General features: G+C 47.5%; 45 protein-coding genes (2 of these 45 cut by a window edge). 7 read left to right on the top strand and 38 right to left on the bottom strand.

The genetic code is table 11. From position 1 onward, the window contains the following. The 28 genes from BLW68_RS09905 to seqA form a co-directional block, all read right to left on the bottom strand. Window positions 1-3,978, bottom strand: the 5' portion of a protein-coding gene (locus tag BLW68_RS09905) for an NAD-glutamate dehydrogenase (protein ID WP_092792847.1). It extends 861 nt beyond the left edge of the window; only the first 3,978 of its 4,839 coding nucleotides appear in the window; its start codon is at window positions 3,976-3,978; its stop codon lies off the left edge, out of view. Between the two features lie 226 nt (window positions 3,979-4,204). Beyond that, window positions 4,205-6,520 (bottom strand): efflux RND transporter permease subunit, encoded by a 2,316-nt coding sequence (locus tag BLW68_RS09895; protein WP_092792844.1) that lies wholly within the window; start codon window positions 6,518-6,520, stop codon window positions 4,205-4,207. A 1-nt stretch (window position 6,521) separates the two neighbouring features. Then, window positions 6,522-7,556: a WD40/YVTN/BNR-like repeat-containing protein gene (locus BLW68_RS09890; RefSeq protein WP_092792842.1), complete on the bottom strand. Its 1,035-nt coding sequence runs from the start codon at window positions 7,554-7,556 to the stop codon at window positions 6,522-6,524. An 80-nt stretch (window positions 7,557-7,636) separates the two neighbouring features. Beyond that, window positions 7,637-8,998, bottom strand: coding sequence for a DUF1329 domain-containing protein (locus BLW68_RS09885; protein ID WP_092792840.1), 1,362 nt, complete (start codon window positions 8,996-8,998; stop codon window positions 7,637-7,639). Window positions 8,999-9,014: 16 nt separating this feature from the next. Beyond that, the gene (locus BLW68_RS09880; RefSeq protein ID WP_092792838.1) at window positions 9,015-11,105 is read right to left on the bottom strand and encodes a DUF1302 domain-containing protein; all 2,091 of its coding nucleotides are present in this window, start codon (window positions 11,103-11,105) and stop codon (window positions 9,015-9,017) included. 318 nt (window positions 11,106-11,423) lie between these two features. After that, complete coding sequence (locus tag BLW68_RS09870) at window positions 11,424-11,645, bottom strand: DUF2835 family protein (protein WP_177172202.1); 222 nt, start codon at window positions 11,643-11,645, stop codon at window positions 11,424-11,426. Then, complete coding sequence (pepN, locus tag BLW68_RS09865; protein WP_092792831.1) at window positions 11,645-14,230, bottom strand: aminopeptidase N; 2,586 nt, start codon at window positions 14,228-14,230, stop codon at window positions 11,645-11,647. Before pepN ends, BLW68_RS09870 begins: the two co-directional genes overlap by 1 nt. A gap of 80 nt (window positions 14,231-14,310) precedes the next feature. Further along, entirely contained in the window at window positions 14,311-15,777 is a 1,467-nt protein-coding gene (gene nhaC, locus BLW68_RS09860; protein ID WP_092792829.1) for a Na+/H+ antiporter NhaC, read from the bottom strand. A gap of 79 nt (window positions 15,778-15,856) precedes the next feature. Beyond that, on the bottom strand, window positions 15,857-17,188 hold the full coding sequence (locus BLW68_RS09855) for a sodium-dependent transporter (protein ID WP_092792827.1): 1,332 nt from the start codon (window positions 17,186-17,188) through the stop codon (window positions 15,857-15,859). Between the two features lie 87 nt (window positions 17,189-17,275). Next, on the bottom strand, window positions 17,276-19,300 hold the full coding sequence (gene prc / locus BLW68_RS09850) for a carboxy terminal-processing peptidase (protein ID WP_092792824.1): 2,025 nt from the start codon (window positions 19,298-19,300) through the stop codon (window positions 17,276-17,278). A gap of 17 nt (window positions 19,301-19,317) precedes the next feature. Beyond that, window positions 19,318-20,037 carry an RNA chaperone ProQ gene (gene proQ, locus BLW68_RS09845; RefSeq protein WP_245728311.1) on the bottom strand — a complete coding sequence of 240 codons (720 nt, stop codon included), beginning with the start codon at window positions 20,035-20,037 and terminating at the stop codon, window positions 19,318-19,320. Then, the gene (locus BLW68_RS09840; RefSeq protein WP_092792821.1) at window positions 20,024-20,332 is read right to left on the bottom strand and encodes a hypothetical protein; all 309 of its coding nucleotides are present in this window, start codon (window positions 20,330-20,332) and stop codon (window positions 20,024-20,026) included. Before BLW68_RS09840 ends, proQ begins: the two co-directional genes overlap by 14 nt. Then, window positions 20,329-20,802: a GAF domain-containing protein gene (locus BLW68_RS09835; protein WP_092792818.1), complete on the bottom strand. Its 474-nt coding sequence runs from the start codon at window positions 20,800-20,802 to the stop codon at window positions 20,329-20,331. The genes BLW68_RS09840 and BLW68_RS09835 overlap by 4 nt, the downstream gene beginning before the upstream one ends. Before the next feature lie 151 nt (window positions 20,803-20,953). After that, window positions 20,954-22,783: a protein kinase domain-containing protein gene (locus BLW68_RS09830; RefSeq protein WP_092792815.1), complete on the bottom strand. Its 1,830-nt coding sequence runs from the start codon at window positions 22,781-22,783 to the stop codon at window positions 20,954-20,956. Window positions 22,784-22,788: 5 nt separating this feature from the next. Further along, complete coding sequence (locus BLW68_RS09825; protein ID WP_092792813.1) at window positions 22,789-24,249, bottom strand: AAA family ATPase; 1,461 nt, start codon at window positions 24,247-24,249, stop codon at window positions 22,789-22,791. Window positions 24,250-24,343: 94 nt separating this feature from the next. Continuing rightward, on the bottom strand, window positions 24,344-25,936 hold the full coding sequence (locus BLW68_RS09820) for a dihydrolipoyllysine-residue acetyltransferase (protein WP_092792810.1): 1,593 nt from the start codon (window positions 25,934-25,936) through the stop codon (window positions 24,344-24,346). A gap of 11 nt (window positions 25,937-25,947) precedes the next feature. Continuing rightward, complete coding sequence (locus tag BLW68_RS09815) at window positions 25,948-26,925, bottom strand: alpha-ketoacid dehydrogenase subunit beta (protein WP_092792807.1); 978 nt, start codon at window positions 26,923-26,925, stop codon at window positions 25,948-25,950. Beyond that, on the bottom strand, window positions 26,925-28,109 hold the full coding sequence (locus BLW68_RS09810) for a thiamine pyrophosphate-dependent dehydrogenase E1 component subunit alpha (RefSeq protein ID WP_068231910.1): 1,185 nt from the start codon (window positions 28,107-28,109) through the stop codon (window positions 26,925-26,927). The genes BLW68_RS09815 and BLW68_RS09810 overlap by 1 nt, the downstream gene beginning before the upstream one ends. Window positions 28,110-28,401: 292 nt before the next feature. After that, a complete protein-coding gene (astE, locus tag BLW68_RS09805) occupies window positions 28,402-29,472 on the bottom strand; it encodes a succinylglutamate desuccinylase (protein ID WP_092792804.1) in 1,071 nt (356 codons plus the stop codon). Window positions 29,473-29,556: 84 nt separating this feature from the next. Continuing rightward, complete coding sequence (locus tag BLW68_RS09800; RefSeq protein ID WP_177172201.1) at window positions 29,557-31,218, bottom strand: GGDEF domain-containing protein; 1,662 nt, start codon at window positions 31,216-31,218, stop codon at window positions 29,557-29,559. A gap of 85 nt (window positions 31,219-31,303) precedes the next feature. Beyond that, window positions 31,304-31,579 carry a hypothetical protein gene (locus BLW68_RS09795; protein WP_092792801.1) on the bottom strand — a complete coding sequence of 92 codons (276 nt, stop codon included), beginning with the start codon at window positions 31,577-31,579 and terminating at the stop codon, window positions 31,304-31,306. 135 nt (window positions 31,580-31,714) lie between these two features. After that, the gene (locus tag BLW68_RS09790) at window positions 31,715-33,475 is read right to left on the bottom strand and encodes a sensor domain-containing diguanylate cyclase (protein WP_092792798.1); all 1,761 of its coding nucleotides are present in this window, start codon (window positions 33,473-33,475) and stop codon (window positions 31,715-31,717) included. A gap of 12 nt (window positions 33,476-33,487) precedes the next feature. Next, window positions 33,488-33,763, bottom strand: a complete 276-nt coding sequence (locus BLW68_RS09785) for a hypothetical protein (RefSeq protein WP_092792795.1) — start codon at window positions 33,761-33,763, stop codon at window positions 33,488-33,490. A 14-nt stretch (window positions 33,764-33,777) separates the two neighbouring features. Further along, window positions 33,778-34,275: a GNAT family N-acetyltransferase gene (locus tag BLW68_RS09780; RefSeq protein ID WP_092792793.1), complete on the bottom strand. Its 498-nt coding sequence runs from the start codon at window positions 34,273-34,275 to the stop codon at window positions 33,778-33,780. Then, complete coding sequence (locus BLW68_RS09775; protein WP_092792791.1) at window positions 34,268-35,059, bottom strand: SAM-dependent methyltransferase; 792 nt, start codon at window positions 35,057-35,059, stop codon at window positions 34,268-34,270. Before BLW68_RS09775 ends, BLW68_RS09780 begins: the two co-directional genes overlap by 8 nt. 166 nt (window positions 35,060-35,225) lie before the next feature. Beyond that, a complete protein-coding gene (locus BLW68_RS09770) occupies window positions 35,226-37,712 on the bottom strand; it encodes a glycogen/starch/alpha-glucan phosphorylase (protein ID WP_092792789.1) in 2,487 nt (828 codons plus the stop codon). A gap of 153 nt (window positions 37,713-37,865) precedes the next feature. Further along, window positions 37,866-39,515: a phosphoglucomutase (alpha-D-glucose-1,6-bisphosphate-dependent) gene (gene pgm, locus BLW68_RS09765; RefSeq protein ID WP_092792787.1), complete on the bottom strand. Its 1,650-nt coding sequence runs from the start codon at window positions 39,513-39,515 to the stop codon at window positions 37,866-37,868. 11 nt (window positions 39,516-39,526) lie between these two features. After that, complete coding sequence (gene seqA / locus BLW68_RS09760; protein WP_092793038.1) at window positions 39,527-40,033, bottom strand: replication initiation negative regulator SeqA; 507 nt, start codon at window positions 40,031-40,033, stop codon at window positions 39,527-39,529. 108 nt (window positions 40,034-40,141) lie between these two features. Here seqA and BLW68_RS09755 point away from each other — a divergent pair, with 108 nt between their 5' ends. The 4 genes from BLW68_RS09755 to fldA all read left to right on the top strand — a co-directional run bounded on the left by BLW68_RS09755 (window position 40,142) and on the right by fldA (window position 42,010). Beyond that, complete coding sequence (locus BLW68_RS09755; RefSeq protein WP_092792785.1) at window positions 40,142-40,915, top strand: alpha/beta fold hydrolase; 774 nt, start codon at window positions 40,142-40,144, stop codon at window positions 40,913-40,915. Between the two features lie 66 nt (window positions 40,916-40,981). Then, window positions 40,982-41,179 (top strand): DUF2788 domain-containing protein, encoded by a 198-nt coding sequence (locus tag BLW68_RS09750; RefSeq protein ID WP_092792784.1) that lies wholly within the window; start codon window positions 40,982-40,984, stop codon window positions 41,177-41,179. Between the two features lie 14 nt (window positions 41,180-41,193). Beyond that, on the top strand, window positions 41,194-41,466 hold the full coding sequence (ybfE, locus tag BLW68_RS09745; protein ID WP_068231876.1) for a LexA regulated protein: 273 nt from the start codon (window positions 41,194-41,196) through the stop codon (window positions 41,464-41,466). A 13-nt stretch (window positions 41,467-41,479) separates the two neighbouring features. After that, a complete protein-coding gene (fldA, locus tag BLW68_RS09740; protein ID WP_068231875.1) occupies window positions 41,480-42,010 on the top strand; it encodes a flavodoxin FldA in 531 nt (176 codons plus the stop codon). Window positions 42,011-42,059: 49 nt separating this feature from the next. Here fldA and BLW68_RS09735 read toward each other — a convergent pair whose 3' ends face one another. Next, entirely contained in the window at window positions 42,060-42,530 is a 471-nt protein-coding gene (locus BLW68_RS09735; protein WP_092792782.1) for a DUF4442 domain-containing protein, read from the bottom strand. Between the two features lie 154 nt (window positions 42,531-42,684). On the opposite strand from BLW68_RS09735, the gene fur reads away from it, so the two are divergent. Continuing rightward, the gene (gene fur, locus BLW68_RS09730) at window positions 42,685-43,125 is read left to right on the top strand and encodes a ferric iron uptake transcriptional regulator (protein ID WP_068231872.1); all 441 of its coding nucleotides are present in this window, start codon (window positions 42,685-42,687) and stop codon (window positions 43,123-43,125) included. Between the two features lie 95 nt (window positions 43,126-43,220). Here fur and BLW68_RS09725 read toward each other — a convergent pair whose 3' ends face one another. The 4 genes from BLW68_RS09725 to BLW68_RS09710 all read right to left on the bottom strand — a co-directional run bounded on the left by BLW68_RS09725 (window position 43,221) and on the right by BLW68_RS09710 (window position 48,818). Further along, the gene (locus tag BLW68_RS09725) at window positions 43,221-43,778 is read right to left on the bottom strand and encodes an NAD(P)H nitroreductase (protein ID WP_092792780.1); all 558 of its coding nucleotides are present in this window, start codon (window positions 43,776-43,778) and stop codon (window positions 43,221-43,223) included. Window positions 43,779-43,892: 114 nt separating this feature from the next. Further along, window positions 43,893-45,305 (bottom strand): glycogen synthase, encoded by a 1,413-nt coding sequence (locus BLW68_RS09720; RefSeq protein WP_092792778.1) that lies wholly within the window; start codon window positions 45,303-45,305, stop codon window positions 43,893-43,895. A 19-nt stretch (window positions 45,306-45,324) separates the two neighbouring features. After that, window positions 45,325-46,635 carry a glucose-1-phosphate adenylyltransferase gene (gene glgC, locus BLW68_RS09715; RefSeq protein WP_281246199.1) on the bottom strand — a complete coding sequence of 437 codons (1,311 nt, stop codon included), beginning with the start codon at window positions 46,633-46,635 and terminating at the stop codon, window positions 45,325-45,327. Window positions 46,636-46,799: 164 nt separating this feature from the next. Continuing rightward, on the bottom strand, window positions 46,800-48,818 hold the full coding sequence (locus tag BLW68_RS09710) for an NADPH-dependent 2,4-dienoyl-CoA reductase (RefSeq protein WP_092793035.1): 2,019 nt from the start codon (window positions 48,816-48,818) through the stop codon (window positions 46,800-46,802). Between the two features lie 184 nt (window positions 48,819-49,002). On the opposite strand from BLW68_RS09710, the gene sppA reads away from it, so the two are divergent. Together sppA and ansA are read left to right on the top strand one after the other, a co-directional pair. Beyond that, window positions 49,003-50,883, top strand: coding sequence for a signal peptide peptidase SppA (sppA, locus tag BLW68_RS09705; RefSeq protein WP_092792776.1), 1,881 nt, complete (start codon window positions 49,003-49,005; stop codon window positions 50,881-50,883). A gap of 60 nt (window positions 50,884-50,943) precedes the next feature. Further along, the gene (gene ansA / locus BLW68_RS09700; protein WP_092792774.1) at window positions 50,944-51,960 is read left to right on the top strand and encodes an asparaginase; all 1,017 of its coding nucleotides are present in this window, start codon (window positions 50,944-50,946) and stop codon (window positions 51,958-51,960) included. Between the two features lie 55 nt (window positions 51,961-52,015). Here ansA and BLW68_RS09695 read toward each other — a convergent pair whose 3' ends face one another. The 5 genes in view from BLW68_RS09695 to BLW68_RS09675 are tightly spaced (at most 36 nt apart) and all read right to left on the bottom strand, a layout consistent with a single transcriptional unit that may run on beyond the window. Further along, a complete protein-coding gene (locus BLW68_RS09695; protein ID WP_177172200.1) occupies window positions 52,016-54,721 on the bottom strand; it encodes a DUF349 domain-containing protein in 2,706 nt (901 codons plus the stop codon). Then, window positions 54,711-54,992, bottom strand: coding sequence for a YeaC family protein (locus BLW68_RS09690; RefSeq protein ID WP_092792770.1), 282 nt, complete (start codon window positions 54,990-54,992; stop codon window positions 54,711-54,713). Before BLW68_RS09690 ends, BLW68_RS09695 begins: the two co-directional genes overlap by 11 nt. Before the next feature lies 1 nt (window position 54,993). Continuing rightward, window positions 54,994-55,320 (bottom strand): zinc ribbon domain-containing protein, encoded by a 327-nt coding sequence (locus BLW68_RS09685; RefSeq protein ID WP_092792768.1) that lies wholly within the window; start codon window positions 55,318-55,320, stop codon window positions 54,994-54,996. 36 nt (window positions 55,321-55,356) lie between these two features. After that, a complete protein-coding gene (gene pbp4b / locus BLW68_RS09680) occupies window positions 55,357-57,063 on the bottom strand; it encodes a penicillin binding protein PBP4B (protein WP_092792766.1) in 1,707 nt (568 codons plus the stop codon). Window positions 57,064-57,072: 9 nt separating this feature from the next. Beyond that, window positions 57,073-57,671, bottom strand: partial view of a M14 family metallopeptidase gene (locus BLW68_RS09675; RefSeq protein WP_092792764.1) — the 3' portion only. It continues 529 nt past the right edge of the window; the window shows 599 of its 1,128 coding nt (coding positions 530-1,128); its start codon lies off the right edge, out of view; the stop codon is at window positions 57,073-57,075.

The raw sequence follows: 57,671 nt of genomic DNA, 5'->3' as shown, positions 1-57,671 counted from the left end.
GGCTTTCAGTGGGTGTGTTTCCATTTCTGCAGCATATTTATCCTGCAGCATTTGCGGGAACGCAGCAAACAACTGGCGTTTGAAGTAGTTGTTTTCGTAGATCTCAGGCAGTACCAGCCGCTCTTTTAGCACCATCTTGCCGTAAGCTGTCAGGATAGACAGTTCTGGCCGGGTCAGGCCCTGGCCTTTTGCCATACGATCAGCCAGTTCGTCGTCTGAGGGTAAAAACTCCAGCTCGCGGTTTAACTTACCCTCTTTTTCCAGCGTATGAATAAAACGGGTGTATTCTTTTAACTGCTCAGCGCCCAGTAACGATGACACACTGATGCTCTGGGTTTGACGGTAGCAATCTTTAATAACAATAGCGGCTACATCATCTGTCATTTCAAACAGTATTTTATTGCGCTGTTTCAGTGTCAGATCGCCACCGGCCACCAGCGTATTTAGTAAAATCTTGATGTTTACTTCGTTGTCCGAGCAGGTTACGCCACCGACGTTGTCAACGAAGTCGGTATTGATCTGGCCGCCATGCATGGCAAATTCGATACGGCCGCGTTGGGTACAACCTAAGTTACCGCCTTCACCGAAGATTTTTGCTTTAAGCTCCTTACCATTCACCCGCAGCGGCTCTGAACCACGATCACCTACTTCTGCATGGCTCTCGCTGGTGGCTTTAACGTAAGTACCGATACCGCCGTTCCAAATCAGATCGACCGGCATCATCAATGCCTCACGGATCAGCTCATTCGGTGTCATGCTAGCTTTAGTGGTGCCGAGCATTTCTTTCATTTGAGCTGAAAGTTTAATCGCTTTAGCACTGCGCAGGAAAATACCACCGCCTTCTGAAATTAATGACTTGTCATAGTCATCCCAGGTGGACGTAGGCAGGTTAAACATGCGGTTACGCTCTTCCCAGCTTTTTGCCGAATCCGGATTCGGATCAACAAAGATGTGCATATGGTTAAACGCTACCTGCAGGCGGATGTGTTTTGACAACAACATACCATTACCGAATACATCGCCGGCCATATCACCTATACCGACACAGGTAAAATCTGTGGTTTGGCAGTCAATGCCAATTTCGCGGAAATGACGTTTAACCGACTCCCAACCACCGCGCGCGGTAATACCCATCTTCTTATGGTCATAGCCGTTAGAGCCACCGGAGGCAAAAGCATCACCTAACCAGAAGTTATACTCTTCTGAAATACCGTTAGAAATATCTGAGAAAGTAGCAGTACCTTTGTCGGCCGCTACGACCAGGTACGGGTCGTCCTCGTCATGGCGCACCACCTCTTTTGGCGGCACTATTACGCCTTGCACGATGTTATCTGTTACATCCAGCAAACCGCGGATAAAGGTACGGTAGCAGTCTTTACCTTCATTGAGGAAAGCTTCACGGCCACCGGTTTCCGGCAGTTTTTTACAGACAAAACCACCTTTGGAGCCGGTAGGCACTATTACTGTATTTTTTACCGTTTGGGCTTTTACCAGCCCCAGCACCTCGGTGCGGAAATCTTCACGTCGATCAGACCAGCGTAAACCACCGCGGGCGACCTTACCAAAGCGCAGATGCACACCTTCAACTCTGGGCGAGTACACGAAAATTTCAAACATCGGTGTAGGCAATGGCATATCCGGAATTAAACCAGACTTAATTTTAAAAGAAATATAGGGTTTATCGTTACCCTCAGCATTCTTCTGGAAATAGTTGGTACGCAACGTCGCTTTAATCATGTCGACAAAACGGCGCACAATACGGTCATCGTCCAGGTTAGCCACGTTTTCCAGCTGAGAAGCAATTTGCTCTTCCAGTTTATCGGCCACTTTGCTACTGGCTTTGGACTTGGGATCAAACTTGCTGTTAAACAGCTGCACCAGCAAGTTTGCCAGCTCAGCATAACGGGCAAAAGTGCTTTCAACATAAGATTGGCTGAAGGTACCGCCAATCTGGCGTTTATATTTAGCTAACGCACGCAGTAAAGATGCCTCACGCCCGCTTAAACCAGCGCCCAGGATCAGACGGTTAAAGCCATCATCTTCCAACTGGCCTGCCCATACTTTGGCAAAAGAATCCTGGAATGACTGCTGTGCGGCTTCAAAATCGGCCGGTATAGCGCAGTTAAGCTCCATGGCAAAGTTTAAAATCCAGCTGACACTGCCATCGGCACATTTAACTGCATAGGGTGTTTCACCAATAACGCGCAGGCCGAAGTTTTCCAGCATCGGCAATACATCAGATAAATGGATCGGATGATCTTTATGGAACAGGTTCAGCCGCACCGCTTTGCTATCGGCTTTTTCTTCCTGTGGCCGGTAAAACAGCATTTCCAGCTTATGATCATCATTTAATGCCTCGAGCTTACCGATATCGACCAGCGCGTCGTTTGGCAGCATTTCTTCTTTGTAGCTGCGCGGGAAAGCATTAACGTATTTGCCAATCAGCTCACGACCGCGGGCTTCACCGTAGACACCCAGTAAGGCGCTTTCTAATTTATCTTCCCAGGTGCGGGCCGCTTCAACTAAATTACGCTCAATTTCTTTCACTTTATACTCGACATGGCTATCGTTGATCCGCACCAGATAATGGGTACGTGCCAACACAGATTCAGAGAAATAAGTTGTAAACTCAACCGGTTCTGCGCTTCCGAGCGCATTTTGCAATATGGCCTGGGTTTCTTTACGCAGCTGGGTGTTGTAACGCTCGCGCGGCACATACACCATAGCAGTAACAAAGCGGCCAAAGCTGTCTTTGCGCATAAACAGGCGTGTCATATCACGCTCTTGCATTTGCAGTACACCCATAGCCACATGTAGCAACTCATCTGCGGTTGCCTGAATAAGCTCATCGCGTGGATAGGTTTCCAGAATATTCAGCAGTGCCTTATAAGCATGCGTGCCGGTGGCAAACTCAGATTTTTGCATCACAGTGGCAAGCTTGTTTTTCAGCAGTGGAATGTCTGCCGCACTGTTGTTGTACAGCGATGACGAGTAAAGACCAATAAAGCGGTCTTCACCAATTACCTTGCCATCTTTATCAAACTTTTTCACACCGATGTAATCAATGTACGCCGGGCGATGTACGCGGGATTTATTATTGGTTTTAGTCAGGATCAACAAGCCGTTACTAATAGCTTGCTTACGGCCGGTTTCCGGCAGTTCAGACAACATCAGATCGCGCGCAGCAGAACGGCGCATTAAACCCAGTGATGTGGCATCAATGCCACTGATTTTATAATCGCCCTTTACCGGGCCAATGGTGTATTCACGGTAGCCCAACAAGGTAAAGTTATCTTTGGCCAGCCAGTTTAAAAACTCGGTGACATCTTTAATATCTTCGGCAGAGGCTTTACCGGCTTGTTTGGGCAGCGCCTTAATAACCTGTTGCAGCTTGTCCTGGGCGGGTTGCCAGTCTTGTACTGCCAGCGATACATCTTCCATTACCGAATGCAGTTCATCGGTTAAGCTGTCAATGGCGGCTTTACCTGTCAGACGGTCAATTTCAATATGAAATACCGTCTGCTGGGTGCTGGCTTTAGCTTTGCTACCCAGCTTAAAGAAATCAGTGATTTGGCCTTTGCTGTCGCGCTCAGTTTGCAGTGGATAATGCAGTAGCAAATGCGCCGCTATTGACTGGCGGTTTAATGCCATGCGTACCGAATCCACCAGAAATGGCATGTCTTGTACCACTATTTCTACGATAGTGTGTTTAGACTCCCAGCCATGCTTGGCAATTTCCGGGTTAAATACCCGGATCATCGACGCAGGCTCAGCATGACCGTTAAAAGTCTGCCATAAACTCAGCGCGGCGCCGTATAAATCACTGTCATTACGGCCAACTAAGTCTTCATTCGACATGTTGCCGTACAGGGTGTAAGCGAATTTTTCAACCAGGCTGACCTGGTCTTTCACTTTTTGTTTAATCAGTTTGCTAACGTTTTGTAGTAGAACAGAGGGTTGACCGTCTATCAGTGCCATTTTTTTATCCTTTTTGCAGTCACCGCTTTAGCAGCAGGATGTACCGAACATACCGGATCGTGTCAGCTGCGCAGTGTAGTGCCAATTGTAGCGCTTTTCGAGTATTATTTGGGGCTTTTATGCTGGTTAAACCAGTGATTTTTAAAGGCTCTGACAACTTATTCATCCACTTTAAATAGAAAATGGCCTTTCGGCCATTTTCGTGTTTATTCATGCAGAATTTATTTTACTTTTTACGCCATAAAAATGCCGCCAGTGCCGGCAGCACTAAAATGGCGCCAAGCATATTTACGATAAACATAAAGGTCAGCAAAATACCCATGTCTACCTGGAATTTCAGTGCCGAAAATACCCAGGTGCTTACGCCAATGGCTAAGGTAATACCGGTAAACAGCACTGCACTGCCGCGCTCTTTTAGTGCTTCAAAGTAGGCCTGGCGCACAGGCATACCATCGCGCAGCATCTGTGTCATGTTCGACAGAATATAAATACCGTAATCAACGCCGATGCCTACCCCCAGCGCAATAACAGGTAATGTTGATACTGTTAAACCTATCTGCAGTTTTGTCATCAAGGCGGTCGCCAGTACAGACACCACATACAAAGGTAGGATCACCGAAATAGTTGCGCGCAGTGAGCGGAAACTGAGCAAACACAGTAAAATGACTGCACCATACACATACCATATCATCGGCTGTTGAGCTTCAGACACCGCTTCATTGGTTGCTGCCATAACCCCCGCCGGGCCAGACGCCAGCATAAAACGCGTTTGCTCGTCACCGAGCTCTGCACCGTATAGCTTAGCTGCTGATACCACCCGCTCAATCGTCTCAGCTTTATGGTCTTGTAAAAACAAAATAACCGGCATAACAGAACAGTCGGCATTTAGCAGGCCTGTACTGGTTTCAACACGGGACGAGGCCTGTACCAGGCTTTGCGTATTGCGTGGCAGTACCCGCCATTTAGCGTTCCCTTCGTTAAAAGCTGCGTTAATAGCTTTAGACACAGAAGGTAATGACACCGCTGACTGCACACCTTCGACGTTTTCCATCAACCACTGAAATTTGTCGATTTTTGCCATAATGTCGTGTTCAGTACAGGCACTGGGAATTGTCTCTACCATTACATTTAAGTAGTCGACTGAAATGGCATAACGGTCGGTAATTAAAAATGTATCCTGGTTGTAGCGTGAGTCTTCATGCAGCGCCGGCGCACCGGCATGTAAATCACCAATTTTAACCTGCTGGCTTTGCAAATAGCCAAATACAAACAACGCAGCAGTAACCAGCAAAATAACAGCAGCATATTTACGGGTAGCAAAGGCTGACAGCGCAAACCAGATTTTATCTGTTTTAGGTGTTGGCGCCGCCGCGCGCTCTTTGTAGCGGTTGCTGAACTTAACAAAAGACATCAGCACCGGCAGCAATATCAGGTTAGTCAGAATGATTACTGCCACACCTAAGCTGGCGGTAATCGCTAATTCACGAATAACACCAATTTCAATAATCAGCAGGGTTAAAAAGCCAACTGTATCAGATAACAGCGCTACACCACCTGGCACAAGCAGCTTTCTGAAGCTGGCCTGGGCCGCTGTTTTAGCATTCATCCCGGCAGCAACCCGCTTGCCGGTAGAGTTAATCATCTGCACACCGTGGCTGACACCAATGGCAAATACCAGAAATGGCACTAGAATCGACATCGGATCAATACCAAAGCCTAGTGCCGACAACAAGCCCATTTGCCAAACCACCGCAATCAGCGAACAGGCAATGGGTAAAAGAGTTAGCATGAGTGAGCGGCAGAAAAACAGTACCATTATTGAGGTTATAGCAATAGCTATGGCAAAGAATACCAGCACACCTTTGGCGCCATCCGCCACATCGCCCACCATTTTGGCAAAGCCGATAATATGTACACTGATACTATCGCTTTGATATTTACCGCGGATATTCTGCTCCAGCACTGAAGCAAAATTAATGGTGTCCAGCTTTTCGCCGGTATCGGGGTTAACTTCAAGCAACTGGGCAGAAATCATGGCACAGCTATAATCATCAGCCACCATGCGGCCTACTACGCCAGCTTTCTCGGTATTCTCTTTTACTTTGGCCAAGCCTGCGGCATTGGCAACAAAATCTGCCGGGATCACTGGCCCACCAGCAAAACCATCCTCAACAACCTCAACAAAACGGGTGCTGGGGCTGAATAATGATTTAACCTGTACCCGGTCAACACCCGAAGTGTAAAGCAACTCGTCGTGGGCCTGACGTAAGGTATTAAAAAAGTTGGCATTAAAAATATTGCCACTATCATCACATAATGAAATCAGGATATTATTCGCACCGCCAAAATCTTGCGCGTGGCGCAAATAGGTTTGCATATATTCATGTTTTAACGGAATATTTTTTGTAAAAGCGGCATCCAGTTTAATACTGGTAGCTTTAAACAGTAAAAATAGCGTTGCCAGCAGAAATGCCACCATGACCAGAGCACGATGACGAAACAGCGTATACTCAAACTTATTAACCAAACGATTTAAACTCATCTTATTTCAGTTCACTCAGGTTGATCGTTCTGACACCGGTTTCGGTTACCAGTACTAACAGGTTGTGCCATACCAGGCCGTTGATTATGGCTTTACCATCAGCTTGGGAGTAATCCGTAAAACTTGCTGCACCGTCCCGACTGATAAGCAAAGTACCGGCATTACCGACCAGATAAACTGCGCCATTGTCATCGGAAAATGCGCTGTTTAATGTCGCATTTCTGTTTAGCGTTATTTGTTGCCAGTGCTGGCCCTGATCCTGGCTGATAAACGCATGGCCGCGCAGGCCAACCGCCAGCAATGCCATTTGTGGTGTACCTGTTATATCAAACAAAGAACCATTGTAAAATGCATCAAGCCGCTGCCAGCTATCGCCAAAATTAATACTTTTTGCAGCAAAACCGGCCTCACCAATCATATATAACGCATTCCCGTCAGCATAAAACCGGTTAAAATGCGGTAATAAGGCTTCGGTTTCAATTTGATAGCTTTCCGGGTCTGTCTCTTTAAGTTCAGCTAAATACTCTCGCTCTTCTTCGAGTAACAATTCTTCATGAAAATGCTTATGCCAGCTGTTACCGCCGTCATCCGTGCGATAGAAAATACCGTAGGCCCCTACGGCAATGCCTTTTTGCGCATCGGCAAAGTAAATATCAAACAGCGGCTTATCTGTTTCTGGCGAGTAATGTTGTAGCTGCCAGCTTACACCACCGTCTGCAGTTACCAAAATAGTGGCATCATGGCCAACCGCCCAACCCTGCTGCGGATTAATAAAGTACACGCTGCTCAAATTCGACTGCACCGGCACTTGTGCCTGGGTCCAGCTCTGGCCGTCCTGACTAAGCAGAATATGTCCTCGTTCGCCTACAGCAACTAATTGCTGCCCATTCACTTTTACAAGATCTGTCAGCAGTGCCTTACTTGCCTGCGGCATCTGATAAGCGGCCTGAGGCTCGCTCTGCTGTGCTTGCATCATAAATGGTGTAACGGCAGCTACAGCACTTGCTGCCAATAACCAGATGAATTTATTCAACATAATCTGAGCATTTACTCTATTAAACTTTCTAAATAAAAACGGTTGGCACTAAGCCAACCGTAACCGGATTTAAACTTTACTTAACGCGTACCTTCACGACGCAGTGCTGCCGGCGTGAAATCAGCATCTGTCAGGTTAACGGAGAAATTATACATTTTATCTTCGTTATCCAGACCCAGAGCAATATAACGCCGTGAGTTAAGGTCGTGATATACCTCTAAGGTACTCCAGTGCGTTGGCACTTCATAGTAGTTCAGACCATGAGCCACCGCGACACGGTACAATTCGTTGCGGTTGTCATACAGATCCGCAACATGGATTTGCCAGCTGTCTTCGTCAATATAAAACACACGTTTGCCATAGACATGACGGGTATTGTCTTTTAATGCTGCTTCAACTACCCACACCCGGTGTTTTTCCCAGCGGATATACTCCGGGTTAATATGACCGGGCATCAGTAAATCAGCGTACTTCACCTGATTGCTGTGTAGCTTGTAGTCGTTATAGGCAATATACATTTCCTGCTTGCCTTTCAACGTCCAGTTGTAACGATCAGGCGAGCCGTTAAACATATCAAAATCATCTGTGGTACGCAGACCGTCAGACGCTGTACCCGGTGCATCATAGGCAACATTGGGTGCACGACGCACACGACGTTGGCCGGTGTTATATGTCCAGGCCTGGCGTGGTGTTTTCACCTGGTCCATGGTTTCATGCACTAACAAAGCAGTACCTGCCAAACGTGCCGGCGACGTTACGCCCTGCTTAAAGCGGAACAGTATGTTTTCGGCTGTCAGAGCTTCAGCTGTTGCGGTAGGTTCTGAATACTTGAACATTATCTGCTCATCAAAACCGATAATCGTATAAGCGCCTGCTGCTGTAGGTGCTGCCTGGCCACCATTACGGCTTGCCGCTACACCACGAAAACGCAGCAAGTGGTTCCATACTGCTTCAAGGCCATTTTGTGGTATTGGAAACGGAATACCAATAGCAGCGTTAATAATGCCGTTACCGCCTTCAATAAGCTCGGCTTTGGTAGCAATATTTTTTGTCGCATCATAAACATACTGTGGATAGGATGCTGTACGGCGTGTTTGATAGATATTCATCTTGTATGTATCAGGATAAATTTCAAACAGTTTAATCTGGCCCGGGCTTAACAGGTTTTTATGCTGATCCAGATTAGATTTGTCGATGGTGAGCAGGATCTTATCATCGGCAAAGGGATTGGGGTGATGCATACCTGCAGTATAACCGGCAGGGGCAGCAGTAATACCGCCATTCCATGCTGGGATAGAACCGTCGGCATTGCCCGCTTTCTCTGCTCCAAGCGGTGTTAAATCATTGCCCAGTCTGGCGGCCTGCTCGGGAGTAATTTTTGCTGCAACTGAGCAACTTAACACCAGAGCTATGGCTGACGAAATTAGGGTGAGTTTCTTCATAATTAGTGCTCGTCCCTTAAATAGAGTACTTAATGTTAAAAGAGATAAAGTCACGGTCTTCTACGTTATTTGTTGTGCCTTGACCGCCCCAGAACATGTTGTAAGACAATTCGCCTGACCATTTATTCAGATAGTCAAAGCTAATGGCATACGCTAGCGACTTACGATCTTCGACAAACAAAAATAACGGATCAGGTGTAATACCGTTAACATCATGCGAAAACACAACACGTTGTGACAGGTTTACCCCGGCAAACACGTTGTTGTAATCGGCTTTAGCCAATAAACGGTAACCCCAGGCCGATGCTGTTGGGAATGGGTTTGTTTCAGCCCCATTTGACACACCTGTATGTAAACCATCTTTGTTTACCAGATTGCCATTGGCATCCCAGCCCAACAATGGTCCACCACTACGATCAGTATTCGGGCCATTCAAACGTAATACGCTTTGATCCGGCATATCCTGAATGCGGATACCGCCCACCTCAGCCAGCATCGACAAGTTATCAGCGCCCAGTGACGGGCCAAATAAATGCGTAAACGTCATTTGAGCCTGGATAGTGTCTCTTAAGATAAAGCCGTTAGCTTTCTGGCCAGGCTGCACCTTAACACCAATATCGCGGCCAATTTGAGAAATACCGGCTAAATCAGGGCGTAAGCCCGCATTAGCAAGTTGCTCTGGCATACCGGCATACAGAATTTCCACGTCGTCAATTTGTAAAGGTTCATCCTGACGATAAGCTAATTCACCGGCAACAGAGGTATTACCTAAGGTAGTGTTAAAACTAAAACCATACAGCTGAATATCCTCTGGATACTCAACCAGCGCTTTTGAGAACGCCGCCAGGCTGGCAATATTGTCTTTAGTTACACCACCATTTGCAGCCATATTCACCAAGCGGCCGATATCTGCAGGAATTTGCGAAAAGTCTGAGGCAATACCAGAAATAACCGGTACACGGCTATGATAGTTCATGTAATACACAGCAAATTCAGTGTCATTCAGGTTCGGTGCGAAATACTCGAACTTAATACCGTACTCGCCACCGTCTTTAGGCTCTACTTCACCGGCACTGCCGTAAGGGCGCAATGTTACTTTAGTTGGGTAAGCTAAATAAGCCTGGCCGGCCTGTGCAGGGCTGAGTGCCCCACTGCCAACGGCAGAGCCCAACGCATTCAGATTGGCCAGCACATGAGCAAGGTCAATATCCGGGTTACCGGCAAAACCTAACTGCACGTTTTGTAAATAACCACCTTCACCGGCAAAATCATTGGTAGAAAAATAAGTGCCAGGCACCGGCAGATAGCTGTTTACCCACTGGTACTGATAAAACAACTCGGTTGACAGATTATCAGTTAAACCGATGCTGATGGTTGCCATACCAACCGGAATATAAGCCTCTTTTAACTCAGCCCCTGGCGCACGCGCCACGCCAACATCAATAGGCGTAATATTGATACCATGCTGGATAAGGGTGCTTTCACCCCAGCTTAACACCTGTTGCCCCACTTTAACGGTAACCGGGTTCATACCGTTGTTAAAACTGAAATTACCGTATACGTAGGCATCCAGTAAGCGGACATCACGGCAGGTTAAATCACGGGCATCTTTGTCAGCACAAGGATCAACTTTCTGACCCGATACGGGGTTGGTATAGGCGCCGTCTTTATCCATCAACGCGAAGTCGTAAAAATACATAAAGCGGGTAAACAAACCGATATTGTCTTTAGTAATAGACAGCTCATGCAAACCTTTAAACAGACTGCTGAACATATCGCCTTTGTCGTAGTTCAGATTACCGGCGTCGCCATTACTTGAATAAGCCCCCGGCTCCTGCCAGATTTGCGAGGGCAAATAAATATTATTCGTTGCGGCATTGTAACCGTCCCAATCGAAACGGGGGTGATTAACTTTACTGATAGTATCCCAATTTCTGTCTTCGGCACGCCAGCTGCCGCCGTATGAAAATGTAGAATCGAAAGTAATATTTACGTCACCCAAACTCCAGGATGCTGCATGCACCGGTGCCATTGACAAGGCAAACAGCGCTGATGCAACACCTAAGGCTAAGGGATTCTTAGCAAAGGTTATTGACCTTTTATTCATCTCGTTATCTCCCCCTGTCCCGCAGGTTTTTATAAGTGTCTTTTTAGTTATATTATCAAGCCAACTGATCAGAGCTCAGCTTACTTCATTAAAATAATTACATCATTTCAAGCTGCAAGCAAGGCTTGCTGTTACGTAAATCTGTTGATTTTTATTCAGTTTTTTTCAAAAACGGTTATGTTTTGGGCTTTTTTACCACGCTCTGGTTTAACCTTTTTTGCACCGCACCCAATAAGCAGCTATAAGCTAATGAAATTAAAGGTCAAACCAGCAGTAACTGCAAGCTATTGTTTTAATTCACCGTTTAAAGTACATACTCTAATTAATTTTTTCTAACGCGACAAAACTAGCGTTATCTGCCAGCGTTAAACGAAAACGCCCGCGCAAACCATTTATGTCGACATAACGCTGGAAATGCCTAAACTGCAATTGAATCCGCTCGCCATTATCTGCAGTCACTACCACGTATTTTATATCTCCGCGATAATAACCATAGCACTGTTCAGCACTGAGGCTGGCATTAAAAAAATATCTGCGCATCAATCCAGACTTCGGTTAACCTTTTCATACAAATCATTGCTAATACTGCTTTGCCCTGCGATCTGCTGCAATGCAGCACGCATACGTTGCTGACGTTCGTCGTCAAACCGCCGCCAGCTTAATAACGGCGTTACCAGCCGTGCTGCTACCTGCGGATTAAGCGGATCGAGCCGCAATACGGTATCGGCCAGTAGTTGATATCCTTTGCCATCAATACGATGAAACTGCTGCGGATTGCGTAAACTGAAGGCTGAAAATAATGCCCGTACCCGGTTAGGGTTTTTCCAGCTAAATAACGGATGAGTCAGCATGGTGTCTATCGCTTCAAACACTTGTTCACCAGGCTGCGATGCCACCAGTGCAAAGCACTTGTCCATTACTAAGGCATCATGCTGCCAGCGACTGGCAAAGTCAGCAATCAACTCATTAAACACTGCGGCTTTTGACTGCTGGGCAGCTGCCAAAGCCGCCATAGTATCGGTCATGTTGTCTGAGTTTACATAGTGCGTATGCAGTAATGGCTGGTTGTCATTGAGTTGCGCCAGATAATTCAGGCAGACTGCGCGCAATTTTCGCAGGCCAACGTCATTGTCCTGATATTGATAGGGCCCGGTTTTCAGTGCGTTATAACAGCTACTTAACGGCCTGGCCAGTTGTTCAGCCAATAGCTGCTTAAACCGGCTAATACTGCTTAGTAGTTTATCTACCGGAATCAGCTGATATTGCTCAGCCAGCGTATCAAAATCAGGTAGTGTCAGTAATTCTGCTGTCATAGCCATATCTGTGCCGGGCTGTTCCAGCCAGTGCTGCAGCAGTTTAAATAGCGCTGCAGGCAGTGCAACTTCACTGGCGTTTGATGTGACTTGCTGCGCTATCTTGCGGCTCCAGAACTGTTGCATTGCATCCCAGCGCGCAACGCCGTCAGTTGCCTGGCGGGCAATCAACAATAAGTCATCATCACTGTACTGTGCGGCCAGTTTCACCGGCGCGGAAAAATGTTCCAGCCACACTACCACTGGTGCTTCTGTTATTCCCTCAAACAGATACTGCTGTTCACTTTCGTTTAGCAACAATAAATGTCGCTGTGAAGCCTGGGTGTTAAACAGTAATTCAATTTGCACCGGTATCAGCAGTGGTTGTTTTTCTGCCTGATCAGCTGTAGGGGGTGTTTGCTGCGCAAGTGACAATATCAGCTGTGAGCGTGTTGCGTCATAGCGCTGCGCGGCAGTTAGCAATGGCGTACCAGACTGGCTGTACCATAAACGGAATTGTGATAAATCCTGCGCTGCAACATCTTGCATTGCCTGTAAAAAATCATCACAGGTTGCTGCCTGGCCATCATGCCGTTGAAGGTACAGCTTGAGGCCTTTGGCAAAGGTATCGCGCCCCAGCAGGGTTTGCAGCATGCGGATCACTTCGGCACCTTTGTCATACACAGTAACAGTGTAGAAGTTGTTCATCTCCAGCACTTGCTCTGGCCTGATCGGATGTGCCATCGGGCTGGCATCCTCAGCAAACTGGGCGGTGCGTATCAGCTTAACTGCATCTATGCGGCACAACGTGGCAGAGCCCATATCAGCACTGAATTCCTGATCGCGAAAAACAGTTAAACCTTCTTTCAGGCTAAGCTGAAACCAATCACGGCAGGTAACACGGTTGCCTGTCCAGTTGTGAAAATATTCATGGCCAATAATTGACTCAATATTAAAGTAATCGCGATCAGTTGCACTGGCAGCATCGGCCAAAACATATTTACTGTTAAAAATGTTCAGGCCTTTGTTTTCCATGGCGCCCATGTTAAAGAAGTCCACCGCGACTACCATGTAAATATCCAGATCATATTCCAGGCCGTAACGCTGTTCATCCCATTGCATGGCGCGTTTTAACGACTCCAGTGCAAAACTGCCTTTGGTTATTGCTCCTTTATCAACAAACAACTGCAAACTCACCTCACGGCCAGATTGGGTAATAAACTTATCTGTCAGAACATCAAAATCTCCGGCAACCAGAGCAAACAAATAACTAGGCTTAGGAAAAGGATCATGCCACTGCACTACTCTGCGGCCATCGCTGTCAATATGCTCAGATACCTTATTACCATTCGATAATAAATAAGGGTAACGCTCAGCATCGGCTTTAATGGTGACCTTGTATTCTGCCAGTACATCTGGCCGGTCTGGAAAATAACTGATACGACGAAAGCCTTCTGCCTCACACTGAGTGCAGTAAGTGTTGCCGGCCATATACAGGCCCTCAAGTGCGGTATTGTGCTGCGGTGCAATATCACAAATGATCGTCAGTTCGCACTGCTGCGCAACAGTAAATACTGTCAGGCTGTCTGCATCAAGCTGGTAATCTGTTGTGTCCAGCAATTGGCCATCAAGCGCTATGCTAATTAATGTCAGTTGCTGCCCGTCCAGTTTTAGCGGTACATCAGCCCGGTTGCGTTTAATTTGCAGTACAGAGGTGACACGTGTTGCCTCTGCGTCCAGTTCAAAACACAAATCAACGTGACTAATGCTAAAAGCAGGTGCAGTGTAATCTGTAAGGCGCTTGGCCGTGCGCGGTAAACTATTCTCAGACATAGCAGGCTTCCGGTAAAATAAACAACGATACAGCTAAGTATAATGACGAAAAAGCCTGAACAACTCAGGCTTTTTTCCGGCTACACTTTAGCAGTTTGTGGCCTGACTGAATCAGGAGGGGTCAGGCGCAGTATTTTAATACCGCAATAGGCATAAATAATAGCTAACAGTGGATTGATCAGGTTAAAGAATGCATAGAATGCATAGTCCAGCGGGCTAACCTGAAGCACACTGTGCATGTAGGCACCACAGGTATTCCATGGTATCAGCGGGCTGGTAATGGTACCGCCATCTTCCAGGGTACGGGACAAATTCACCGGCGCCAGGCCCCGGCGTTCGTATTCCTCTTTAAACATCCGGCCAGGCATAACAATAGACATATACTGATCGGCTGTCAGAACATTTGTAACGAAGCAGGTAGCAATAGTACTGGTAATTAACGAGCCAGTGCTGCGGGCAAAAAATAAAATTGACGTAACAAATTTACGCAACAGGCCTATTTTCTCGATGGTAGCCCCAAACATCATGGCACTGAAAACCAACCAGACGGTGTTCAGCATACTGGACATACCGCCACCGCTGAGTAAATCATTCAGGCTGTCATTGCCGGTATCAATACTAAAACCAGCATGCAGGGTATACCAAAGCAATTTGGTAATGCCTACCGCTGCCGGTATATCCTGCTCCACAAGCCGGCTTAATAACTCAGACTGAAAAAATACCGCCCACACCGCGCCCAGCAGAGCGCCGATAAATACCGTTGGGAAGGCCGGCACCTTCTTTATCGCCATAGCTAACAGAACAAACAACGGCACCAGCGATACAACACTGATAGAAAAGTTCTGCTGTAACACATCGCTTATTTGATCGATCCGTGCGATATCAGAGCTGACATCAGAATTAAACCCAATAATCGTAAACAACAGTAACGCCAGTATAAAACTGGGAATGGTTGTCCAGAGCATATGTCTGATGTGATCAAATAAATCTGCACCGGCAACAGCGGGTGCCAGGTTGGTTGTTTCACTCAGCGGCGATAATTTATCACCAAAATACGCGCCCGACACTATGGCACCGGCAGTAATCGCCGGTGACAGCCCAAGGCCTCCGGCAACGCCAATTAAGGCAACACCTATTGTTGCTGCGGTAGTCCAGGAACTACCAATACTCATTGCGACAATACCGCATAACAAACAGCTTGCAGCATAAAACCAGCTTGGGCTTAAAATTTGTAAACCATAATAAATAAGCGTAGGTACCGTGCCAGACAACATCCAGGTGCCAATTAATGCCCCCACCGACAACAGGATCAGCACCGCCCCCAAAGACAGTGAAATACCCTTCACCATGGCTTTTTCCATCACTGACCAGCGATAACCATTTTTAAGACCTATAACAACCGCTACGGCCGTTGCCATAAATAAGGCTATCTGATTGGGCCCGTAAGATGAGTTATCAGCAAATAGATATACCGAGGCAGATAGCAACACTATCAGCACGACCAGAGGAATGGCAGCATCGAGAAAGCTGGGTTGTTTTTCAGTCATGTATTTTTTACTCCGATTGGTAAAAGGCGCCTGCAGCGCCTGACACCTTTATTATTGTTATGCTTATATTTGCTACTGCTTACAAAGACCGATAGAACATGACGGCTATAATCAGTGGGCAGACAAACTTAACGTACCATGGCCATATCCGCCAGAACCAGCTGTACTCGGCCTGTACATCACCTTTTTTCAGTTCCTGCAAAATGGCATTGCGCTTCCAGACCCAACCGGCAAAGATACACAGCATCAACCCAAGTAAAGGCTGACTGTAACGGGTAGTTAATGTAATAACAAAGCCAAACAAACTGTCAAAGTTGAAAATAATAACAAGGCTGGCAGTAAGAATGACGGCAGCCACTAACCAAACGGCCTTTTGCCTGGCAATTTTACGGTGCTCCACCATATATGACACCGGAACTTCCAGCATTGAGATAGATGAAGTCAGCGCAGCAATAGACATCAGCAGGAAAAAAGCCAGTGCAACCAGCAACCCTACCATGCCCATGGTGCTAAATAATGAAGGCAACACAGTAAAGATAAGCGTATCTTCGGCTAATAGCTGGCCACTTTCACCGAAAATCTGCACGCCGTTGTGTAAAGCAACATACATTGCAGGAATAATCAGCAAGCCAGCTAACACTGCCACACCAATATCAACTAAAGATACCGCGGCACCTAGTCTGGGCAGGTTTTCCTTTGGGCTCACATAAGAGCCATAAATCAGCATAGTGCCGACCCCAAGTGACATGGAGAAAAAAGCCTGCCCCATGGCACTAATCAGTAAATCAGGGTTCAGTGCTTCTGCAAAATCAGGTAAAAGATAAACTCTCAACCCTTCCATTGCACCTTGCTGAGTCATGACATAGCCAAACAGCAACAACATAATGACAAATAGCGTTGGCATTAATCTGACCGACCAGCGCTCGATACCATTAACAACGCCACCACTGACAATACCAACGGTAAGCAACATAAACAGTGCGCAAAAAATGATATTGCGGCTTAACGAAAACGAAATAAGCCAATCCGCCAGATCATTAAAGCCCACCAGACTAGCAAGGGCTTCCAGCGTATGAGCCAGCATCCAACCACCGACTATGCCATAAAAAGCCAGGATCAATGAAACGGTAATCAGCCCGCAGATACCGGCAAAACGGCCCGAGCGGCCTTTGGATATCTGCCCCAGCGCATCAACTACATTAGACTTGGTTGCACGGCCAATCAATAACTCGGCCATCAGCACCGGATAGGCCAGTAAAAAAGCCAGGATCAGATACATCAATACAAAAGCAGCACCGCCATTACTGGCAACCTGAGAAGGAAAGCCCCATATATTGCCAAGCCCAACGGCAGATCCTGATGCAGCCAGAACAAAGCCGATCCTCGATGAAAACTCACCGCGTGCACTCATAGTTAAACCTTTATAATTATTATGTTTTTCAAATTAACAAAAGGCGGTAATTAATACCGCCTTATAGGGTGTGTTTATAGCTTATGGTTACTTTTTTGCCAGCCGGGTTACGGCTTTCAGATCAGCAGTGATGCTGGCCGCCTCTTCTAAAAACGCGTCTATTTTTTCTACCTTTTCCGGCACATCATCCAGTGATGTAACTTCAGGTAAGCCCAAACGTTTTAAGCGCTCGTTCGTTCTGACTAATTGCTTTGCTTTATTCTCATCACGCTCAGCAACACGGTTTGCCTCACGCAAAGATACCGTTTTATCGTTCATTTGCTGCTTATAATCAGCAATGTCCTGCATCAGATACTGAAACTCAGCTTCTTTGCTAATGCGGGCCTGATGTTTTTGCTGCAACGCAGGCACCAACTGAGAAAGATCATTTAAAGTGGTGTAGTTTGCGGCGTTAATGGAATCCCACGGCAAAGCATACTCTTCTTTACTCTCACCCCATTCTGCCGGATCTATGGCTGTAGGGAACTGAATATCAGGGATCACGCCTTTGTGCTGCGTACTGCCACCGTTAATACGGTAGAACTTGGCAATAGTGTACTGCACACTGCCCAGCGGGCTTTCAAACATATCGTAAATACGGCCCAGTCCACGGTGTTGCTGCACTGTTCCTTTACCAAATGTCTGCTCACCGACAATTAACGCCCGGCCGTAGTCCTGCATAGCTGCAGCAAAAATCTCTGATGCTGAAGCGCTGTAACGGTCTACCATTACGGTCAACGGACCATCATAGTAGCTGACGCCGTCATTGTCTTGCGACACGGATACCTTGCCGTCACCTTCGCGGATTTGAACGACCGGGCCACGGTCAATAAATAAACCGGTCAGCAAGGTCGCTTCCTGTAAAGAACCACCGCCGTTGCCACGTAAATCAACAATGATGCCGTCGACTTTTTCTGTTTTCAAATCAGCCAGCAGCTTTTTTACATCGTCGGCAAGGTTATTATAAAAACCAGGGATGCTGATCACACCGATTTTTTGATCCAGTTCAGACAATACCGGCTTAAACACTTCCGCTTTTGCCGCGCGGTCTTCCAAACGGATTTTATCCCGCACTATGGTAATAACCTGAGCCTGACTGGTGCCAATATCGTTTGCACCAACAACCTGCAGCCGCACAGTACTACCTTTAGGGCCTTTAATAAGGTCTACCACATCATCCAGCCGCCAGCCGATAACATCGACAAACTCGGTTTTATCCTGCGCGACACCGATAATTTTATCTTTCGGCTTTAACTTTTGCGTTAAATCAGCCGGACCGCCGGGCACAAGGCTTTGTATTACGGTGTAGTCCTCATCGGCACGCAGCACCGCACCTATACCTTCGAGCGACAGGTTCATTTCCTGCTGAAAGCGATCAGCATTTCTGGGTGATAAATAAGAAGTGTGGGCTTCAATGCTGCGGGCAAAAGAATTCATTACCAGCTGAAATACATCTTCACTTTCCGTTTGGGCCAGACGCTTTTGCGTGTTGCGGTAGCGCTTAGCCAGGATAGTATTAATTTCCTCAGCCTCTTTGCCTGCCAGTTTCAGGTTCAGCGCATCAAACTTAACTCTTTGCCGCCAGATTTCATTCAGCTCTGCATCACTAGCTGGCCATGCTGCGTCTTCCCGGTCATAGGAGTACTGATCTTCAACGGTAAAATCAAAGCCTTTATCAAGCAGTTGCAGCGCATAATCAAAACGCTCTGAACGCCGCTTCAATGTCAGGTTGAACATTTCGAAGGCAAAACCGAGGTTACCTTTGTTAATACCATCATCGAACTGATCGCGGTATTTCTCAAAGCCATCTACATCAGCTTTAGTTAATACGTTGCGGTAATAGTCGAGGTTCTTAAGATAGGTATCAAACATTCTGGAAGACAGTGCATCATCCAATTGCACATTAGTGTAATGACCACGGGTGAACAGTGCGGCGATCCGCTTACTGGCGGTGGCATGTTGTGCATCCTGCGCCATAGTTGGCAATACCAGAGGCTCTTTCGCTGCATCAGGAGCGGCATTAAGACCAAAGGCGACAAGAAATGCTATTGCTAGTGCTGAATGTTTTTTCATAAGCTACTCTGTGTTGTTCAGGCCAAAAACAAACTGTCCTGACGAGTTTTCACAACCATACCAGAACCCAGTTGCACAGTCACATCGTCTTTATGCACTTCCAGTACCGTTGCTGGCATTGGATTTTGTCCAAGTTTAATCAGTACTTTACTACCAACTATAACCTGGCCCGTTACCACTGGCTGCAATGCAGCTGCTGGCACAGGTGCTTTTTCTGGCTGTGATTGAGAAACAGGCTTCTGATTAACCTTAGTGCTTTTAGAGGGCAGAATTGCTTTTTTGTTCGGTGTTTTTTTGTAAGCAGGTTTGTCTGTTACGGCTGGCGGCGGATTTTTTGCTTTAGCTTCGGCCAGTTTGGCTTTACGCTTTTCAGCCGCTTTGGCTTTGCTTTCTTCTAATAGTTTACTGGCATGTTCTGCCTGAGAAGCATCAATTGGCTCACCGGCAACACCATCTAAATCTATCCGGCTTACCCCTTCTTTGGTTGCTTCCAAATACCGCCAACTGGAGGTATAAATTCTCAGCGCCTGGCGTAACTGAGTTTTACTCACGGTAGCATCATTTTGCAAACGCTCGGCCAGATCCTGAAAAATACCAATTTTCAGTGGCTTAGCTTCACCGGTCAGGCTAAAACATGCCGGAAACTGTGTTGCCAGATATGCCAGTACATCTTTTACTGTTGCCGCTTTTACATTTTGTTCAGTTGGGGTGGTCATTAACGCTTCACTCTTCTTCATCTGCGGCATCCGCATCCGGCTTGCCTTCTTCCAGCTGTTGGCGAACATAAGCCAACGCCCAATCTATTAGTTCATCTTCGTCAGCTTCCAGCAGCACAGTGCCACCACGCAGTTCATCCCAGATAGCGGGCAATAACTGCTCAACCTGAACACTACTGATATCTTCCGGCAAATGTTGCCATACAGCGTGATAAACAGCGTTTATCTTGTCAGTTACCAGCTCTTCTTCACCTTCCCAATCACCGATATCTGCCTGATCAAACAAATAATCGTGAATAGAAATTGTATCTTTCATAGTGTTACTGCCAGATGCTGTTCAAACAATTTAATCAACTGCTCAAGGCCGGCCTGATCATCAGAATCAAACCGCGCCAGAAGCGGGCTGTCGATATCCAACACGGCAATAATTTCACCCTTGTGGCGCAGTGGTAATACTATTTCTGAATTGCTGGCTGCATCACAGGCAATGTGGCCGGGAAATTCGTGCACATCTTTCACCAGTTGCACTTGCCCTGTAGCAACAGCAGTGCCACAAACGCCCTTTCCTACGGCAATACGTACACAGGCGACCTGGCCCTGAAACGGTCCTAACACCAGTTCACCTGCGCGCATGATATAAAAGCCAGCCCAGTTTAAATCCGGTAGCTGATTAAATAATAATGCACTGAGGTTAGCCATATTGGCTATCAGATCGGTTTCACCGTCGATCAACGCCTGCGCTTGCTGGTTTAGCAAACGGTATAACGCGGTTTTATCGGTAGACATGAAATATAGGTTTCTGACTAATGCTCAAAACCCGTACATTACTCGTTTTACCTGAGAATTTAAACCACTTCAGGGCAAAGATTTCCACGCCTGGGCTGTTTTAGTTGTGAACTGAGCCTGTTTGACTGAGATTTATACAATTAACCGGCTATCAGCTGACTATTTTATGCGGGTTTGACGGGTAGTAACGTACCGGTTGCTGCGCCTGATGACTGAAAAAACGGGTGTCTTTATAGGGCAGCTTCATAAACCCACCAACCCCTTCACCACTAATTAACGCCACTTTGGCCAGAATACTTTGTAATAAGCGGTTAAATTCAACCTCTGCTGCCGGGTCCAGCAAACGGTAATAGCTATGGATCTTCATATACAAGGCGGTAACTTCAAAAATAATACAGCCGGTATGGCGGATTAAATTAAGCCGGGCAATGTCGTCCATAATGGCATCGGGTAACACTAACTGCTCGTCAGGATCTCTGCCATCCTCAAAATAGGAGTGTTGCTTACTGGCATCTTCAGTACTTAATACAGGCGCCAGCTGGTAAGGAATATGCGCGTCGCCAGCAGCAACAAAAGGCTCAGTAATGCTGCTGCGGCTGATGTGAATAGTATTGCGTGCATTAAATAAGCAGGCTTTAAAAATACCGACTTTGGCAATAGCGCGCGCTAAAGTCACCACATTATTTACTGACAAAGCAAAAGATTCTGCCAGGCTGGTATCGTATAAATTCAGGCTGGAGTCAATATAAATGCCACTGGCCTGCCAGTGAATAGCCAGGCCGCCAACAACGGGAAAACGGGCCAGCCGGCTTACTGCTGCAACAAAGGCTTTTTCTGTTTCGCCCATACCTGCCAGATAATTCTTGTAGTAGCGCTCTAATTGCACATCATCAACATAAGCGATGCCCTCTTCTTCACTGTGCTCTCGTAAAAAAGACTTACGTGAAGAATAAACAACGGTATCCAGCTCCCGAACCTGCGGGCTTACCCAAACCGGTAGCTGGGCAATATCTTCAAACAACGGCAGTTCTGGTAATACCAAATGTTTTAACCGTGGCATATGTTGCAAAAAATAATCACCGGCCTGAGCACGTAACTGAGCATCATCGGACAACATACTATCGAGCATAGTGGCAAATTCGACCGGCAAGCCCAGGCTGCGTGCAGGTATCGCTTTGCTACCGAAACGGCAAGACTGGCCGGATGCCAACGCATATAAAGTGCCAGCAACTCCCTGTTCGTCAAATCTGGGGCTGGACAAGGCGCCAGTGCGTTGCTCGGGGCCAATAAAATATACATCCCCCATACGGGCATTAGAGGTTTGTAAATCTGCCGACATCAACTGCATTACATTATTGGATAAATACTGGCCATTGGCATCTAACTGGGCAAACACCGATGAGCCCCAGTCAATTAAACTAACCATGCCGCTTTGCTCATCAAACACCAGGTTAGAGGGTTTGACATCGCCATGTACTATCGGCTGAAGTTCACCATCTTTGCGATGGCTACGCAGCGCCAGCAGTACGTCTGCCAACTGGCAAGCAATATCAATTAATAGCCGGGCACTTAAACGGCCATGCTGCAAACTGTAATGTTCTAAATCAATGCCCTTGCCACGCTGCATCATCAGAATGCCTTGCTTTTTAACTACCTGATAGGTGATATAGCGCGGTACATTCGGGTGTTGCACCTGCGATAACATATAAGCTTCGTCAGCCAGCCTCTCCTGAATGTGCTGTGGCAAATTAATACGGGAAAACTTAAATACACAGGCCTGACTACTGGCATCTAAGCCAGCAAAAGCAAAACCATAGGCTCCTTTCCCAATCAACTCAATGTCGCTATAGCCCAGCTTTTCCAGCTCAGAAATACACAACGCCACCCAATCTTTCAGCTTTTTAGCATCATTGGTGTTAAGCAAATAAATAGACTGCTCTTCCGGGATATAAAAGTTTCGCAGCTGGTTTTTATCTTGCATCTGCACTAGGCCTTAACACAGCGCTCAAGCGCCCATTGGCGCAGCGCACTCACCTGCTCTGCCATAACCACCGATAGTGGCTGGGTAGCCGATAGCTCTGCTACTAAATGCGCTAAGCTAAATTCAGCGTTACCCGCGCGGGCACGGAAACCGGCACCAACTACCGCCTGCTCTAACTCTGCACCGGAAAAACCACGACATAACGCCAGCGCCGACTGCAGCGCTTCGTTAGTTAAGCTCAGCTGGCGTTTAGCTAAGTGCAATTTGAGCAGGCGTAAACATTCATCTTCAGTGGGCAAATCAACAAAGAAAATTTCATCAAAGCGGCCTTTACGCAGCAGCTCTGGCGCCAGCTCGTGAATGTTGTTGGCGGTAGCCACCAGAAAAACCTGCGATTTACGCTCAGATAACCAGGTCAGGAAACTGCCGAGTAGACGCCGGGTAACGCCATTGTCGCTATCACCACCGGATAAGCCCTTTTCAATTTCATCTATCCATAACACACAGGGCGACATTGCATCAGCCAGCGCTAACGCCTGAGCGAGGTTTTTCTCGGTTTCACCAATATATTTGTTATACAGCCCGGCCATATCCAACCGCAGCAGCGGCATGCCCCAACTGCCGGCAATGGCTTTGGCCGCCAGGCTTTTGCCGGTGCCCTGCACCCCGGTTAACAACAGGCCTTTGGGGGTGTCGGGCAATTGCTGAATAAATGCCTGTTGGCGCTGTGCTATCCAATGTTTAAGGTTAGCCAGGCCAATAACGTTACTGAAGCTTACGCTGTCAAATACCTGCGACAACACACCGTCAGTTTGCAACAAGCTGAACTTAGCGCGGTTAATCCGCGGTATATCTGCGGCAGTAACAGCGCCATCATCAGCAATGGCTTTGTAGGCTAAGCGCTTTACCTCTTCAAAGGTTAAACCGCGCAGATTTTGTACTAACAGCGTCAGATTATCCGGCGTCAGCTCTGCCGTTATGCCCTGTTTAACCGCATAACTATCGGCCATTTCATGTACTAACTGACGGATTTGTTGATCTGACGGCAAGCTTAACTCAAAGCGATAACATAAACGGGCCAGCTCGGATGGCACCGTTATAGCGTGGCTTAGCAACATAATAGTATGGCCAAGCTGTTCATGCGCCTGCGCAATTTCTTTGATATAGCGTACATGTTTAGGCTCGGCCAAAAACGGATGGAAATCGCACAACACAAAGATACCGGGGTTACGGGTGGCTTTAATTTGTGCCAGCAGGTTTGTGGGATCAGCATTAAACGCCTGAGCACTGTGCTCACTATCCAACCGCTGCAGGCCTTCGGTAATGGTCCATTTAAACACCGGCCGCATTAAATTTAGCGCCAACCGTTTTATCAGCAACAGGGCCCGTGGCTCTTCGTAACTTTCAATTACAATCAGCGGGCTGTGTGCCTGCACCAATACCCGTAGATCATCAAATTCATGCATAGCAGTCCCTGAGCCCAAAACACTATAAAAAAACCCACTACAATGAGTGGGTTTTAGCAGAAAGCCCGGTTAAAACCAAGCAGGATTTAACCAACTAGCGCATTGCTACCAGCATAGCTGATGGCTGCTCCAGATACTGTTTCCACAGATTGGTAAAGCGCGCTATGGTACCGCCATCTATTACGCGGTGATCGCCCGACCAGCTGATTTGCATCAACTGGCGTGCTTCCACCTCGCCTTTGGCATTAAAGCGTGGCAAGGTTTGCACCTTACCCAGTGCTACTATCGCCAGCTCCGGCTTATTGATAATGGGCGTAGCCACAGTGCCGCCAATGGCACCAATATTAGAGATACTGATAGTACCGCCTTTTAAATCAGCCGGGCTGACACGGCCGTCACGGGCCTGCTCGGTTAAGCGGGTTAAATCGTTAGCAATATCAATAATAGATTTACGCTGACAACCTTTGATATTCGGCACCAGTAAACCAATTTTCGAGTCTACTGCTATGCCGATATTATGATCGTCAAAATAGGTCAGCTCAGTGCAGTCCTGATTCACTTTGGCATTCATAATCGGGAACTGATTAATCGCCAGCGACAAGGCCTTAATAAAAAACGGCATCATGGTCAGCTTTACGCCCTGTTTGGCGTACTGATCTTTTAAACCGGCACGCAGCGCTATCAGTTCGGTTAAATCAATCTCTTCACAGTAGGTAAAATGCGGAATGGTTGAAACCGATTCCACCATCTGCCGCGCCATCGCTGCTTTGATGCCTTTAATCGGCTCGCTACGGCTACCGCCTGATGTTACAGTTGCGGAGGCTGTAGTGCTGCTTGCGTTTGCTGCATTACCCGCTGATACATTACCGCTTGATGCAGGGCCGGCTGTGGCCGGTATTTTGCCATCAGCAAAAGCACGTACATCGTCCTTATACACACGGCCTTTATCACCGCTGCCCGGCACCTTGCTGATATCAATACTCAGCTCACGGGCTAAACGACGTACCGCCGGGCTGGCCAGTGCTTTGCCATTAGAGCTGGCACCAGCGCTAACAGCGTCACCTTTTTGCTGTAATGCACAGGCAGCTTTAGCCGGCGCAGCCGTTGCAGTAACAGCAGCCGCTTGCGGCGCTGATGCCAGGCCGGCATGTTGCATCGCAAACAGCGGCGCATGCACCTTGGCAATCTCGCCTTTGGCGTAATACAGCTTAGTTACTTTACCGGAGTACTTGGCCGGAATTTGCACCAGCGCTTTGTCGGTCATTACATCACATACCGGCTGATCTTCAACGATGTCATCGCCTTCGCTAACTAACCAGTCGACAATTTCACACTCGACAATGCCTTCGCCAATATCGGGCAGAATAAAATCTTCGCTACCGGCAGAAGCAGCCGCCGTGGGCGCAGCAACAGCCTCCGGTTGCGCGGCAACCGCTGTGTTATCCGTGCCGGCCAGTTGCATTTCAAACAGCGGTGCATGCACTTTGGCAATATCACCTTTGGCATAATACAGTTTGCTTACCACACCGTTATGCACCGCCGGAATTTGCACCAGGGCTTTATCGGTCATTACATCGCATACCGGCTGGTCTTCAGTGATGGTGTCACCCTCGGCAACCAGCCAGTCAACAATTTCACACTCAACTATACCTTCACCGATATCCGGCAGAATAAAATCTTTTTTCATTGCTGCCTCCGTTAAAAGTTAACTGAGCGTTTTATCGCTTCGTAGGTTTTTAAATGATCCGCCACGTACTCTTTTTCCAGCGCCAGCGGGTACGGTGTATCCATACCACAGACCCGTTCAATCGGGCTTTCCAGGTGCAGGAAACACATTTTCTGGATAGTGGCGGCAATTTCACCGGCAAAACCGCCGGTTAACGGCGCTTCATGGTTAATAACCAGCCGGCCGGTTTTTTTGACCGACGCGGCTACCGTATCGGCATCCCACGGCAATATGCTGCGCAGGTCTATCACTTCACAGGAAATGCCGTCTTTTTCAGCCATTTCTACTGCTTTTTGCACTATTTCCATCTGCGCACCCCAGGCCAGCACAGTAATGTCTTTACCTTGCTGCGTTACCTCGGCTTTACCCAGTTCAATTTCGTAGTACTCTTCCGGCACTTCGCCGGTGGAGGCACGGTACAGCTTTTTCGGTTCAAAGAAAATAACCGGATCCGGACAGGCAATAGAGGCCAATAACAAGCCTTTGGCCTGATACGGGTCACGCGGGATCACTACCTTTAAACCCGGAGTATGGGCAAAATAGGCTTCCGGTGACTGGCTGTGATAATGACCACCGGCAATACCGCCACCGTACGGGCTTCTGAACACTATACCGCCGACATTAAACTCATTACCGGAGCGGTAGCGGAACTTGGCGGTCTCGTTAACGATTTGGTCAAAGGCCGGGAAGATATAGTCGGCAAACTGAATTTCCGCTACCGGCTTCATACCCTGGGCTGCCATACCGTTAGCAAAACCGGCAATGCCCTGCTCAGTTAACGGTGTATTAAAGCAGCGCGCTTTGCCGTATTTTTCCTGCAGTTTGCTGGTGGCGCGAAACACACCACCAAAGTGGCCTACGTCTTCACCAAAACACACTACGCTGTCGTCTTTGGCCATGGCTAAATCAAGCGCATTATTAATGGCCTGCAACATGTTCATTTTTGCCATTAGTCTAGTCTCCCCGCCGTTACCGGATACGCTTCCGGGTAATTACGGATATGCGCTTTTAATTCATCTAATTGTTGTTGTAATGCCGGAATCGGCTCGGCGTACACATCAGAAATAAGGTGCTCTATGCCAGGCTTAGCCACTTTTTCCGCCACTTTTAACGCATCGAGAATTTCGGTACGCAGCGCTTCAATAGTGGCTTTATCGTCGGCTTCGTTCAACCAGCCTTTTTCTACCAGCCATAACCGGAACCGGGCGATAGGGTCGTTCTGGCGCCACTTTTCTTCTTCTTCTTTTGAGCGGTAACCACTTGGATCGTCAGACGAGGAATGAGCACCTAAACGGTAAGCAATAGATTCAATTAACACCGGCTCGTTATGCTTAAGTGCATGGTCACGCGCCATTTTAGTCGCCTGATACACGGCTAAAATATCGGCACCGTCTACCCGCAGGGCTTTCATACCGTAACCGACTGCACGGCAGGCAATACCATCACCAACAAACTGCTCACTGGCCGGCGTGGAAATGGCATAGCCATTGTTACGACAGAAGAAAATTACCGGCGCCTTGTGTACCGCCGCCATATTTAACCCGGCGTGGAAATCGCCTTCTGAGGCTGCACCTTCACCGAAATAACAGATAGTGGTGTTAGGTAAACCACGCAGCTTTTGCGCATAAGCATAACCGCTGGCCTGGGGGATTTGCGTGCCCAGCGGTGACGATATCGTCATATAGTAAATGTCTTTGCTGCCGTAATGTACCGGCATCTGCCGGCCTTTACCCAAATCTTTTTCGTTGGAAAACAGCTGGTTCATAAACTGCTCCAGCGTAAAACCACGATAACGCAACGCACCCTGCTCGCGATACTGCGCCATGATCATATCTTGCTCTGCCAATGCCGCGGCGCTACCTACCGTAGTGGCTTCTTCGCCTAAGCACTGCATATAAAAGCTGATGCGGCCCTGACGCTGGGCAGCCAACATGCGCTCATCCAGTACCCGGGTAAACACCATGGTATCGTACATTTTAATGGCGGTGGCTTTATCCAACTCCGGCGCTACCGCACCTTCGTACAGGCTGCCATCGTCACGTAAAATGCGTAGTGTAGGAATTTTTAACGCATCACCGGCGGTAAACTCCGCAGTGTGCACCGTGGTAATGGTGGCGTTATTTGGGTTAGTCATAGGGTGTCTCTTGTTTGTTATACGTGTCAGACAGGTGGCAGCTCCGCCAGCCCGGTCTTGGTATCAGGCTGGCGGAACTTAGCTTTTACCGTCCAGTATAGCGGCTTTAACCGCTCTCCCCGTTTTGTGCCTGGCTTTAGCCGGCACCGGTGTGTTCTGATTATTATCGGCGGCAACTTTACCTTTACGTAAACTGCATTGCAACCGACACGCCCGTTCTGGTAAGTGCCGCGCAGTAATGACTGTCAGCTTAAATTTACTCTTTACAGCAGTTTACTGTGGTAATCAGCCGTTAAGCGATATTGTGCGCCACTGTAGTGGGCACCACCATCAGCATAGCGCGCTGGCCTATGGCCACTTTGGCATTGGGGAAAATAATGGCTTCACCTTCGCGCTCTACTCTGTACTCTATATCACCGTCTGTCGCCAGCAAGGTGCCTTGCGGATAGGCAGTAAAGTTTTCTACGTCATCGGCAAAGTGCAGTTTAAACTCCTGCGTTTGCTTATTGATCGCGCGATACACCTGATACAGCTGAAACTGCTGCTCATCAAAATGTACTGTGCTAACCGCGGCTTCGCTAACCAGTTGCCGCAGCGCGGCGCGTGCTTTGGCAAAACGTTGCATATCGTTCCGGCCAAACGGCTGTACCTTACCCAGTTCAATGGTAAAGGCATCGGCGCCATGCGTATTAGAAGCGTAGTAGCTAAAAGTAGACGCCGGCGTTTGCATTAACAGCACTGTCGTGACATCACAGGCCTGCAAAAACTCAAACTGGGCCTTTTGCCACGGCTTATTATGCAAGAACGGATACACGGCGAATTTTTCAAAACGGGAGCCACGGATAGCGGTGTGTAAATCATACAAATATCGGTTACGCGGCACCACATTGGTTACGCGTACCTCTTGATAGAAACGGCTGACATACTCCTCCAACGCCTTGGCACGCTTGCGCTCAGCGTTAATCAGGCCCGCCCCCATGCTGTGGTGACCGGAAAACAGCCTGTTCAGGTTTTCGGTAATTTCGCGTGTGCTGGCATTTATCGCGGCAGGATTACCAAACAGTACTAACAAGCGGTGTTTAAGTTGAAGTTGGCCGGTTAGCAGGTCTTTTACCAGCTCGGCACAAATTTCTATCGGCGCAGTTTCATTGCCATGCACGCCACAAGACAAAACAATATCTTTAGTATTGCTTTCACTGAGCACCGGCTCAAAGCATATTACGCCAGTATCGAGAATACTGACCGTCGTGCCATTAGGTAAGGTGAACTGTGATGATGGCAAGCCATCAGGGTTTGAAAGAGTCAGTTGCAAAAAGTCGCCATGTTGCAGCAGTTGGGCGTGTTGGGTAGATAAGTGCGCCATGCGCCAGCTCCAGATTGTTATAATGTGCTGATTCTACCGCAGTTACTGCACTCAGCCAAACCGGACGCTTGCTTACACTGTAAATCAGCCCAGCTCCTCTGTATACATTGACACCTGATCCCGCCCGGACTGCTTAGCTTTGTACATTGCCAGATCTGCATCAGCTAATAATTGCTTAAGCTGATAGCCGGACGTATCCGAAGAGCTGACACCAAAACTAGCCCGTAGTGGAAATGTATAACCACTGCCTTTTGTGTCTATAGTGGCAATGGCATCGCGGCATATTTCTGCCATTAGTGCAGCTTTATCAGCATGGCAGCCAGGCAACACCACTGCAAATTCTTCACCACCAATACGACCAAACACATCATTATTGCGCATAAAATTACGACAGGTTTTTACCACCTGCTGCAATGCCCAATCGCCTGCGGCATGACCGTATTGGTCATTTATATTCTTAAAATAATCCAGGTCGAACAAAATCAGTGCTGCAGGTTTTGCATCCAACTCACAGTAATCCAACGCCACCCTGGCTTGGTTGTTAAAATGATAACGGTTACTGATCCCGGTTAACTGGTCGTACTCAGCCATTTTCTTAAAGCGGCTACGCCCCGACATACCGCGATAGGCCATAAAACTGACCAGAGCCACGATTAACAGTAACAGCAGCATAATAAGCCGGTTTTGTTGAACCTCTTGCTCATACAGGTTTTTTTGCAAAAATAGGAGTTCGTTATCTTTATCAAGTAAGGCTAAGCGCTGATCTTTTACTTCTATTTCAGCTTTAGCTACATGGTAAGCTTGTTGCCGCACAAAACGGTCATCACTGTTTGCTTTCAGCGCAGAGGTATACTTTATATGGTACTCCAAGGCTTTATTATAATCTCTGCGTGAATGGTTGACCTGATATAGCACATCATAAGCATTTAACACCGGCACACTGAATTCTGAGCTGCCGGAATACTGCAAGGTGCGCCTGGCCAACTCTTCAGCTGCATCATATTGTGCCAGTGCCAGATTATTTTTTGCAGCAGCCCCTAAAACGCCCGCAAGCAGAAACGGATAATTTGTTTTAGCAACAGAATCTATAAATGATTGATAATACTCGTCTGCCTGTTGATACTGTTCATGCAGCAATAAATAGTTATAGTATTTCAGGCGAATCAGGTTAGCAAAAATCAGCTCACGGTGATTAACACAGTGGCTTACTGACAGTTCAACATTAGTGCTAAATAGCTCCCATTGCCCTAACCCATACAGAGATTCAATTAAATGGTGTCGGCCATGACACAATGCTTTTTCAGATGTAGCGCTGTTGATCAGTAGCTGAGCATAAAACCGGGCAATGTCAAACTCTGACAGTTGATTATATGTATAAGCCAGCACGCTCAGGCCGTGTTCTTTTGCCCGGGTTGATGTGACAGACTGAACTTCACGACTTACTTGCTCAAGATAAGAAAACGCATTGCGATAATTTCGGGTTACGGCAAATACATTAACCAGCAGTGCTTTAACGCGAAACACAATTTCTGGCGCAGTATCACGCGCTAGCATTGATTCAAGCAGCACTGCTGCGCCGTCAAAATCACCGCGCAGCGACTTTTCGTAACTTTGTAGTAACTCTAGATAATCTTGTTGATATTGTGTCAGCTCAGCAGGGTTTTCAGCGATAATTGCCAGCTTTTCACTGAATTCAGCTACATTGACCACTTTCAGATCATCCAGCGCGTCCAATCGCGCAGTCATTTCACTGGCTGATGCAATAGCAACGAAACCAGCACAGATTATCCATGCCGGTTTTATCAGCTTAATTAACAGTGGCTGAGCCAATCTAAAAGCTAGCGGCAACCGCTGACTTTTCCCCGGTTTCGTCGTCATTCTCAGGCACGTCTTGTGGCGGTTCTTCTGCGGGGCAAATGGCACATACCACTTTGTTCCGCACCTGTAGCAAGGCCTCTAACTGAACGTGATCCCTGGTCAAAATGGCATGTTGCACCTGAACATCCATATCCAACGGGTTAAATACTTTTTGTAATGTTGCAGTATCCAGACTCTGTAACGCAGCACTCTGGCCTAAAGTTTCAAGCAAGCTAATCACTTTATTCATCGACAGTTCCTGTAAGGTTGTTACGCGAACGTAAAAGGCATTAAACTCAATCAAACTTTAAATACCATCCTGCACCCGGCCGTAACGAATTACAACTACTACAGGAATGTTATAATACAGAACGACAATAAATTTTTAATCTGCGGTATCCATAAGGTGGGTATAAGTGGCGATCTGATCTCGTCCCGACTGCTTGGCACTGTACATTGCCAGATCCGCATCTGCCAATAACTGTTTAAGCTGATAGCCCGATATATCAGAAGAACTGACACCAAAGCTGGCACTAAGCGGGAACTGATAACCGCTTTCTGTTGTATCTATAGTAGCAATGGCGTCACGGCATATTTCTGCCAGTAGTGCGGCTTTATCGGCGTGGCAGCCCGGCAACACTACAGCAAACTCTTCACCGCCAATCCGTCCAAATACATCATTGTTGCGCATAAAGTTACGACAGGTTTTTACTACCTGTTGCAACGCCCAATCACCGGTAGCATGGCCATAGTTGTCATTGATAGTTTTAAAATAATCCAGGTCAAACAGGATGAGTGCAGCGGGCTTAGCGTTAAGCTCACAATAATCCAGAGCTACTTTAGCCAAATTGTTAAAATGATAACGGTTACTGATACCGGTTAATTGGTCAAACTCAGCAATTTTTTTAAAGCGTTTACGGCCGGACATGCCTCGATAAGCCATAAAGCTAGCAATAATCAACACAGAAAACAGCAAAAGCAATAGCAGCCGGTTTTGTTTTACTTCATGCTCATAGAGATTTTTTTGTAACGACAACAACTCATTGTCTTTGTCTAACAAAGCGATACGCTTATCCTTTACTTCTAACTCACCTTCGGCAAGGTGGAACGCCAGTTGCTGATTTGTTTTGTCGTCCTGATATGTTTTTTCAAGCGCGCTATGCTTCTCAAAATAGGCCAATGCAGCCTCGAAATTACCTTTACGTTTTTCTAGGTCAGCTAAAAGCTTATATAATTCTGTTTGCACAAAATTGATAGATGTGTGTTCAATCTGTCTAAGAGCTGTCGCAGCTAAAAGCTCTGCATTGCTAAGGTCTCCGGCGCGAAGATATGCTTGTGCTGTAATATTTAATATGCCTGCAATCAACATCGGATAACCTGTCGCAACTACATCCTCTGAAATACTTTGGTATAAACTTGTAATTTCACTGAGGCGCTCTAAGTGAAGCAAAACCTGCATTTTATCTCTAAGCATGATAATTTCAGGTATTTTCTCTTTAGATTTTCGGCATGTTGCGATGCCATGGTCAATTTCAGACAAAAAATCACTGTTTTTTTTCAGATTTGCCAGAGAAGTTAATTTATGAACTAATACCCTGCAAACAAGTTGCTGATCTTTTATTGAATTTAAGAATTGTTCAGAATAAAACAGTGCAATTTCATATTTTTCAATTCCATTATAGAGCATGGCTATGTTGCCTACGGCCTGAGCCCTGGCAACAGCATCATCAATAAAAGGCAACTCTTTATTTAGCTCGCCTAATAACAAAAATGCGTTTAAGTAATCATGCGAAATCGCATATAAATTCACAGCAAGAACTTTAGCTCTGAAATGATAAATACCAGACGAAGTTGATTGGATAAGTGGAGCAAGGTAAATAAATGCCTGCTCGTACTCGCCCGCAAGCGACTTTTCATAACCTTTTAACAAAGCAAAATACTGGCTTTCCTCTTCAGTAAAACTACTTTTTACTTTTTCCAACTCTGCTAGTCCGGCGCTAAAACTAGTAAAGTTAATCAGCCTGATTTCTTCGAGCTGAGTAAGCTGACTAAGAAAAACCGAGGCCAGTATGCTTTGTGATGAACAAAGCAACACAATAGCCACCATCCAACAGATGAATGGTGTTTGTGTAAGTTTGAATTTCATCGTTAAACTTGATTAGCGCCAAGCGCTTGACTGAGTGGGCTCTTCTTCTTCAGGTTCTGGTAGCTCAACAGGAGTGTCTTCCGGATCGGGCTGATTAATCATACAAACGATCTTATGTCTCACGTCCAGTAGAGCTTCTAGCTTCGCTACATTTCTCTCTCTTATCGCCTGTTGAACCTCAGTATCTATGTCGAGAGGATTAAAAACACTATTAAGCCGTTCGTTTGGTAATTCAGAAAAATCGGCTGTCGTCCCCAAAGTTTCTAAAACTTTTATTATTGAGTGCATAATGCTGCCTCTTATTAATATTTATCTAATCTATAGCTTAAACCTGAACCTGCATTGGTGAAGCCTAGGCTACCTACCAATTTTCGCGCTGCCAGGTTACGCTGCTGAATATTGCAAATTACACTTTTAACTTCATAACAAGTAAAAATACGCTCGCATACGGCTTTAACAACATCTTTAGCAAGCCCTGAACAGTGATATTGTCTAAGCAGCATAATACCTACTTCAACACTTTTATCCAGAGCTGTTGTACGAACTGAAAATATACCAATGACTTTGGCGGTATCAGCCAGTTTAATACTCAGATACAGCTGAGAGGTCAGCTTCCGGGAACTGGAATGCTGGGCCGCAGAGAAATGCTGCTGAGCAAGTTCTGAAGACAGTGTTGGCCCAATACATCTCATCGTTTTTGCATCAGTAAATAAACTGATATAAGTGTCTCGGGCATCAGCCATGATTACGCTAACGCTATAGTTTTCAGCTGCCAGGGTAAAATCAGCAGCATTAAACATCGAGTTCCGCCCCCATTGCAGCTAACTGCGCTAAAATCGTCTGGTTAGGTTGTAATTTCTGAGCCGGAGGGATAACTAACGTAGTTTTTAAATCAAGGATAGCATTAGGTAACTCAGATAATTTCAACTGCTCCACTCTTGGAAATTGGATAGGTAAAGTAGCAGCTTCATATAAAATGACATTATGGTCTGCCGGATAATATTCCAACAGCATTTGCACAAATAGTTGCATAAAAGCAGGTGTCGCAGAGAATCGAGCTAAAGAGCGATCCCCGGATACCGCTACCTGCCACAATATCAGATAGGCAGCGGTATCAATATTGCGTTTATAAAACATAAACTGGCTGGCTTCATAGTGCTGGCAGCCATAAGTGCCGGGGTCGATGCCTAAATCAGCATACAAACAATCTTCTGCTGAAATACCCGGCTCCATATGGGCGGTAAAACCCAGTTCACGGGCTTGCTTGATGGCATTGTGCGGCACCCAGGCAAATACGCCCGGATGGCCGTAAAACGCCCCTACCACCTTTTTACCCGCTTTAACTTCAGCCAGCATAGCAGCAACCATCTCGCGATAAGTGAGCATGCGGGATTTGCCTTCCAGATAGTAAGGCTGGAGTGAACGCACATCAGCATTCATCTGCTCTATCCACTTTTCAGTAATACCGTCGGCTACCAGCACAAACACCACGTCGGCCTGTTCAATATAACTACGGGAAAGCGGGCTGATATGCGAGCCCAGTGTCATACCGGTGCCGACACAAACTAAACTGCCTGTTTGCAAAATGACGTCCTTGATTTTTTTTCACACTATAAGGCGTTGCTATGGTGGGAAGCAAGCCCGCACAAAGCTGAACTTATTCTAATATAGCCAAAGATTTACCTATTACATGCCGATATTTCATCAGCGATAAAAAAAGCCTGTCAGTGACAGGCTTTTCGGTAGCAGCTTAATCGCGTCTGATATGGCACTTCTCTAAATGCCATACCCGGCTGACATAGTCCTCGATAGAACGGTCAGAGGTAAACTTGCCTACCGAGGCAGTATTGAGTATGGCTTTTTTAGCCCACAGTGATTTATCGCGATACCACTGATCTATTTTCTGCTGGGCTTTAACGTAGCTTTCGAAATCCGCCAGCACCAGGTAAGGGTCGCCCCCCTCCAGCAGACTGCGCTTAATGGCCGCTAACTCGCCTGGCTTACCGGGTGTAAAATAGTCGGTTTCCAGCCAGTCCAGAATGGCTTTAATTTCTGGATTAGCATAGTAATAATCCATACTGTTGTAGCCGTTGGCATGTAAAGCTTTTACTTCATCTACTGTCAGACCAAAGATAGCGATATTGTCGTCACCCACTTCCTCAGCAATTTCGATATTGGCACCATCCAAAGTGCCCACCGTAATAGCGCCGTTCAGTGCCAGCTTCATATTGCCAGTACCTGAGGCTTCCTTACCTGCAGTAGAAATTTGCTCAGATACATCAGCGGCCGGTATCATTTTCTCTGCCAGAGTTACCCGGTAATTGGGCATAAATACCACTTTTAACCGGTTTTTCACCCGCTTATCGTGGTTAATTTTCTCAGCAACTTTATTAATGGCATAAATAATTTCTTTGGCCAGCTTATAGCCCGGCGCTGCTTTAGCACCAAACAGAAATACACGTGGCACCATGTCATAATCAGGCTCCTGCAGAATACGACGGTATAACGCCAGTATATGCAACAGGTTCAGGTGCTGGCGCTTATACTCATGCAGCCGCTTAATCTGAATATCAAAAATGGCATGCGGATCAATATCAATATGCGTCAGCTTTTTCACCACATTTGCCAGGTCAGCTTTATTCTGTTGCTTAATCGCTATAAAGGCGTCCTGAATTTTAACATCATCAGCAAAGGCAGCAAACTTAGACAATTGCTTTAAATCAGTTGGCCATTCAGAGCCAATATTGTCATCCAGCAATTTCGCCAGTTTCGGGTTACAGGCTTTTAACCAGCGTCTTGGTGTCACACCATTGGTGACATTCGTAAATTTATCTGGCCACAGGGCTACCATTTCCGGGAATAAATCTGACTTAACCAGTTTTGAGTGAATTTCAGCTACACCATTCACCCGGAACGAACCCACCACTGATAAGTGGCCCATTCGCACCATAGCATCATGGCCTTCTTCGATGATCGACAGTTTGCGTTTTTTCTCATTGTCACCCGGCCACAACACATCAACCTGCTCTACCAGGAAGCGGCGGTTAATTTCGTAGATAATTTCCAGGTGGCGCGGTAATACTTTCTCAAATAACCGTACCGGCCATTTTTCCAGAGCTTCAGGCAATAAGGTATGGTTAGTATAGGCAAAAACCTGCTGGCAGATATTCCAGGCTTGATCCCACTGCATTTCAGCACGGTCAACCAGAATACGCATCAACTCGGGTATAGACACTGCCGGGTGTGTGTCATTCAGCTGAATAACCACCTGCTTGGCAAAGTCGCTCCAGTCATCGGCATGCGTGCGTTTATAGCGGCGAATAATGTCTTTTAATGAACAGGAAACAAAAAAGTACTGCTGAATTAAGCGAAGTTCCTTGCCGGCATCGGTTTCATCGTTCGGGTACAGTACTTTAGAGATAGTCTCCGCTTCGATATTCTCGCGCGAAGCGTCTATATAACCACCAGAGTTAAATACGTCCCAGTTAAAAAAGTCACTGGCCCGGCTTTCCCATAACCGCAACACATTCACTGAACTGCCGTTATAACCTACGATCGGAATATCCCATGGCACACCTTTGATAATGCGGCCCGGATGCCATACTTTTTTCATTTTACCTTGCAGGTCGTATACCGTTTCAACATAACCGTATACTGAAATTTCCTGAACTGACTCAGGCCGGCAAATCTCCCAGGGGTTAGCATATTCGCGCCAGCTATCCGGCCGCTCTATCTGACGGCCATCCTGAAAACTTTGCTGAAACAAGCCATGCTCATAATGAATGCCGTAGCCAATTGCCGGATAATTCAGTGTGGCCAGAGAATCGATGAAGCACGCCGCTAAACGCCCCAGGCCACCATTGCCCAGTGCCATATCTTCTTCCTGATCTTCCAGATCAGCAATATTTAGCCCAAGCTCTGACAGTGCCTGTTTGGCTTGTTCATACAACCCCAGATTATGCAGGTTATTGCTGAACAAACGGCCCATCAGGTATTCCAGGCTAAAATAATGCAAAGCGCGGGTGTTGTTTTCATAGTGCGTGCGCTGAGTGTTGCGCAGGCCGTCATAAACCTGCTCGTTTACCGCCGCACAGGTAGCCCGCCACCACGCCTGTGGACTGGCTTTATTTACGTCGGTACCTAAGGTGGAATGCAGATGACGGATAATCTGATCTTTCAGCTGTTCGGTGTTAATTTGTGTTACACCAGTACTGGCAGTTGAGGTATGTTTTTTCATTACAAATCCTGATAGTTTTCTGCCTGTGATAGCTACATAATATCGCCAAGCGTAGAATTATTACAAAAAAATACCCTATCACAGTGCTCAAGGCAAAATCGAAGGCTATAAATGTAATTTAATTACAATGTAGATCATAGCCTTTTCAGCGCCTTATATCTGACTGAATACGTATTCAACAAACGCCTTAGCATCGTGCTCCAGTTGTAACAGGTGGCCCTGGTCAACGAAGCTCTCCAGATAAATTTTATAAGAGTTTTCCGTGCCTGATGGCCGGGCAGCAAACCAACCATTACGGGTGACTACTTTTACCCCGCCTATATCAGCATTATTTCCCGGCGCTTTGGTTAGCACAGCTAAAATGTCATCGCCGGCTAAGGTGGTTTGCTTAACACTTTTTACATCGAGTTTTTTCAGGGCGGCTTTTTGCTCATTGCTGGCCGGGGCATCTAAACGGCGATACAACGGCGAACCAAGCTCTCGTGTAAGCGCCTGATACTGCTGATAAGGATCTACGCCAGTTTTTGCCAGCATTTCTGCTGCTAATAGCCCCAAAATAATACCGTCTTTGTCGGTAGACCAGGCACTGCCATCAAACCGTAAAAAACTAGCCCCTGCACTTTCTTCGCCGCCAAAAGCAACACTGCCGTTATGCATACCCTCGACAAACCACTTAAAACCTACCGGTACTTCCAGTAAATTACGCCCGCGTGCAGCCACAACTCTGTCAATTAATGCGCTGGATACCAGCGTCTTACCAATTGCCAGCTCTGCAGCCCAATCTGGCCGGTTAGCAAGCAAATAATTAATGGCTACTGCCAGATAATGATTAGGGTTCATCAGCCCGCCACTGCGGGTCACTATGCCGTGGCGATCGAAATCCGGGTCATTACCTATTGCAATATCAAACTGATCTTTTAGCTGTATCAGATTAGCCATGGCATAGGCAGAGGAGCAATCCATACGAATTTGCCCGTCTTTGTCCAATGGCATAAAGGCAAACGCCGGATCAACCTTTTCATTTACTACAGTAATGTTCAGGCTATAGCGCTCTGCAATACGTGGCCAATAAGCAATGCCTGAGCCGCCCAGCGGGTCGACACCAATTTTAATGCCTGCTTTGGCTATCGCGGCCATATCAATAACGTTTTCTAAATCATCCACATAGTGCTGAATATAATCAATATGCTGACAATAGCCAGATTGCAGCGCCAGGGCATAAGGCATCATTTTTACGCCTTCCAGATCTTTGGCTAGCAATTCATTTGCGCGTTGTTCTATCCAGTTGGTTACATCGGTATCGGCCGGGCCGCCATGTGGCGGGTTGTACTTAATACCGCCATCCTGTGGTGGATTATGTGAGGGCGTAATCACAATACCGTCTGCCAGTTGGCTGGTTGCACCTTTATTTTGCGTCAGAATAGCGTGCGAAATGACCGGCGTTGGCGTGTAACCAAGATCTTTTTGGATGCATACCTGAATTTTATTGGCAATCAATACCTCAAGCGCAGTGGCAAATGCTGCTTCAGATAAAGCATGGGTGTCTTTACCCAGAAATAATGGCCCGGTAATCGCGTTTTTTTTACGGTAATCCGCCACCGCCTGACAAATTGCCAGCACATGCGGTTCATTAAACGAGCAATTCAGCGCACTGCCACGATGGCCCGACGTGCCAAAACTGACTTTATGCTCAGGTTGCGTATGTACATCGGGTTCCAGCACATAGTATGCCGTCATCAGACGGCTGATATTAGGCACTAACGATGTAGGCACCTGCTGCCCGGCCAGTGGGTGTAAAGACATAACTTTTCCTTTTATAACAAATCGCGAATACGTTCTGCATCCTGTTCACTATAGCCGAGTTTAATGGCTGTCTCAGTCAGCATCATTTTTTTGCGGGTGGTATTAGAGTTGGTAATCACCCAAAATTCAGTATTAGGAATTTGTTTTGGGTTGGTACTGCTGCCGGCTTCTGACAACTCCTCTGCACTGCGGCCAAAATACAGCCGGTTGCGGCCTTTAATCTCCAGCACTTTGGTAAACTGCTTTTTGTGCGCCCGGGCCAGCGCAGACAAAATAAACAAAAAACGGCCAACTACACTCGATTCAGCCGGTAAATCCTGCTTATTTATTAAGTCAAAAATACTACTGCTGATTGGAGTTGCCGGTGTCGATACTGCCTCTTCCGGTGTTGCTAAAGCTGGTTTTGTATCGTCACCAAGCAATAAGCGACGTAAGATCTCAGACGCACTTTCACCAATTTTTTGGGTCTGGCCGGCAATGTACTGGTATAGCTCATCATCTATTTCGATGGTTTTCATATATTTATTCCGTGCGCTAAAAGTGGCCTCATTATATAAAGCCTTATCGACTGACGCCAGCGGCATGATTTGCTAGACTAGCATACCCGTTAACCAAATGAGCTTTCTATGCTTTTACATACCCATATCAGCGGCCAGCAAGACAGCAGCAAAGAGCCGGTTGTGCTTATTCATGGCTTGTTTGGCAGTTATGAGAATCTGGGCGTTATTGAACGCAGTTTAAGTGAGCAATATCAGGTGATTAATGTAGATGTACGCAATCATGGCCGCTCCGGCCACAGTGCCGACATGAATTATCAGCTGATGGCAGAGGATCTGGCACAAACGCTGGATTCTCTTAATATTCAAAAAGCGGTAATCCTGGGTCACTCTATGGGGGGCAAGCTCGCCATGACTTATGCCGTTACCTACCCTGAGCGTGTATCCAAACTTATTTTGGCCGATATTGCGCCAGTAGGCTATCCGCCCCGGCACAACAGTATCTTTACCGGCTTAAACTCGGTCGATTTAAGCCAAATTGAAAATCGGGCCGACGCCGATAAGCAACTGGCACAACACGTTAAAGAAAGTGGCGTACGTCAATTTTTGCTTAAAAGCCTGATAAAAGAAGATGATAAGTTTCAATGGCGCTTTAACCTCAGTGCACTCTATGACAACTATGCCGAGTTAGTCAGCAATCCTATTGACAGCGGCAGTTACAATGGGCCGGTACTCTTTATTAAAGGTGGTGATTCTGATTATATCCTGCCAGAACATAAGGCCACCATTACCAAAGTGTTTCCGGCAGCGCAGGCGAAAATTATCCAGGGTACCGGCCATTGGCTGCATGCCGAAAAACCAGCGGCCTTTACTAAGCTGGTAAAGGACTTTTTATTGAGCTAACGCACTAAATTTTTTGCGAACTTATGCTATAGTGCGCGCACTTTTTTGCAGGTCAGGTAAAACATGATGTCTTTAGAGCAATACGAGGCTATCGGTTTATGGCTTGGACTGGGTATTTTGTACCTGTTTATTGTACTGGCAATACGTGATGTACTAAAGAAGAGTAACGCACCGAAGCTTGGACAGTTTTTTGTCTGGCTGGTGCTGTTTCTGTCGCCGGCAGTATTTATCATCAAAAGCGTAGTACCTTATTTTATCGAGTAGTAAGGTTAGGATTAATGGCGAAGATAGCCACTGATCGCACCACGATTGATTTATTTGCCCAGGAAAAGCGCCCCGGCCGGCCGAAAACTAATCCGCTGCCACGGGAAGAACAGCTGAAACTAAACAAACGTAATCAAATCAAACGTGATCGCAGTAAAGGTTTAAAACGCATTGAATTTAAAGTGTCTGACCAGCTATACGCAGCGCTGAGTCAGCAGGCAGACCAAGCTGAGATGACACGCAGTGCGTATATCGAACATATTTTGACACAAGCGTTAACCAGGTAAGAAGGTTAGATTAATGGCAACTGTAGGCATTTTTTTCGGTAGCGATACCGGTAACACTGAACATATCGCCAAGATGATCCAGAAAGAACTGGGCAAACACTTGTTCGACGTGCGTGATATCGCCAAAAGCAGCAAAGAAGACATTGCAGCCTTTGATTTGCTGTTACTGGGTATTCCGACCTGGTATTACGGTGAGGCACAGTGTGACTGGGACGATTTTTTTCCTGAGCTGGAAAACATCGACTTCAACAATAAACTAGTGGCTATTTTTGGCTGCGGTGATCAGGAAGACTACGCAGAGTACTTCCTTGATGCCATGGGTACCCTGCGCGATATTATTGAGCCTAAAGGTGCAATTATCGTCGGGCACTGGCCAACTGCCGGCTACAATTTTGTTGCCTCTAAAGCTCTGGTTGATAGCAACCACTTTGTTGGCCTGGGCGTAGATGAAGATCGCCAGCCAGAACTGACGGAGCCACGGGTTAAGCAGTGGTGTAAGCAGATTTATGAAGAAATGAGCTTAAAAGAGTTCGAAGGTTTATAAGCACCACAGCAAAAAACCGGCGGTACAGCCGGTTTTTTATACCAGAAATTCAAACCGCACGGTATTTGGCTTTCTTACGTACATAGACGGTACGGTTTACTTCAGCCACAATGTTATTTTGGCTATCTTTAATGTGCACGATAAACTGAGGGAAATGCTTGTCACCTGCCTCGGTTGCCTGCTTGATTGCATTCACAGTGTCGTCCGATAACCAGAATTCCGCTGTCAGCCTGCCCTTGCCCGGTGTAATAAAATCGATGTCAGCCTGTTTATCCCATACCAGATACTCTTTACCCAAAGCCCCCATCAGCATCAGCGGATAAATAGGATCTGTCATGGCAAACATGGTACCGCCAAATTGGGTATTATTGATATTCCGGGTCCACGGCCGCCATTTTAACTCAACACGGCAGTAGCGATAATCGCTGCTCAACGCTGCAACCTTAATCCCCGGAAATAAAAAAGGTGGCCAGAAATTCAGTAAGCGGCGCATCACGGCCGGATTAAATGCCCATTTCATAAACACCCTCTGGTAAGACCTGTTTAGGCTATTGTACTTCGCTATTTGCCAAGCACAAGCTTTGCTTTAACGACAACAGCGGAATATTGCCATTTCATTCTCGGGCTAATGTCTTTATAATCCTTTGCATATATAAGCCAGAGTTAGAGTTCTTATGTCAGATCACAATAGCGAATTACGTAAAGCCGGCCTGAAAGTTACCCTGCCACGGGTAAAAATTCTCGAGATCCTGCAGGATCCTAAGCACCAGCACATCAGTGCGGAAGACGTATATAAATTGCTGCTGGAACTGGGTGAAGATATTGGCCTGGCCACTGTTTACCGGGTACTGAACCAGTTTGATGATGCTGGCATTTTAACCCGCCACCATTTCGAAGGCGGTAAGTCGGTGTTTGAGTTAACCGGCGGCAGCCATCACGATCATTTAGTCTGCTTAAAATGCGGTAAAGTCATTGAGTTTGAAGACGATGTGATTGAAGCAAAGCAGCTTGAGATCGCACAAAAGAACGGTATTAAGCTGACGCATCACAGCTTGTATCTGTACGGTGAGTGTAAAGACACTGTGCAGTGTAAGAAAAACAGTGAAATGAACTAATCAGGTAGTAAATTAAGCTAATGGCAGTCAATGCTGACTGCCACTCCCCTCAGATGCCTGCTATATAAACCAGTATTACTGGCGCCCTAATCAGCTTAAAGATACGAAAAATACTCTGCCGGATCGGGTGTATGTCTTTTGGCCGGTTCTCCGCTGGGTGTACCAAGATATAAAAAGCCTACTATCTCGTCGTCCTCTCCTAATTCCAGCGCTTGCTTAACAAAATCAAGCTGGGCATAAGCACCGGTGCGCCATATTCCACCAAACCCCTGAGCAAATGCGGCTTGCTGCATGGCCATTACTGCGCATGCGGCTGATTGCTGTTGCTCAGTTAATGGCACCTTGGCGTGAGTTACGGCTTTGGCAATGCACACTACTACCATAGGCGCACGTAAAGGTAACTGGCGGGCACGTTCCAGCAGTTCGTTTGCAATGGCAGGATCGTCCTCCACTGCCGCTTCTGCAAAAATATCACCTAAGCGCGATAACGCCTGGCGCCCTTCTGCAATAACAAAACGCCAGGGGCGCAAATTACCGTGATCCGGTACCTGCAGTGCCGCACGTTTAATATTGTCTAATGCTTCGCCTGCGGGTGCAGGTTCAGTTAAACGGGCTGAAGAAAAACGGCTGGTGAGTAATGTTAATGCATCCATAAAAAACCCCGATGGTGTTAGCTGTGAGCAGCCTAGCAAATTAACAGTAACCTTTACATCAGATTATGGCAAGGTCACACCCATATGGCCGGCTTTCAACCAGTTTGCTGATTTTTAATGCGCTTTTGCCCATAAAGCTTGTTGGTACAACGCCTGATATTGCTGTGCGGCGACCTGCCAGCTAAAATTTTGAGCCATACCATTTTGCTGCACCCTTTTATAACTGGCCGTCTTAGCAAACAGCTGTTCGGCTTGCTTTAACGCCGCATCTACTGAAGCAATATCAGGTTCAGCAAAACCTATACCGGTAGCACTGCGGGTTGGCCAGGGCTTTACTGTATCTTTTAAGCCACCGGTTAAACGCACCAACGGAACAGTGCCATAGCGCAAGCTGTACAGCTGGTTTAAGCCACAAGGCTCGAACAACGATGGCATCAGGAAAAAGTCTCCGGCAGCTTCAAGCTGATGCGCCATAGCATCACTAAAGCCCTGCACAAAACGAAACTGCTCAGGATACTGCTGTTGCAGTTGTGCCAGTGCCCGGCAATAACGGCCCTCACCGGTGCCCATAACAACGACCTGGGCCTGTGTTGTGCCAAGCCAGTGTTTAAGCGCGGGGATCAGATAATCGTAACCTTTTTGTCCGGTTAAGCGGCTTACTGCAACAAATAAGGGAGCTTTGCCGGGTGCCAGCTCCAGCTGAGTACGGATTGCGGCTTTGCACTGTGCTTTGCCACTGAGATTGTCGGCGTCATAATTAGCAGGTAAATGTACATCCGTTGCCGGGTGCCAGATATTGTAATCACAGCCATTTAAAATACCGATAAAATCAGCAGCACGCTGCTGATACAGTGCAGACAATCCGGCCGCTTCCGGTTCATGCATTAACTCATCGCGGTAACCACGGCTTACGGTGTTTAATTTGTCGGCATATTGTAGTGCTGTAGCCAGAAAATTAAGCTCATCATGGTGCTGCGGTTCAATGTCCAGCTCCCGGCGCCAGTGTGGTGCGCATTTCTCCTGATAAGCACCGTTATGAATACTAAAGATAAACGGCACCTTGGCCAGCTCAGTTGCAGCATAATGCTGTTTCAGATAATAGGCTGCCGCTGCACTTTGCCAGTCGTGGCCATGGATCAGATCAAACTGTTGCCCGCTTTGCAGCACCCACTCCAGCGCAGCTTTACACAAAAAAGCAAACCGCAGCGGGTTATCTGTATAGCCGTGCTCACCGTCATCATAAGGCCGCTCACGGCGGAAAAAGTCGTGATGCTCTACCAGCGCAATATTGACATTGTCCTGTGTAAGCTGATGTACCGCGCAGCCAAAACCGCGGCCTGCCAGTTGAAAATAAACCGGCTGCAGCTCTGCAGTAGATTGCTGATATAAAACACCATAACGCGGTAATATCACTGTTACCTGATGGCCCTGCGCAACCAGGCTTTGTGCCAGGCCACGGCAGGCATCAGCCAGGCCACCGGTTTTTATCAGGCCTTCATACTCACTACATATAAACAGTATCCGCACTACTTATCCTTACTCAGCTTTAATCAAAACCAATCATCGCGCCTTTAGGGATCACAATAACGCCACTTGCAGAGACATGAAAGCGTTGTTTATCCAGCACCGGATCTTCGCCAATAATGGTACCGGGCGCAATTTTCACGTCTTTATCAATAATGGCGCGGCGGATGCGACAACCCCGGCCAATATCGTTATTGCCCATCAGCACGCACTTTTCAATATAACTATGGCTATGTACATGCACGTTGTAACCCAAAATAGACTGGTACACGATAGAGCCACTGACAATACAGCCTGATGCCACCATAGAGCTTATTGCCTGACCGGTGCGGTTTGCCTCATCATGCACAAACTTTGCCGGTGGTACCGGTGGCGTGTAACCACGTAATGGCCAGTACTTGTTGTACAGATCAAATGGCGGCTCTACTGAAATCAGATCCATATTAGCTTCGTAGTACGAATCTATAGTACCCACATCACGCCAGTAACCGCTACTGCTCTGGCTTTCCCCACGGATAATATTAGAGGAAAAATCATATACATAAACATCACCCGATGGATAAAGACCAGGGATAATGTTATGGCCAAAATCATGCTTGGAATCAGCCTGCCTGGCATCTTCTTCCAGTACATCAACCAGCGTTTTGGCTTCAAAAATGTAATTGCCCATAGAGGCCAGTACAAACCCCGGATTACCCGGAATAGTTTTGGGGTTGGTTTTTGGTTTTTCTTCAAAGCCGATCATCCGGCCACTGGCATCTACTTCTATCACACCAAACTCATGTGCCTGCTCTACCGGTACCGGAATAGCCGCCACGGTAAGCCGGGCATTATGATGGCGATGGTAATCCAGCATCTGACGGATATCCATTTTATAAATGTGATCGCCGCCAAACACACAGACATGTTCAGGATCCAGCCCCTGAATTAAATGCAGGTTTTGATAAATGGCATCTGCCGTGCCCAGATACCAGTGCTTACCGGTCTGCATTTGCGCCGGTATGGGATCAATAAAGCGATTGGTCAGGCCGGTTACGCGCCAGGCCCGACTTAAATGTTTCATCAGAGAATGAGACTTAAACTGCGTAATAACAAAAATTTGCAATAAATCTGAGTTAACAAAGTTATTCATAACAAAGTCGATAATGCGGTAATTACCGCCAAACGGTACAGCTGGTTTTGCTCTGATGCCGGTTAAAGGTGCCAAACGTGTACCTTCACCGCCAGCCAGAATCATGGTTAATACCCCGGACATAGAAACTCCCTGTTGTGCTTGCTGTGTGTGCTTTTTGTATGCAAATTGCAAAGCTGATACCAGAATAGCAGCCTGCATGACGAAAAAGCCAGCAGTCAATATGCATAACACTTTGCGCCAGCACAAGATAAAAACAGTAAATGTGTTAAACAGGCCAAAGGCACCAAAATGGTGCCTTTGTTAACAGGAGATACTAATAAAGTGCAGTACCGGCACCAGATAAGTGCCGCGTTTAAAAGGGTTCAGATAGCAGCGGCCAGTTCTGCGCCCTGGCGGATAGCACGTTTGGCATCGAGCTCTGCGGCAACATCAGCACCGCCAATCAGGTGTAACACCATACCATGCTGTGCTAAACCAGCCACCAGCGCGCGCTGCGGCTCCTGCCCGGCACAAATCACCACGTTATCCACATTCAGGCAACGCTCTTCACCGGCTATTTCAACCCAGAGGCCATTGTCATCTACCTTGAGGTAGTTAACACCGGCTATCATTTCAACGCCTTTTTTCTTCAGTGAAGAACGGTGGATCCAGCCTGTAGTTTTGCCAAGACCAGCCCCCACTTTGCTGGTTTTACGCTGCAGTAAATACACTTTGCGTTCAGCCGGTTGTGGCAATTCGTCTGGCAATAACGCACCGCGGGCCTGATAGCTTTTATCAATGCCCCAGTCTTTTAACCAGGCTTCAGGTTGTAGCGTTAATGAATGGGGTTCAGTCAGATACTCTGCAACATCAAACCCTATACCGCCAGCGCCAATAATGGCCACATTTTTACCAACCGCTTTATGATCGCGCAGTACGTCTAAATAACTCAGAACTTTGGCATGGTCGCTGCCAACAAGGCCAATATCACGTGGCACTATACCGGTTGCCAGCACCACTTCATCAAAGCCTGCCGCTTTTAGGCTGTCTGCGGTTTGCTCACTATTTAAAAACAGTTTTACCGCATGGAGTTCCAGCATACGACCAAAATAGCGCAGGGTTTCATGAAACTCTTCTTTGCCGGGAATTTGTTTGGCGTAGTTAAACTGGCCACCTATTTGATGCGATTTATCAAACAGATGTACATCATGGCCGCGCTGCGCTGCATAAACACTAAAAGCTAAACCGGCTGGGCCCGCGCCTATTACAGCAATTTTCTTACGCTTTGCTGCCGGGGTAAAATTTAATTCTGTTTCATAGCACGCACGCGGGTTTACCAGACAACTGGCTCGTTTATTCTGAAACACATGATCAAGGCATGCCTGATTACAGGCAATGCAGGTATTGATCAGTTCAGCTTTATTCGCCGCAGCTTTGTTAACAAAGTCAGCATCAGCCAGAAACGGCCGTGCCATGCACACCATATCAGCCTGGCCATTAGCAAGGATATCTTCTGCTACTTGGGGATCATTAATACGATTGGTAGCAATAACCGGAATATTCACCTGCGCTTTAACGCGCTCAGTGATCCAGCTAAAAGCAGCACGCGGCACCATAGTGCCGATAGTGGGCACCCGCGCTTCATGCCAGCCAATACCGGTATTGAGTAATGTTGCGCCAGCCGCTGCGATATCTCTCGCCAGTGCCACCACTTCGTCATAGCTGTTGCCGTCTTCTACCAGATCCAGCATCGATAAACGGTAAATAATAATAAAATCATCACCACAGGCCTGGCGCACGGCTTTTACCGTTTCAATGGCAAAACGGCAGCGCTTTTCAAAACTACCGCCCCACTCATCGTTACGCTGGTTGGTGCGCGAGCAAATAAACTGATTAATTAAGTAGCCTTCTGAACCCATTACCTCAACACCGTCATAGCCGGCGTTTTTAGCCAGTTTGGCTGAATGAGCAAAATCTTTAATTGTGCCCCGTACCTGACGGGCTGACATTTTTGCCGGTTTAAACGGCGTAATCGGCGATTTAATATTGCTTGGTGCCAAACTAAACGGATGATAACCATAGCGGCCGGCATGTAATAACTGTAAGCAGATCTTAGCGCCATGCTGATGCACCGCCTGCGTTACCTGCTTATGTTTGCCGGTTTGCCACCAGAAACTTAGCTGGCTGCCAAAAGGCACCAGATTGCCACGAAAATTAGGGCTGATACCGCCGGTAATAATCAGGCCAACGCCCCCTTTAGCCCGTTCAGCATAAAAGGCTGCCAGCTTGGCAAAACCGTGTTTTTCTTCTTCCAGCCCGGTATGCATCGAGCCCATGATGACGCGATTTCTCAGCGTAGTGAAACCTAAATCCAGTGGTTGTAATAATTTTTGGTATGCCACATCACCCTCTCTGGTCGTACCTCTTGCCAATGGCAAACTTTAGCTGCTTTGTTTACCGATAGCAAGCCAAGCCGGCTATGCCTGCAAGTGTTACACATTTACTTACAAATTCCACTTAGCCTTTACAGCTAAATTGGTTAGCATACCAACATGCATACACTCTGATCTAAAACAGGATACTTCCATGACAGATAAAAAACCCGGCCTTATTCGCCGGTTGTTCGGCACCATTGCCCGGGTTTACCGTGGCTTTCGCTCGGTAATTCTTAACTTGTTATTTATTTGTATTGTGGCACTGATTGCGGTATCGATTTTCAGCGGCGACGATACAATTAAAGTGCCCCCCACTGCGGCACTGGTGCTGAACCTTACCGGTGATCTGGTAGAAGAAAAACGCTGGACAGATCCTATCGCCACAGCAATAAACGAAAGCCTCGGCGGTCAGGAAGATGCACCTGAAGTACTGGTAAGCGATGTCGTTAGCGTAATTAAAAACGCCACCAGCGACAACCGTATTCAGGCACTGGTGCTGGACTTATCGATGCTCGGCAGTGGCTCGCTGGATAAAATGCAGCTGATTGGCGCTGCCATTGAAGAATTTAAAGCCAGCGGTAAAAAAGTACTGGCTTTTGGCGGTTACTATGGCCAGGGCCAATATTATCTGGCCAGCTACGCTGACGAAATCAGCTTAAGCCCGATGGGTGCAGTCATTCTGGAAGGTTATGGCAGTTATCCGATGTATTATAAAAATGCTTTGGAAAAACTGAAAATTAATACTCATGTGTTCCGTGTAGGTACCTATAAATCTGCCGTAGAACCTTTCCTGCGTAACGATATGTCAGACGAAGCCAAAGAAGCCAACGTGGCCTGGCTGAACGAGTTATGGTCTGACTACAAACAACAGGTTGCCGCACGCCGTGGTTTTGCTGCCGACAACTTTGATGAAACCTACGCGGCGCTACTGGAAAAGCTGCAGGCGGCTGAAGGTGATTTAAGCCAGTACGCGGTTAATGCCGGCCTGGTGGATAACATTAAAACCCGCGAAGCCTTTCGCCGCGACCTTATTGCTATCGTTGGCGAAAATGACGACCATACCTACAACCATGTTACCTTTGGTGAATACGCCAAGTTAGTGATCCCGTCAAAGCAATTTGATAACCCCCTGACTGACAAAGTAGCTATAGTAGTTGCCCGTGGCGTTATTGTTGATGGTACTGCCAAAGCCGGCACTATCGGCGGTGATTCAACAGCAGCCCTGTTACGCCAGGCGCGGCACGACGATAAAGTAAAGGCGGTAGTACTGCGTATAGACAGCCCTGGTGGCAGCGCTTATGCGTCGGAAATTATCGGCCAGGAAATTCGTTTATTGCGCGAAGCAGGCAAACCGGTTATTGCCTCTATGGGTTCGGTTGCGGCTTCAGGCGGCTACTGGATTGCGGCTCCTGCCAATGAAATCTGGGCAGCTCCTACCACCATCACCGGCTCTATTGGTATCTTCGGTTTATTGCATACCGCAGAAGATGCTATGCCTGCGCTAGGGTTAAATGTCGATGGTGTTGGTACCACCGAACTTGCCGGGTTGTCTGCCGGTCTGCCGCTGTTTAAAGGCCTGGATCCAAAGGCCAAAGACTTATTTCAGTTACTGATTGAGCGTGGCTACACAGAGTTTTTAACCATGGTAGGTGAAAACCGTAATATGACCACAACTGAAGTCGATACCGTAGCCCAGGGCCGGGTATGGACAGGCAGCAAAGCCCTGGAGCTTGGGCTGGTTGATAAACTGGGCAACATTAACGATGCCATTAAAGCCGCCGCTGAAAAAGCCGGCCTTAGCCAGTATGATGTAAAAGTGGTTAAGCAAGAGCTGACACCAAGCGAACAGATGATAAAAGATCTGCTGGGTGAAGCGTCTGCCAAGGGCTGGTTGCCACAAGGCAGTGTAAGTGCCGAACAAAAGCTGCTTGGTAAGCTAACAAAACAGCTGAAACAGGATTTTGTCCTGCTGAACCAGTTTAATGATCCAAATGGTGTTTATTCGTACTGTGTCAGTTGCAGCATTAACTGACAGCAATAGTTAAGTCTATTACAATGCCCGGTTATTACCGGGCATTTTTATTTGAAGCTTATGAACAGAAAACGTATTTATGTTGCCTACACCGGCGGTACTATTGGCATGCAACATTCCGCGCAGGGTTATGTGCCGGTGCCGGGCTTTTTAACCGACACGGTAAAGCGCATGCCGGAATTTTACCGCGCAGAAATGCCGGAATTTGATATTCACGAGTATCACCCGGTAATAGATTCCTCTGATATGACGCCCGATCACTGGCGGCATATTGCCGAAGATATTCAGCAGCAATATAACAACTATGATGGCTTTGTCGTGTTGCACGGCACAGACACCATGGCTTACACGGCGTCAGCCTTGTCATTTATGCTGGAGAACCTGCAAAAACCGGTGATTATTACCGGATCGCAAATTCCGTTAGCACAAATGCGCTCAGACGGCCAGGTTAACCTGCTTAATGCGCTGTATCTGGCAGCAAACTACCCTATTGCGGAGGTGGCGCTGTTCTTTAATAATCAGTTGTTCCGCGGTAACCGGGCCACCAAAGCCGATGCCAATGGTTTTAATGCTTTTGCTTCCCCCAATTTCCCACCGCTGCTTGAGGCCGGTATTCACATTAATCTGGTTGCCGGCCGCCTGAGCCAAACTCAGGTAGCGGCGCCGCTGACGCTGGCCTCTGTCGTGCCCCAACCAATCAGTGTGGTAACCCTGTACCCCGGCATCAATACCGACATGATCCGCAATATGACAGCCGCGCCGGTGCGGGCTCTGATTATTAAGTCTTTTGGGGTCGGTAATGCACCACAGCGGCCTGAACTGCTGCACATTTTGCGTGACGCCAGTGAGCGCGGCTTAATTATTGTTAATTGCACCCAGTGCTTTAAAGGCACAGTAAATATGCAAGGTTACGCCACAGGCAATGCGTTGCAACAAAGTGGTGTAATAAGCGGTTACGATATGACATTGGAAGCCGCACTGACCAAACTGCACTATTTGCTCAGTAAGCCACTTAATGCAGAGCAAATTCGCCAGCAAATGCAGCAGGATTTACGCGGCGAATTAACCGCAGGCTAAGGCTTTTTAAGACAAGAACCGGCTTACGTTTAAGCCGGCTCTAACAGATAACAGGTTAAAACAGCGCTTTAACCCTGGCCAGTAACGGCAATTCTGCTTCGCTTATAGCGCCAAACTGTAACCAACGCTTAAGCAGGCTGTGCTTATCCAGCGCACTGCCCTGATTGTGTTTATCGGATAACAGTAGCAACTGTACCTGCTGACGCGCGCGTTGTTCACTTTGCGGTGATGGCATGTCAGCTATTAACTCCAGTGCCAGTGTCAGTTGGGCACGGCTGAACTGTTGTTCCTGCTGCTTGTTAAAGCAATCACGGTATCCTGCAGGTAGCTGCTCTGCGCTTACATCAGCATTGGCCAGCAGCTCAAACATCTGGCTGAATTCACGTTGCTGTTGGTGCTGTTGCCACTGTTGTTGTTTCTGTTTCAGTTTGTCCTGTAACTGGCGTACTGCTTGCTGTGCAGCGCTGCTATCAGGTTGCAATGTCTGCAATTGCTGTTGCAGTTCAGCCAGTGCTGTAAGCTCTGTTGCCGCATCCAACTGCGCAGACAGTTGTGTCAGTTGCATTTCAAACTGCTTCAGCTCTGCCTGCTCGGTTTGCTTTTGCTGCTCAAACTGCTCAGAACGTGCATTAAAGAAGCCATCACATATGGCACGGAACTGCAGCCACAGCGCCTGATCCTGCTTATGCGCGGCATTACCTGACACTTTCCATTGTTGCTGGCATTCTTTTAACACTTTCGCCGTCAGGTTAGCGTCGTCCAGCGCCAGTGCAGCCTGTGCTTTATCAACAAGCTGTTGCTTGGCATCAGCGGCCTGTTGCTGCAAGGCCTTTAACTGTTCGCGCAGCGGCATAAGCGCTTGATTAAAGCGCTCATTCAAGGCAGTAAACTGTTGTTTATCAACCGCCCCGGCCTGCTGCCAGGCTTGCTTAAGCTGCTGCAGGCGCGTATCCAGAGCTTTAGCGTCACCGGTTGCAGTAAACTCCAGCGCCTGGGAAATGATCTGCTCGCGCTGTATTACGTGCTCTGCGCGCAGTGCATCCTGAGCAGCAAAATACACCCGACAAGGTGCAAACGCCTGCTCGCACGCCAGATCAAAAGCGGCATTAAGTTGTTCTTCCTGCGCCGGATCAGCCTTACCCAGACTATTCCATTGCGCCCTGGCTTGTTTTACTTCATCGGCACGCTGGCGCATCAGGTTATCCGGCACTACGCTATCCAGTTGCTGCATTTGTTGCAGCAATTGTTGTTTGCGTGGCGTGGCAATATATTCCTGCCAGTCTGCCAGTTCGGCCAGTTTATCACGGGCAAATTCGTAATCTTTTGCCAGCTGTAGCTGCTGCTCCGCGCTTAATTGCTGATAATCCTGCTCTATGCCTTTAAACAGGCCGAATAGCACTTTGTACTTACCGGCGCTGTACAGGCGACGATACTGCGCCAGTTTGCTGCGACATTGCCTTTGGGCTTTATCACTTTGTGCAGTAAAGCTTTTAGCCAGCTCTTGCCACTTTTGCTGCAGAGCATTTTTAGCCTCCAGCAAGCTTGCCGGCACGGCAATAAGCATAGCTTTACTGATCTCACGGAAATCTTGCTGCCACTGCTTAAGCTGAGCAGATACCTGCTGATAATCGGTGGCATTATCTGGCAGCGGCTGAGCGGCCCAATCTGCCACAATACGGGTTAGCCGGGTGAGTTGCTCGGCCAGTTCCGGTAAGCGGCTTAGCTGTTGTTGTAACTGAGCCAGGCGTTTAGCTAACCCGGCTTTATCGGTAATATCAGCGTTTGCCAGTGTATCAGCCAGCGCCGTTATTTGCTGCTCCAGTTGCTGTGCTGCGCTGATATCGGTAGTTAACAAAGCTTGCTGCAGCGCTTGCTCCAGCTGATTAAGCTGTTGCTGCAAAGCCTTTGTTCTTTCTGCTCTGGCATCAAGCAGTGCCTGTTCGGCCTGCAGTTTGCTCAGTTGCTCTAAGCGCGGTGCTAACCACTGCTCTATCTGGCGGGTAATTTTCTGATATTTCGCCCGAAACTCTGCAGCCTCATCGCCCAGACAGTCCACCTCGCCTTCAAGTTGCTGCCACTGCGCCTGATAATCGGCTAACAGTGCAGGCAAAGCTTCTACACTGCTGCGTTCGCGCGCGGCATTTAATTTTGCCAGCATCAGCGTAAGCTGTTTACGTAACTGCAGCGGTTTTTGCTTTTGCTCGCTAAGCCCGGTCAGTTTTTGCTGTACCTGAGCCAGCAGCTCACCCGTTAGCTGTTTGCTGAGTTTTTCCAGTGTTTTTTCATCGTTAATCTGCGCCAGCAGCTGCTGCTTTTGTAACGGTTGCAACACCGGATCTTGCAGAGCTTTGAGGTTAAGCTCGGTTTTATTTAAGCGCTGTAACAGGCCAAATTTAATACCGGCGTCGGTTTCAGTTTGTGCCAATTGCTCCAGAATACTGCTGCGGTTGCACTGGGCAATAAACTGCTGTTTTAACTTCGGCTCAACCTGATTTTGCAGTAGCTGGTTAATCAGCGTTTGCTCGGCCAGTTGCTGTAAACGCTCGGCACTGTCATGTTTACTGGCTTGCCACCATAGCGAAAAATCGTTCAGTTTGATCAATGCCGCTTTGCGCACGGCTTCAGCACCATCATTAAACGCCAGTTCATGCAACACACTTTTATGTGCCTGATCCTCGCGGTTAAGTTCGTTAATTGCCTGTTGGCGCACGGTAGCATCCGGGTGCTGCCATTTAGGTTTAAAAAAACGTTTAAAGATCATCGTGCGAGAACCTTGCAATAGACGGCTGAGTTTCGAATTGTTTTTTAAGTTCGGCTTTGGATTTATGCACCATCTGGCCATCGGCACCGATGGTAAAAAGCTCATCTGACTTTAATACCTGTGCCTGATACGCCATTACCAGTTGTAAACTGTGTGCCCGCTGTGTTTCGCTCATGGGGTTACCATCTGCCCAGCGGCCGGTAGCAACAGCTTCTGAGAGCTTTTCGTAAGTGTCTGGCGTCATAGCCTGCACTAAAGCATTGAAATTCATGTTATTTACGCTTTCTTAAAAACATAATACGGGCACGGCTGACAATATACCAGCAAAAGCCCAGGCCGATAGCGGCACCGGCAATATATTGTTGCGGGCTGCCTGCTTGTGGATCCCACCAGTACATCAGGCCAAAGCCGGCCAGAAACAATACCAGCGCAAACATCGAATGGTTAACCAGACTTTGTGCCTGATCCAGCGCTTTGTTGCGTTCAAGAGATTCGCGCTTTTCCGGCGTTAAACCGGCAATATCGCCGTTACATTTATTGCACTGCGCACTTTTGTCAGAAATTTTGTGTCCACAAAACGGACAGGAAATAATAGCCATAACACTCCAACCTTAATTCGGACGGCCTGATACCGCCTACTGCATTGCCTGGTATATTTTACTCATGATGCTGCCATACATACCAGTTTCAAACCGATCACCGGCAAAATAATAACTATTTTCACCTTCAGCCAGCACCGGGCTATGTTTTTTATTCGTCAGCAATACCACTACCAGACCATAGTACGGGTCAACCAGCGTGGCGGTTCCGGTCCAGCCGGTATGGCCAAACGCATAAGCACTGGCATAAGGGCCAAAGTGCCAGTTTAAATCGCCACCCACTGCAGTGCGCCACCCCAGGCCAACGGTATGATCTGTTACTGAAGGCCTGACAAACTGCTGAATAACCGCCTGACTAAACACCGGTGTTAAACCATAACCGCCATGCAGCGCCAGCATTGCCAGAGCAGCAGTTTCGCGCGCTGTAGAGAACAAACCGGCATGCCCTGCTACACCGTCAAAGGCATAACGGGCTTTTTCGTCATGCACATTACCCCGCACCACTCCGCGCTTATCGGCCGGAAACATCACCCGCCCGCCACGGCTGTTCCCATCAAGTTCGGTAGCCGCTATCCGGCTTTGGGCTATGCCTTTACGCAGCGGGTTAAATACCGTGCTGTTTAAGCCCATGGGCCGGTACAGTTGTTGCTCAAGATAGTCATCCTGTGCCTGGCCGGTAATACGCTCAATCAGCAAACCAAGCAACATATAATCAATATCACTGTATACCGCTTTGCCGCCACGCTCACGCTCAAACGGCACTTCGCTGGCAATCAGCTGCATACTGCGCGTCCTGTCCAGCGAATAAAACGCCGGCCCGTGGCGGTTATCCGGCCGGTGAAAATGCACCTCAGGCGCATAACCTGCACTGTGGTACAACAAATCGCTGACCAGACGCTGCTCACGGCCATTGCCCTGATACTCAGTAAGGTAATGTTGCAGCGGTAAATTAATATCCAGTTTGCCTGCACTGACCAGCTGCATAATGGCATAGTTGGTAGCATACATTTTGGTGTTAGACGCCAGGTCAAACACGGTATCGGTTTGCATCGGCTCGGGCTGGCTCAGCTCCGTGCCATCACTGGCATAGCGGTTGGCGTAACCATAGGCCGTTTCTTTAATAATTTTGCCATCTTTGGCAATCAGTAACACCGCACCGGGAAAACCCTGTTCAACTTCGCGCTGAATCAGCTGGTCCAGCTCATCAAGCTTCGCCAGAGAAAAGCCCGCATCTTGTGCAGCTTTTGCCTTGACATCCTGCAGTGCCGGGTAAGGCAACACCACACGCACTTTAGCTCCAAGTGGCTCTATATCAATAAGTTCCAGCTGGTTCAGGCCATTACGCGTAACTGAACTGATATCTAAAACCACATGTTGCCCCAGGCTGGCATCCGGGCGTAAATGCAGAGTTTTACCGTTAATACTAAAAGTTAAGGCTGTCGTTGTACCCAGCTCCAGCAGCAGTTCCCCCTGGCCCTGGTAGCCGATAAAACTGCGCCGGTTATTTACCCAGGCCCGCTGGCTGACCGTTTCCGGCCACTGCACATCCAACTGGCCCAGCCCATTTTTCTGGTTAAGCCCATTGCTGTGGTTAAGAGTATTGCTCTGGCTAAGTGCGCTAAGTTGTATTGCACTTTGACTATGTAATGCAACAGCGGGCACCACGGGTTGGTGCAACGCCACACAACTGCTCAGCGTCAGTAAAACTGACGCCAGCAATACAGGTTTACCGGCTGAGCACATGCGCAAAACTTAACGCAGCTTATCGACAACGGCTAAAATAGCCGGCAGCATATCCTGCCCCAGCTTCATTGAGCGTATGTCAGACCAGCCATAGGCATCGTCCGGCAGGTTGGCGTTATCTTTAAACGGCATTTCTACGGTGTACGCCAGGCAGTTAAATTGCTCGCCTACCCAGGCGGTAGCAACAGTCATATTAGCTTTGCCGGGTTCATCTAAATCATAACCGAACTCGGTCTGAAACTCGGGTGTAACCGCCAACAAGGTTTGTTTAAACAGGTTTTCCAGATTTTTTATCCGCTCGTTGTACGATGGTACGCCTTCACTACCGGCAACAAAGTTATACGGCAGGTTTTCATCGCCGTGCATATCAAGGAATAAATCGACGCCGGTTTCCAGCATTTTTTGCCGTACCAGATACACTTCCGGGCTTTTTTCCATTGACGGGTTCAGCCACTCACGGTTTAGGTTCATGCCGGCAGCATTGGTGCGTAAATGGCCACGTACCGAGCCATCCGGGTTCATATTCGGCACTATGTAAAACACCGCTTTATTCAGCAGCGCGCGGGATACTCCGTCATCTTCATCCAGCAGACGATCCAGCAGGCCTT

It is taken from the genome of Rheinheimera pacifica, assembly GCF_900108485.1.
In the GTDB taxonomy this organism is placed as follows: Bacteria; Pseudomonadota; Gammaproteobacteria; order Enterobacterales; family Alteromonadaceae; genus Alishewanella; species Alishewanella pacifica.
Note: the sequence above shows the minus strand (reverse complement) of the source record. Positions and strands in the feature narration are given on the sequence as shown.

What these genes read in the sequence shown, in the direction of transcription:
- BLW68_RS09770 (WP_092792789.1), bottom strand. Translation starts at nt 37,712, where the DNA reads ATGAAAAAACATACCTCAACTGCCAGTACTGGTGTAACACAAATTAAC.
- BLW68_RS09795 (WP_092792801.1), bottom strand. Translation starts at nt 31,579, where the DNA reads ATGAATAAAGTGATTAGCTTGCTTGAAACTTTAGGCCAGAGTGCTGCG.
- BLW68_RS09750 (WP_092792784.1), top strand. Translation starts at nt 40,982, where the DNA reads ATGTCTTTAGAGCAATACGAGGCTATCGGTTTATGGCTTGGACTGGGT.
- BLW68_RS09780 (WP_092792793.1), bottom strand. Translation starts at nt 34,275, where the DNA reads ATGTTTAATGCTGCTGATTTTACCCTGGCAGCTGAAAACTATAGCGTT.
- prc (WP_092792824.1), bottom strand. Translation starts at nt 19,300, where the DNA reads ATGAAAAAACATTCAGCACTAGCAATAGCATTTCTTGTCGCCTTTGGT.
- BLW68_RS09735 (WP_092792782.1), bottom strand. Translation starts at nt 42,530, where the DNA reads ATGAAATGGGCATTTAATCCGGCCGTGATGCGCCGCTTACTGAATTTC.
- fur (WP_068231872.1), top strand. Translation starts at nt 42,685, where the DNA reads ATGTCAGATCACAATAGCGAATTACGTAAAGCCGGCCTGAAAGTTACC.
- nhaC (WP_092792829.1), bottom strand. Translation starts at nt 15,777, where the DNA reads ATGACTGAAAAACAACCCAGCTTTCTCGATGCTGCCATTCCTCTGGTC.
- BLW68_RS09890 (WP_092792842.1), bottom strand. Translation starts at nt 7,556, where the DNA reads ATGTTGAATAAATTCATCTGGTTATTGGCAGCAAGTGCTGTAGCTGCC.
- proQ (WP_245728311.1), bottom strand. Translation starts at nt 20,037, where the DNA reads ATGAAGAAGAGTGAAGCGTTAATGACCACCCCAACTGAACAAAATGTA.
- BLW68_RS09895 (WP_092792844.1), bottom strand. Translation starts at nt 6,520, where the DNA reads ATGAGTTTAAATCGTTTGGTTAATAAGTTTGAGTATACGCTGTTTCGT.
- BLW68_RS09830 (WP_092792815.1), bottom strand. Translation starts at nt 22,783, where the DNA reads ATGCAAGATAAAAACCAGCTGCGAAACTTTTATATCCCGGAAGAGCAG.
- BLW68_RS09690 (WP_092792770.1), bottom strand. Translation starts at nt 54,992, where the DNA reads ATGAATTTCAATGCTTTAGTGCAGGCTATGACGCCAGACACTTACGAA.
- BLW68_RS09785 (WP_092792795.1), bottom strand. Translation starts at nt 33,763, where the DNA reads ATGCACTCAATAATAAAAGTTTTAGAAACTTTGGGGACGACAGCCGAT.
- BLW68_RS09855 (WP_092792827.1), bottom strand. Translation starts at nt 17,188, where the DNA reads ATGAGTGCACGCGGTGAGTTTTCATCGAGGATCGGCTTTGTTCTGGCT.
- BLW68_RS09815 (WP_092792807.1), bottom strand. Translation starts at nt 26,925, where the DNA reads ATGGCAAAAATGAACATGTTGCAGGCCATTAATAATGCGCTTGATTTA.
- BLW68_RS09835 (WP_092792818.1), bottom strand. Translation starts at nt 20,802, where the DNA reads ATGTCTACCGATAAAACCGCGTTATACCGTTTGCTAAACCAGCAAGCG.
- BLW68_RS09840 (WP_092792821.1), bottom strand. Translation starts at nt 20,332, where the DNA reads ATGAAAGATACAATTTCTATTCACGATTATTTGTTTGATCAGGCAGAT.
- pgm (WP_092792787.1), bottom strand. Translation starts at nt 39,515, where the DNA reads ATGTCTTTACACCCACTGGCCGGGCAGCAGGTGCCTACATCGTTAGTG.
- BLW68_RS09800 (WP_177172201.1), bottom strand. Translation starts at nt 31,218, where the DNA reads ATGACTGCGCGATTGGACGCGCTGGATGATCTGAAAGTGGTCAATGTA.
- glgC (WP_281246199.1), bottom strand. Translation starts at nt 46,635, where the DNA reads ATGCAGGCTGCTATTCTGGTATCAGCTTTGCAATTTGCATACAAAAAG.
- BLW68_RS09825 (WP_092792813.1), bottom strand. Translation starts at nt 24,249, where the DNA reads ATGCATGAATTTGATGATCTACGGGTATTGGTGCAGGCACACAGCCCG.
- BLW68_RS09885 (WP_092792840.1), bottom strand. Translation starts at nt 8,998, where the DNA reads ATGAAGAAACTCACCCTAATTTCGTCAGCCATAGCTCTGGTGTTAAGT.
- BLW68_RS09870 (WP_177172202.1), bottom strand. Translation starts at nt 11,645, where the DNA reads ATGCGCAGATATTTTTTTAATGCCAGCCTCAGTGCTGAACAGTGCTAT.
- BLW68_RS09880 (WP_092792838.1), bottom strand. Translation starts at nt 11,105, where the DNA reads ATGAATAAAAGGTCAATAACCTTTGCTAAGAATCCCTTAGCCTTAGGT.
- fldA (WP_068231875.1), top strand. Translation starts at nt 41,480, where the DNA reads ATGGCAACTGTAGGCATTTTTTTCGGTAGCGATACCGGTAACACTGAA.
- BLW68_RS09810 (WP_068231910.1), bottom strand. Translation starts at nt 28,109, where the DNA reads ATGACTAACCCAAATAACGCCACCATTACCACGGTGCACACTGCGGAG.
- seqA (WP_092793038.1), bottom strand. Translation starts at nt 40,033, where the DNA reads ATGAAAACCATCGAAATAGATGATGAGCTATACCAGTACATTGCCGGC.
- BLW68_RS09820 (WP_092792810.1), bottom strand. Translation starts at nt 25,936, where the DNA reads ATGAAAAAAGATTTTATTCTGCCGGATATCGGTGAAGGTATAGTTGAG.
- BLW68_RS09790 (WP_092792798.1), bottom strand. Translation starts at nt 33,475, where the DNA reads ATGAAATTCAAACTTACACAAACACCATTCATCTGTTGGATGGTGGCT.
- BLW68_RS09695 (WP_177172200.1), bottom strand. Translation starts at nt 54,721, where the DNA reads ATGATCTTTAAACGTTTTTTTAAACCTAAATGGCAGCACCCGGATGCT.
- ybfE (WP_068231876.1), top strand. Translation starts at nt 41,194, where the DNA reads ATGGCGAAGATAGCCACTGATCGCACCACGATTGATTTATTTGCCCAG.
- ansA (WP_092792774.1), top strand. Translation starts at nt 50,944, where the DNA reads ATGAACAGAAAACGTATTTATGTTGCCTACACCGGCGGTACTATTGGC.
- pbp4b (WP_092792766.1), bottom strand. Translation starts at nt 57,063, where the DNA reads ATGTGCTCAGCCGGTAAACCTGTATTGCTGGCGTCAGTTTTACTGACG.
- BLW68_RS09725 (WP_092792780.1), bottom strand. Translation starts at nt 43,778, where the DNA reads ATGGATGCATTAACATTACTCACCAGCCGTTTTTCTTCAGCCCGTTTA.
- BLW68_RS09685 (WP_092792768.1), bottom strand. Translation starts at nt 55,320, where the DNA reads ATGGCTATTATTTCCTGTCCGTTTTGTGGACACAAAATTTCTGACAAA.
- pepN (WP_092792831.1), bottom strand. Translation starts at nt 14,230, where the DNA reads ATGTCTGAGAATAGTTTACCGCGCACGGCCAAGCGCCTTACAGATTAC.
- BLW68_RS09755 (WP_092792785.1), top strand. Translation starts at nt 40,142, where the DNA reads ATGCTTTTACATACCCATATCAGCGGCCAGCAAGACAGCAGCAAAGAG.
- astE (WP_092792804.1), bottom strand. Translation starts at nt 29,472, where the DNA reads ATGGCGCACTTATCTACCCAACACGCCCAACTGCTGCAACATGGCGAC.
- sppA (WP_092792776.1), top strand. Translation starts at nt 49,003, where the DNA reads ATGACAGATAAAAAACCCGGCCTTATTCGCCGGTTGTTCGGCACCATT.